Raw genomic sequence first — 54979 nt, 5'->3', positions numbered from 1 at the left:
ACAATTCTGCCGACTGGCATATACTCAAATATGCTGATCGGCCTAGAGCGAACTCATGGAAACCCCTACCAATGCTGGCGATTGGCGCCTGACGCTACGCCGCGAAGCATCCGACAGCGCACGCTGGCAGGCGCTCTGGGAAGTCGCGGTGGCGCTGCGTCAGGCACAGACGCCGGAACAGACCTGCGACGCGGTACTGGGCCGGGTGCTGCTGTTGCTGGGCCTGGAAGATGGCGCGGTGCTGGCACAGCGCGGGCCGCGCGCGCAGGTGCTGGCCAGCCGGGGCCGCGCATTGCCGCCCGGTGCCAGCGCAGCCGGCGACAGCCATGAAGCGGCCTGGCTGATGCCACCGCGCCCGGCCGATATCCGCGAGGCCAAGGTGCCGATCCAGGCGCTGGGCAGCACCCTTGGCATGCTGTGCGTGGCCTGGAACGACACCCGTCCCGCCCCCGGCAACGACGATGTGCAGGCGCTGCAGGCCTTCGCATTGCTGCTGCCGGCGATGGTGGCCGAACCGGCCAGACCGCTCGCCACGCGTCGGCGCAAGCCGGTGCAGGACGACCGCCTCACCGCGCTCAGCAAGCGCGAGAAACAGGTGCTGTCCCTGCTGCCGCGCGGCCTCACCAATGCGACGCTGGCAGCTGAACTGGGGATTTCTCCCGGCACGGTCAAAGTGCACGTGGAGCGAATCCTGCAGAAACTTGAGGTAAAAGATCGCACCCAGGCCGCGGTGTACGCGGTCCAAGCCGGACTCGCGCTATGAATGCAATGGCGGTGCGTTGGAACGATTGGCCGATCACCCGCAAGAGCCTGGCGGTGGTGACCCTGCCCCTGCTGCTGCTGGCGGTGGCCCTGATGGCGATCTACAGCGTGGAGCGGCAGAACATCGCCGCCGAAAACGATGTGCGGCAGACGCTGGAGGTGTTGAGCGATCTGTACGAAGCACACGCGCTATTGGCCGAAACCGCGGCCGGCGTGCGCGGGTATCGGCTGGTGCGCCGCGATGAATTCCTTACCCCGTACCGCGATGCCGAGCCGCGCCTGCAACGGGTGGCCGAGCGGCTGTCGCAACGCATCACCGACCCGGGGCAGGCGCAACGGTTTGCGCGCATCAAACCGTTGTTTGCGGAAAAAATGCAGGGGTGGCGCCGGTTGCTGGCACCGGATCTGAGCCGCGAAGAAGAGATCCGCCAGCTGTGGGACGGCAAGTACAAGCTCGACATCCTGCGTGCCGAACTGCGCGAACTGCGCAATTACGAAACCGCGCAATTGCAGCTACGTACCGCCAAGGCGCAGGGGCTGCGCCAGCGCAATCTCATCATCACTTTAAGTGCGGCGATGCTGGGCGGCCTGGGCGCGGTGTTCGCGGTGGCGTGGTTCGCCTCGGCGCTTTCCGGGCGCCTGCGCACGCTGGCCGCCAATGCCGACCGGCTGGGCGAAGGCCTGCCGCTGGCGCCGCAGCCGCGCGCCGGCGACGAGTTGGGCCAGGTCGGCCAGCGCCTGGCGCAGGCCAGCGAACTGCTGGCCGCACGTGCCGCCGAAGCGCAACTGGCACGGCGCGAGGCAGAAACCGCCAACCGCGCAAAGACCGAATTCCTGTCGCGCAGCAGCCACGAATTGCGCACGCCGCTCAACGCGATCCTGGGCTATGCGCAGGTGCTGGAAATGGATCTGCCCGAGCCCGGGCATCGCCGTCATCTGCAGCATATTCTCGGCGCAGGCCGGCACCTGCTGGGGCTGATCACCGAGCTGCTGGACATCGCGAGGATCGAAGCCGACCAACTGGATCTGAGCCCGGAGCCGATCTCGGTGCGCGCTGCCGTCCACGAGGCCTTGGGCCTGATCGCACCGGATGCGGACAAGCACGGCATCGCGCTGCAGCCGGCTGCCATCGACGGGCCGTGGACGGTGCGCGCCGATGCGCAGCGACTGCGCCAGGTATTGCTCAACCTGCTGTCGAACGCGGTCAAGTTCAATCGCACCGGCGGCCAGGTGCAGGTGAGCGCGCGGCCGGATGGCGAGCAGGTGCGCATCACGGTCGCCGACCAGGGCGCGGGCCTGACGCCGGCGCAGATCGAGCGGCTGTTCACGCCGTTCGAGCGGCTAGGTGCCGAGCGCTCGGCGGTGGAAGGCACCGGCCTGGGCCTGGCCCTGAGCAAGCGGCTGATCGAGGCGATGGGCGGGCGCATCGGCGTGGACAGCAGCCGCGATGGCGCGCGCTTCTGGATCTCGCTGCCGCAGGGCGAACCGCAACGCAGCGAGCCGGCACGCGCCATCGTGCCGCCGAGTAACGCGGGCACGGGCGTGTGCCGGCTGCTGAGCATCGAAGACAACCCCTCCAACCAAGCCCTGATCCGCACCCTCAGCGAACGCCGCCCGCAATGGCAGCTGCTGGAAGCGGCCAGCCTGGCGCAGGCGCGCGCGCTGCTGCAGCACGGCGTGCCGGATCTGATCCTGCTGGACCTGCATCTGAGCGACGGCAACGGCGAAGAACTGCTGCGCGAGCTGCAGGCGCAGCCGGCCACCGCCGGCGTGCCGGTGGTGGTGATCAGTGCCGATGCCACCACCGCTACCCTGGCGCGCGTCGGCAATCAGGGCGTGCGCGCGTATCTGACCAAGCCGCTCGATGTGGCGGAATTCTTCACTGTGATCGACGGGCTGCTGGCATGACACGCGACGAAATCCTGGGTTCCCGCATCCTCATCGTCGACGACGAGCCGGCCAATGTGCGGCTGCTCGAAGACCTGCTGCAGCGCGAGGGCTTCCAGCAGGTCATCGCCACCACCGACCCATTGCGGGTGATGGGGCTGGTGTCGGCATTCGCGCCGGACCTGATCCTGCTGGATCTGAAGATGCCGGAACTCGACGGCTATGCACTGCTGGAACAGCTGGCGCGGCTGTCCGATCCCGGTCACTTCCTGCCGGTGATCGTGCTCACCGCCGACCCCAGCCGCAGCGCGCGCCATCGCGCCCTGGGCTTGGGCGCCAAGGACTTCCTGACCAAGCCGCTGGACACTTTCGAGGTCGCGCTGCGGGTCTGGAACGTGGCCGAAACCACGGTGCTGTTCAAACGCCTGCGGGCGCTGGCCGCACCGGATGCGGCGCCGCCAGGGTGGCGCCAGCCGGAATGACGCGCGCACATCGTAGGAGCGCACCCGGGCGCGACCGGAGCTTTGCCGATAACACCAGCGCAGAAGCGCCGCCGGGCGCGACGTGGCGTTTATCGGCACCGCCTCGGCGCGCCCGGGTGCGCTCCTGCGACGGGCGCTGCGCTACAGCGCGCGGGTGACCTCGCCGCACAGGCCGATCTCTGCCAGTACCGCCTGTGCCTGGCTCAGGTGCAGGTCGGCCACGCAGACCTGCAGCACGCCGAAGGCAGGCAGTTCCCCGGCACCGCCCAAGAGCGACTCGCCAAACACGAAAGCGGTGATGCCGGCATCCTCCAGCGCGTGCTTGGCCAGATGCGCGTCGATGATGTGACTGGCGCGATACGCGATCTGCATGTCAGCCGCGCTCCAGGCGTTCGCGCGCGGCGTCCTGCTTCCACTCGCGCAGTGCCGGCAGCGCATCCAGTGCGGCCAGGTAATCGCCGGCAGCCTCGAACAACGGCACGCCGTAGCTGGCAAAACGCAGCGCGACCGGGGCGAACATCGCATCGACGATGCCGAAATCGCCGCACAGGAACTGCCCGGCATGGCCATGTTCGGCGCGCAGGCTGGCCCACAGCGCCTGGATGCGGGTGATGTCGCGCTCGGCAGCCGCGTCCCAGCGGGCCGGGCCAGGCGCGCGGGCCAGGTTCATCGGCAGCTGGGTGCGCAAGTCCACAAAGCCCGAGTGCATTTCCGCCGCCGCCGCGCGTGCCTGCGCCCGCACCGACAGCTCGGCCGGCCAGCCGCGGCCATCCAGCCAGCGTTCGTTGACGTATTCGCAGATCGCCAGCGAATCCCAGACATGCAGGGTGTCGTCCCATAGCACCGGCACCTTGCGGGTGGGCGAATAACCGGCGATGCGGGCCTGGAATTGCGGCGTGTCCAGCGGCAGCGCGATCTCTTCGAACGGTACCTGGAAATGCCGCAGCAGCAGCCACGGGCGCAGCGACCAGGAGGACAGGGTCTTGTCGCCGATCACCAGGCGGGGCAAAGGCATGCGTGGGGCACTCCGAAGGATCGCCGCAGCGTACGCGCCGGCGGCGGTGCCGGCCAGCCCGCTGTGCCGCCTGCCGATGGCAGCCGGCCTGGCTGCGGCCAGCCATGCAGGCCCCGGCAGCAAGGCGCTTGCGCGCAGGACCACCGCGCGCAGGTGGCGCGCGATGGCCGGCCCCGACACGCCGCCTACCCCTAACCGGTGCCACCGCCTAAACTTGCGGTTTACCTATTGCTGATGCGCGCATGTCCGAGACCCTAGCCACCGACGCCACCGCCCCGGCGGAGAAGAAAGACTTCATCCGCCAGATCGTCCGCGAGGATCTGGCCAGCGGCAAGCACACGGTCATCCGCACCCGCTTCCCGCCCGAGCCCAACGGCTATCTGCATATCGGCCACGCCAAGGCGATCTGCCTGGATTTCGGCCTGGCCGCCGAGTTCGGCGGGCTGTGCAATCTGCGCCTGGACGACACCAACCCGGCCAAGGAAGACCCCGAGTTCGTGGTCGCCATCCAGGACGACGTGCGCTGGCTGGGGTTCGAGTGGGCGCAGCTGCGCCACGCATCGGATTATTTCCAGGTGTATTACCTGGCCGCGGAAAAACTGATCCGCGACGGCCATGCCTTCGTCTGCGACCTGTCCGCCGAGCAGGTGCGCGAATACCGCGGCACGCTGACCGAGCCCGGCCGCAATTCGCCGTTCCGCGAGCGCAGCGTCGAGGAAAACCTGGACCTGTTCCGGCGCATGCGTGCCGGCGAATTCCCCGATGGCGCACGCACCCTGCGCGCCAGGATCGACATGGCCAGCGGCAACATCAACCTGCGCGACCCGGCGCTGTACCGCATCAAGCATGTCGAGCATCAGAACACCGGCAATGCGTGGCCGATCTATCCGATGTACGACTTCGCGCATTCGCTGGGCGATGCGGTGGAAGGCATCACCCATTCGCTGTGCACGCTGGAATTCGAAGACCACCGCCCGCTCTACGACTGGTGCGTGGACAAGGTGGACCTGGCCGCGCATCCGGAGCTGCTGCAGCCGCTGCTGGACAAGGGCCTGCCGCGCGAGGCCGCCAAGCCGCGCCAGATCGAGTTCTCGCGCCTGAACATCAACTACACGGTGATGAGCAAGCGCAAGCTCACCGCGCTGGTGGAAGAACAGCTGGTGGACGGCTGGGACGACCCGCGCATGTACACGCTGCAGGGCCTGCGCCGGCGCGGCTATACGCCGGCGGCGATGCGCCTGTTCGTGGATCGGGTGGGGATCAGCAAGCAGAACTCGCTGATCGATTTCTCGGTGCTGGAAGGCTGCCTGCGCGAGGATCTGGATGCGGCCGCGCCGCGCCGCATGGCCGTAGTCGACCCGCTCAAGCTGGTGCTGACCAATCTGCCGGAAGGCCACAGCGAGACGCTGAGCTTTTCCAACCATCCCAAGGACGAATCCTTCGGCACGCGCGAGGTGCCGTTCTCACGCGAGCTGTGGATCGAGCGCGAGGATTTTGCCGAAGTCCCGCCCAAGGGCTGGAAGCGCCTGGTGCCCGGCGGCGAGATCCGCCTGCGCGGCGCAGGCATTGCGCGCGTGGACGAGGTGATCAAGAACGACGCAGGCGAGATCGTCGAGCTGCGGGGCTGGCTGGATCCGGAATCGCGTCCGGGCATGGAAGGCGCCAACCGCAAGGTCAAGGGCACCATCCATTGGGTCAGCGCCACACATGCGGTGGAAGCGGAAATCCGCCTGTACGACCGCCTGTTCTCGGTGGAGAAGCCCGATGACGAGTCCGAGGGCAAGACCTACCGCGACCATCTCAACCCCGAGTCCAAGCGCAGCGTGCGCGGCTATGTGGAGCCGAGCGCGGCACAGGCTGCACCCGAGCAGTCGTTCCAGTTCGAGCGTACCGGCTACTTCGTTGCCGATCGCCGCGACCATAGCGCCGCCACGCCGGTGTTCAACCGCAGCGTGACCCTGCGCGACACCTGGGCCAAGTGAGTCAGACCGCGCCGGATGCCAGCCATCCGGCGCGGGAACGGCAGCAGGCAGCCGCAGCGAGGCCTGCGGTAATCGGCGCATCGCTGGTGGTCAGCGCGCGTGATGCAGCCAGCGGGGACGGCGCCTCAGAGCGGTATCTTCCGAGTTGATGAACAAGCGCAATGGAGACTGCGTGCCGCACTTCGTTGCATGCTGCATGGCATGAAGGAGCAGCACGATGCGTGAGCGCTTGATGGTGGGTGTTGCCTGCGGCATCGGCGCAGGTGCGTTATGGGGACTGGTGTTTCTGGCGCCGCAATTGCTGGCGGCGTTTACGCCGTTGCAACTGGCCGTGGCCCGTTACCTGTCGTATGGCGCGGTCGCAGCCCTGGTGCTGGCACCGCGCGCGCGCCAGACCGCTGCGCGGCTGGGGCGCACCGAATGGTGGGCGCTGGTGCGTCTGAGCCTGCTGGGCAACCTGATCTACTACGTGCTGCTCAGCAGCGCGGTGCAGTGGGCCGGCAGTGCGGCGACCGCACTGATCATCGGCCTGCTGCCGGTGGTGGTCACCGTGATCGGCACGCGGGCCGCAGGCGCGGTGCAACTGCGACGCCTGGCCGCGCCCTGCGTGTTGTGCGTCATCGGCGTGGCGCTGGTCGCCCTGGACACCTTGCAGCACGATGCCGCTCACCACGCCAGCGATCGCGCCACCCGCATCGCCGGCCTGCTGTGCGCAGTCGGTGCACTGGTGTCGTGGTCGGCCTATTCCATCGGCAATGCGCGCTGGCTGCGGCGGCGCCCGGACCTGTCCGGTGGCGATTGGTCGCTGCTGACCGGTGTGGTCACCGGCGCATTGGCGCTGTTGTTGGCGCCGGCCGCACTGATCGGCAGCGCGCCACATGCGCCGATCGACTGGGCCAGTTTCTGGGGTATTTCGCTGTTGCTGGGCATCCTGGCCTCGGTGATCGGCAACGCCTTGTGGAACCGGGCCAGCCGGGTGCTGCCGCTGACTTTGGTTGGCCAGATGATCGTATTCGAGACGATCTTTGCGTTGCTGTACGGCTTTGCCTGGGAAATGCGCCTGCCCACGCCACTGGAACTGGCCGCCATCGCCTGCCTGCTGGTCGGCGTGCTGTGGTGCGCAGCACTGCATGCGGAAGCGAAATGACGCCGGCACCTGATGCACGCAGCGGCCTAGATTGCAGGCTGTGTCCGCCAGCAACGCCGCCATGTGCCTCCCACAACCATGTCCACGCCCGCCTGCAAACACGCTGCGCAGCGCGGTGTTTTCCCTGTCGTTCGGCCTGGCGGCCTGCTCGCCGCAGCCACCGGTCTCGAACGCGGTGACCCCGGCCGAGGTGTTCTGCACGCTTCTTCCGGGCCGGCCAGATGACGATCTGCCCAGCGATCGCCGCGACGAAAGCATGCAGCAACTGGACCTTGCCACGCGCTGCCAGCGGGCGCTGCGCAGACAGCGTTGACTGCGGTGAACTGCAGGCGTGTTGCGGTCACCCGCCGCGCCCCGGCCAGGGTTGTCAGCCGCAACGCGTGCAGGGCCTGGATCGCGGGCTTTTCCGTAGCTGATCCAGCGCGCGCCACATTCCGCGCATCCGGGGCTTACCATGGCCGCTCACCTGTCCTGATCGGAGCGGCCGCATGTCCCGTCTTTTGTCCCGGTGTCTGAGCACGCTGTTGCTGCTGGCCTGCCTGGTGTCGATCGGCTGCGTGGCCGCACCACCGGCCGATACCGCCGCGCCGCCTCCGGCGACCGACTCGGCAAGCGGCCCGGCCACCGGCAAACCGGTCACCGTGACCACCACCTGCCGCACCGACGCCGATTGCACGGTGAAGAACGTGGGCAACTGCTGCGGCGCCTTCCCGGCCTGCGTCAACGTCAACAGTGCCACCGACCCCAAAGGCGTGATGGCGCAGTGCCAGGCCAGCGGCATGATGAGCGTGTGCGGCTTCCGCGAGATCAGCGCCTGCCAGTGCGTGGCCGGGCAATGTGCCGCAAAGGACGCCCAGGCCGATACACTGCGCCCCGCTCCCCCCTCTACAGAAATGGTCCACTGATGCTTTACGCGCAAGTCCACCTCACGCTGCCCGACTGGATCCACGCGCATGTCGACGACAGCCGCGCCTATCCCAGCGACGAGGACAAGGTGGCGCTGGCAATCGAACTGTCGCGGATGAATGTGCAAGAGCGCAGCGGCGGCCCGTTCGGTGCGGTCGTGTTCGGCCCGGACCACCGCATCATCGCCGCAGCGGTGAACCGCGTGGTGCCGCAGACCACCTCGCTGGCGCATGCCGAAAACATGGCCTACATGCTCGCGCAGCAGCGCCTGCAGACGCCGCGCCTGAACGATGTGCTGTCGCCGGTAACGCTGGCCACCTCCGCGCAGCCGTGCTGCCAGTGCTACGGCGCCACGGTGTGGGCCGGCATTGACCGCCTGCTGATCGGCGCACGCGCCGAAGACGTGATGGCGCTGACCGAATTCGACGAAGGCCCGCTGCCTGCCGACTGGGTGGGCGAGCTCACCCGCCGCGGCATCGAGGTAGTGCGCGACGTGCATCGCGACCAGGCCTGCGCGGTACTGCGCAACTATGGCGAGGGCGGCGGTGACCATTATTGATCTGCCCCGCAGCGATCGCGCACGCCAGGCACTGCGATGAGCGGCCTGCTGTGTTACTGCCGCCAGGGCTTCGAGCCGGAGCTGGCCGCCGAGTTGAGCGCGCGCGCCGCATTCGTCGGCATCGCCGGCTATGCGCGTACCCAACGCAACGACGGCTATGTGCTGTTCGTCTGCGATGAGGCCGCACAACTGGCTGCCAAGCTGCACTGGCGCGAGCTGATCTTCGCGCGGCAGAAGCTGGTGGTGATTGCCGAACTCAAGGGCATCGACCCCAAGGACCGCATCACGCCGATCCTGGCCGCACTGGAAGGCCAGCCGCGTTTCGGCGATCTGTGGGTGGAACACCCGGATTCGGACGCGGGCAAGCCGCTGGCAGGGCTGGCACGCAGCTTCGGCAACGCCTTGCGTCCGGCCTTGCGCAAGGCCGGCCTGCTCACCGACAAGCCGCAGCCGCGCCTGGCACGGCTGCATATCTGTTTTCTCGATGGCGACCACGCCTTGCTGGCAGTGGCCGACAGTGCCGACAGCGCGCCCTGGCCTCTGGGCATTCCACGTTTGAAGCTGTTGCCGGAGGCGCCATCGCGCTCGGCGCTCAAGCTCGACGAAGCCCTGCTCACCCTGCTCGCGCCGGACGAACGCGAAGCGCTGGTCAAGCCCGGCATGCGCGCCGCCGACCTGGGCGCAGCCCCCGGCGGCTGGACCTGGGTGCTCACCCGCCAGCACGTGCATGTCACCAGCGTCGACAACGGCCCGCTACGCGAGCACGTGCTGGAGACAGGCCTGGTCGAGCATCTGCGCGCCGACGGCTTCCATTGGAAGCCTGCGCAGGCACTGGACTGGATGGTCTGCGACATGGTCGAGCAGCCGCGCCGCGTGGCCGAACGCATGGCCACCTGGATCCGCGAAGGCTGGTGCCGCAACACCATCTTCAACCTCAAGCTGCCGATGAAAAAGCGCTGGGACGAGACCCGCCTGTGCCTGGACCTGTTCGAGCAGCAGGCCGAGAAATCGCTGATCGTGCGTGCCAAGCAGCTGTATCACGATCGTGAGGAGATCACGGTGTTGGCGATGCGGGGTTGAGAGCGGGGAATCGGGAATCGGGATTGGGGAATCGTAAGAGCTGGGATTCGGGATTCGGGATTCGGGAATCGTAAAAGCGCGGATTGGTGGCGTTGTTATTGCGGTGGGTGCTGGCGGGTATCGCGGGAGCTGGTGTGGTGATTCACCTGCGCCAGTCGCACTGATGGCAATCCGGCGTGATTGCTGGGTAGCCGCTTTTTGGTAGTCGACTGCACGGCCCTTGGGGATTTCATCGTGGCAGGCTGGTGCGCGCCAGCCTGCTCGCTTCGCTTCGGCGGGCAGCTCCGTCGGTTGACGGAGCTTAGGCGCGATCAGAGCACGATTCGCTTGCTGCCCTCGCGGGCCGAGCGGTAGATCGCATCGACGATGCGGATGTCGCGCAGGCCTTCTTCGCCGGGCGCACGCAGCGGGGTGCCGTTGATGATCGCCAGCGCGTCCTCGTCCATCTGCAGTGCCTGCTGGTGCGGCACCTTGGCGTCGAACACGCGCCCGTCGCTGGCCTTGCCGGTCACGCCCTGGTAGCTCTGGAACGGCGACAACTCGTACCAGCCGCGTTCGCATTCGGCACGCAGCACATTCATGTTGTTGCCGAAGCTGGTCTTGCACTCGGCACGCACCGCGTTCGGAAATTCCAGGGTGAAGTCCATATGCTCGTCGACTTCGTCGAACAGCTCGGGGCGATCGGTCCAGCGCTTGGCGGTCACGGCCAACGGCTCGCTGCCCACCGTGTAGCGCGCGGCGTTGAGCGGGTACACGCCCATGTCGTACATCGCCCCGCCGCCGAACTGGGAGCGCAAGCGCCACGGACGATCGGCCTTGGTCGCATCGTGATAGCCGTTGTACCCGGCCTCGGCGCGCACACGCTGCATCGCGCCGAACGGTTTTTCGCTGGCCATCGCGATCAGGCGACGCGTGTTGGGTTCGTGCTGCATGCGGTAACCGATGGTCAGCGCCACCTTGTTGCGCTTGCACGCCGCGATCATCGCCTCGCATTCGCCGGCATGCATCGCCATCGGCTTTTCGCACCAGACGTGCTTGCCGGCCGCCGCCGCGCGCAGCGTCAGCGGCGCATGCAGATGGGTCGGCGTGACGATGTACACCACGTCGATGTCGTCGTTGTCGGCGATCCGGTCGAAGTTCTCGTAGTTGTAGACGTTGCGGTCGGCGATACCGTACTTGGCCTGCCACTGCGGAATCTTCGCGGGCGTGCCGGTGACGATGCCGGCCAGCCTGCAATGCTTGGTCAATGCCAGGCCCGGCGCGAGCTGTTCGCTGGCATAACTGCCCAGGCCGGCCAACGCCACGTTGAGCGGCTTGCCCGGCTTTTTCTTCGGCAATGCCCAGCCGGGCGCAGCAAGCAGGATGCCTGCACTGCCGAACGCGGCGAGCAAACGGCGACGTGTGATCGATTCCACGGACATGCAAACCTCCTTGGCAAGATTGAGAGCGGCTGACACCATCGCATGCGGTCGTCAGCGACGACGACACACTCGCACGGAGTGTCAGTGGGTACATGCCGCACCGCGCCCACTCACACTGCCCGCAGATGGGCGCAGTGCTGCTGTTGGTCGCTCGTCGGCCAATGCTGCCCGGGCACCTTACTTGATCGTGCGTGATCACCGCCATGGCCGCTGCGCACGTTCTGGCACACTGGCAACGATCCCATCTGGAGCATGCCGCATGACCGCTGTCGTCCGCCGCCGTTTCCTGCCGTTGGCGTTGCTGTTGTCCAGCTCGCTGGCGACCGCTGCCGATGCGCCCTTCGTTGCGCGCGACCTGATCGGCGACGGCGCCTTCACCCACAATGCCGAAGGTCCTGCCGCCGGACCGGATGGCGCGCTCTATGCGGTGAATCTGGGCAAGGACGGCACCATCGCGCGCATTGCCCTGCACGCCGATGGCAGCGCCAAGGCAGAGGTCTTCGTGACTCTGCCCGAGGGCAGTACCGGCAATGGCATCCGCTTCCGCGACGGGACGATGTACGTGGCCGACTTCACCGGCCACAAGATCCTGCAGGTGAACCTGCAGACGCGTGCGGTCAGCACCTTCGCCTCGCTGCCCGACGCCGACGGCCCCAACGATCTGGCGATTGCGCCCGATGGCAGCTTCTATGCAAGCGACCCGAACTGGAAGGACAACAGCGGCCGCCTGTGGCACATCAGCCGCGAGGGCGTCGTCGCGTTGATGGAATCGGGCATGACCACGCCCAACGGGCTGGACGTCAGCCCCGACGGCAAGCATCTCTACGTCAACGAAAGCATGTCGCGCAAGGTGTGGGTATATGACCGCGTCGACGGCGGCCTGCGCAACAAGCGCCTGCTGATCAGCTTCCCGGACTTCGGCATGGATGGCATGCGTTGCGATGCCGACGGCAACCTCTATATCGCCCGCTACGATGCCGGGCAGATCGCGGTGGTCTCGCCGCAGGGCAAGTTGCTGCGCACGGTCGCGTTGAAAGGCCGCAAGGCCAGCAACGTCGCGTTCGGCGGCACCGATGGCAAACAGGTGTTCGTCACCTTGCAGGATCGTGGCGCAGTTGAAACGTTCAGGTCCGATCGTCCGGGCCGCGAAACCGGACGCTGAAACTGCTGCGCGCGTCGCAACGGTTCTCAGGTCGCGCAACAGCGTCCTGGCATCCTGCAGGTCACCCGTGGAGGACTCCCCATGCAACCGATCGAACTCAAGGACGCGGCTGCCTTCGGCAACGAATTCCTGCGCCTGACCCTGCTGCAGGGGTTCCAATCGCTGACCAAGCGCGATCTGGAATTGCTGATCTTCGTGCTGCTCGAACGCGACGGCGCGATCTCACGCAACAGCTCCAACGCGATGGTCGCGCTGCAGCTGCGGGTGACCTCGGCCAAGGTCAAGGCGCTGCGTCGCGACGGCTATGCGCGCTGGCGCTCGCTGGTACCCGAGGAAGGCGACGCGGCAATGCAGCGCATCGTCGCCAACGTGCTCACCGAAGACAACCTGCGCTCCGGTGCCAAGCACGTCAGCGAGCGTAGCCGCAAGGAAGGCTTTCTGGCGGTACGCATCGAGCACCCGGACGATGCGCAGCAATTCGAACAGGCCATCCTGGATGTGGGTGCCTTGCCGGTGTACGAGCGCAATCGCGAAGTGGTCGCGGTACGCTTCGACACGCTGCTGAAAGTTGCCGAGCGCTGGGGCTATCTGCAACCGGATCCGCAGGCCACCGTGCGCGAACTGCAAAAGCTCACGCCCACCGCCGAAGAAGTGGCGGACCTGTTGAAGAAGGACATCGCGCAGGTGCGTTGGGAAGACGTACGGCGCGCGCTCAACAGCCTGGGCGCCAAGGCCGTGGCCAGCACTGCCGAGGGCGGTCTGAAGGGCTTGTTGAAGATCGTGTTTCCATTCATCCCCGGCTGAGCCGCTTTCCCGGGTGCAGCGTGCGAGGTAGCGATGCAGCCATTGGCTCCGGATCCCATCCCGGTTGCCGATGCCGCATCGCGCACGCCGCACCGTCAGCTAGTGCATGCAGGCACTGTCGTCAGACATCGAGCGCACGTTGCACACCTCAGGACGCCCGACAGCCTCTATGCTTGCGGGCTGTTCCACATCAGGGGGATCTGATGACCACCGTTCGTACCGTTTCGTTTTCCGTATTGCTGCTACTCGGCGGCCACGCGCTCGCGCAACAGGCGCCAACGCCGGCCAGCAGCATGCCGCTGATCGATGTGCCCAATGTGATTCGCACCCAGCCGCTGTCCAGCGGCGAGGTCACCCATCAGGCCCAGCTGGAGCGCCCGCGCGGCGAGTCCAGCGTGATCGTGCGCTCGATCCAGCCCAACAGCGTGGTCGGCAGCTACCGCATCGACTTCCAGGCCATGGATACCGATGGCGACGGCAGCATCAGCCGCGCCGAGGCACAGGCCAACCCGGCACTGGCCGATGAATTCGACGCGCTCGACACCCAGCACAGCGGCCACCTGAGCCGCGAACAGCTGGCCGGCTGGCTGATCCAGTAAGGCATTCGGCAGCATCGCAAACAGGGCCGCGCGCGTCCGCGCTACGCAGGCGCGCACGGCCCTTCGTTTATGACCGCCACAACCTCTTGCAGTGCCCGCTTCGGTCGGCTAGATTGTATTTAACGGATACAATTTGGATGGATCGATGAGCGCTCGCCTGGCCCTTGCCGCAGACCTTGGCTATCAATTGCAACTGGCGACCCTGGCCTCCAGCCACGCCGCGCGCCAGGAACTGGCCGAACTGCATCTGACCCCGGCGCGCGTCACCGCCTTGATCCACATCCGCGACCAGCCCGGCTGCGACCAGACCGAACTGGGCAACCGCCTGCTGGTCAATCGCGCTGCCGGCATGAAGATCGCCAACGCACTGGCCGAGCAGGGCCTGATCGAGCGCCTGGCCGGCCGCGACCGACGCAGCAAGGGCCTGTACCTCACCCCGCTTGGCGAGCGCACGCTCGGCACCGCCCAGGGCTGCCTGGCGCGGGCGGTCGCGCGCACCTGTACCGGCCTGCAGGCCAGCGAGCAGCAGACCTTGTTGCGCCTGCTCTGCAAGTTGAACGCCAGCGCCACGTTGGAACGGGCAAACGTGCCGGACGCCGCGCTCGCCGAAGAACTGTGATTTCCACTCTGTACCGACTCGAAGGAGACGCCGCTTGAACGAGCATGACGTGGTATCGGTCCGCATCGAAAACCGCATTGCCTGGGTGAAGTTCGCACGCCCCGACAAACGCAATGCGATGAGCCCGGCGCTCAACCGCCGCATGATGGACGTGCTGGACGAGCTGGAATTCGACGACAACGTCGGCGTGCTGGTACTCGGTGGCGAAGGCACCGCCTGGTCGGCCGGCATGGACCTGAAGGAATATTTCCGCGAGACCGAGGCCCAGGGCCTGCGCGGTGTACGTCGCTCGCAGCGCGAATCCTACGGCTGGTTCCGCCGCCTGCGCTGGTACCAAAAACCCACCATCGCGATGGTCAACGGCTGGTGTTTCGGTGGCGGCTTCGGGCCGTTGTTCGCCTGCGATCTGGCGATCGCCGCCGATGAGGCGCAGTTCGGCCTGTCGGAAATCAACTGGGGCATCCTGCCCGGCGGCGGCGTCACCAAGGTCGCGGTGGAACTGCTGTCCATGCGCGATGCGATGTGGATGACGCTGACCGGCGAGATGGTCGACGGCAAGAAGGCCGCCGAATGGCGCCTGGTCAACGAAAGCGTGCCGCTGGAACGGCTGGAAGCGCGCACGCGCGAGGTGGCCGAGCTGCTGCTCAGGAAGAACCCGGTCGCGCTGAAGTATGCAAAGGACGCAGTGCGCCGCGTCGGCACCATGACCTACGACGAAGCCGAAGATTACCTGGTGCGCATGCAGGAAGCAGCCAATTCGTTCGACAACAACGCCCGCAAGGAAGGCATTCGTCAGTTCATCGACGAGAAGAGCTACAAGCCCGGCCTGGGCGAATACGACCTGACCAAAAACAGCGCCTGAGCACGTCCTACGGCGCCTGAAGCGATGCGTGCACCACATGCATCGCTGGCGCTGCCAGTGGTTTTCTGCACCGAGGAGGGAGTATGGAAGCCTTGTCCGCAACCCTGCGCGGAATCGCCGCGCGTGGGCCGTTGGGCCTGTTCATCGACGGCCAATGGCGCGCAAGCAGCGGCGATCGCGACGTCGATGTGATTGCCCCGCACACCGAACAACGCCTGCTGCGCTACACCGAGCCCTCGCCGGCGGACACCGAGGCGGCCATCGCCGCCGCGCGTGCCGCGTTCGACAGCGGCCCCTGGCCGCAGCTATCGCCGCAAGAGCGTGGCGTCGTGCTCAAGCGCGTGGCCGCACAGCTGCGTGCGCGCCTGCCGGAGCTGGCCGAAGCCTGGACCGGACAGGTCGGCGCCACCATCGGCTTCAGTCACCGCGCCTCGCAGCAGGCACCCGGCCTGTTCGACTATTACGGCGACCTGATCGCAACCCACCCATTCGTGGAGCCGCGTGCACGTGCCAACGGCGGCCGCGTGCATATCGTGCAGGAGCCGGTGGGCGTGGTCGCCACGATCACTCCCTGGAACGCACCGCTGGTGTTGCTCTGCTACAAGGTCGCTGCGGCCCTGGCGGCCGGTTGCACGGTGGTGGCTAAACCCTCGCCGGAAACGCCGATCGACGCCTACATCCTGGCCGAATGCATCAGCGCCGCCGGCGTACCCGATGGCGTGTTCAATCTGCTGCCGGGCGGTCGCGAGGTCGGCGAACAGCTGATCCGCCATCCGCAGGTGGACAAGGTGAGTTTCACCGGCTCCACCCAGGCGGGGCGGCTGATCGGGGTGGCCTGCGCCGAGCGCCTGGCGCGGGTCGGGCTGGAGCTGGGCGGCAAGTCGGCCGCGATCGTGCTGGACGATGCAGACATCGCCAAGCTGCTGCCCAGCCTGGTGCCCTACTCGATGCCGATCACCGGCCAGGTGTGCTTCGCGCTCACCCGCGTGCTGGTGCCGGCGCAGCGACGCGACCAGATCCTACAGGCGTACTGCGCGGCCGTTGGCGCGCTCAAGCTGGGCGACCCGTTCGCAGCAGAGACCGGCATGGGCCCGCTGGCGCTTGGCCGCCAGCTCGAGCGCGTGCAGTCCTACATCGCACAAGGCAGCGCCGAGGGCGCACGCCTGGTCATGGGCGGCGGCCGGCCAAAGCATCTGCCGCGCGGCTTCTTCATCGAGCCGACGGTGTTTGCCGAGGTGACGCCGGACATGACCATCGCCCGCGAAGAGATCTTCGGCCCGGTGGTGAGCTTCATCGACTACCACGACGAGGCCGACCTGATCGCCAAGGTCAATGCCAGCGACTTCGGCTTGCACGGCACGGTCTACAGCGAGGATCCCGATCGCGCCTACCGCATCGCCCGCCGCGTGCGTAGCGGCAGTCATTCGATCAATGGCATGTGGGTGGACTTCGACATGCCGTTCGGCGGGGTCAAGCATTCCGGGATCGGCCGCGAAGGCGGCATCGAAGGGCTGCACGCCTTCCTAGAAACCAAAACCATCTACCTCAATTAGGCCCTTCAGCCCACCGACCGCGCAATCACCAGAGCGCGGTCGCAACGCGATGCGACAGGCACTGCCTGTCCATCGGTTCCTGCGGTGTGTCCGCACTTTCTGGTGAACGTTCGCCAGGTGTCCTGGCGCAGGCGTCAACCTTCAGCCGCAGCCGTCGCACTCACGCCAGTCACTCCCCCAATCTGCATTCGGAAGACAGCGCCATGACCATGCCGACCGACTCGATCTCCTTCCACGCCCGCCTTACCCCACACCGGCTTGCCGCCCGCGACCTGCTGCAGGACCGGCAATGGACGTACGCAGAACTGGATGTCTTGATCGGCCGTCTGGCCGCCTTGCTGCAGGCGCGCGGCTGCATCGATGGCGAACGGCTCGCCGTGCTGGCGCGCAATTCGGTCTGGCAGGTGGCGCTGCATTTCGCCTGCGGACGCGTCGGCGCGATTTATGTGCCGCTGAACTGGCGGCTGAGCACGGCCGAACTGGATGCATTGCTGCAGCGCGCCGAGCCACGCCTGCTGTTGGGCGACGACGTTGCGGCAGGGCGCGCCGATGTCGCCTCGCTGGCCGACTTCGTCGATGCGGCGAACACGCTCGAACCGGCGGACACCGGGTCGATTCCACCCGAGCGCATCAGCCTGATCCTGTTTACCTCGGGCACCTCCGGCCAGCCCAAAGGCGTGATGCTGAGCGAGCAGAACCTGCAGCAGGTGGCGCACAACTTCGGCGTCACCACGCGCGTGGATGCCGGCAGCAGTTTCCTGTGCGAAGCGCCGATGTTCCACATCATCGGCCTGGCTACCAACGTGCGCCCGGTGTTGGCGGTGGGCGGCTCGATCCAGGTCTCCAACGGCTTCGAGCCCAGGCGCACGCTGGCCTGGCTGAGCGACCAGTCGCTGGGCATCACCCATTACGTCGGCGTGCCGCAGATGATGCAGGCCTTCCGCAGCCAGCCCGGTTTCGACGCGGCGTCGCTGCGGCATCTCACCGCGCTGGTCAGCGGCGGCGCGCCGCATGCCAGCGATGACCTGCTCGGCTGGCTGGACGACGGTGTGCCGATGGTCAGCGGCTTCGGCATGAGCGAGGCCGGCACGGTGTTCGGCATGTCGGTGGACTGCGCGGTGATCCGCGACAAGCTGGGCGCGGTCGGCATTTCGACCCCTGCGGTGCAGACGCGCGTGGTCGATGGCGATGGCAACGACTGCCCGGTCGGCGTGCCCGGCGAGCTGTTGTTGCGCGGCGCCAACCTCAGCCCCGGCTACTGGCGCGACCCGCAGGCAAGCGCCGCTGCGCTCGACGAGCACGGCTGGTTCCGCACCGGCGACATCGTGCGGCGCGATGCCGACGGGTTCTTCTGGGTCGTCGATCGCAAGAAGGACATGTTCATTTCCGGCGGCGAGAACGTGTACCCGGCCGAGATCGAAGCGCTGCTTGCCGATCACCCGCAGGTGCGCGAATGCGCAGTGGTGGGGATCGCCGACCCGCAGTGGGGAGAGGTGGGCTACCTGGCGATCGTGCCGGCCGACGAGACGCCGGATCTGGAGCAGATCCGCGCCTATCTGATCGAACGGCTGGCCAAATACAAGGTGCCCAAACACCTGCGCGTGGTCGAGGCGCTGCCGCGCACCGCGACCGGCAAGCTGCAGAAGGCGCGCCTGAAAGATGCGCTGGCTACCGAAGCGTGATGCGCCCGGATGTGGATTGCGCCGCGAGCGGCCGGCAGTGACGCGCAGGCTGCTGCCCCGCCACACCAGCGACACGGCAGCGGCCGATGTCAGACAGCACAACGGGCAGCCTGAGCTGCCCATTGCGTGCATGCCGCACTCCAGCGCCATCGCCACACGGCAGCGGCTTGCGCCGCGCATGCCGCGCTCAATCGATCAGGCGGACTCGCCCAGCAACAGGTTGTCCTCGCTGATCTGGTCGTCCACCCACACCGCTCCCTGCTCGGCCATGACCGCCAACTGGTGTTCCAGTTCGCGCATCAACAGGCGCACGCCGGGCTTGTGGATGGCACTGCCATCGCGATAGATCACCCCGCCTGCGCGCGCCTGCGACGGCTGCTGCAGCTGGAAGGCGCGCAGCTCGCCGCGTGCGATATCCCCGGCCACCATCATGCTCGGCATCACCGCGATGCTGTCGGTGCCGAGCAGGATCTCGCGGGTGAAGCTGGCCGAACTGGAACGCAGCTGATCGCGCGTGGCCAGCCCGTGCTCGCGCATCACCTGCGCCACGTCGCGTTCGACGTGCTGACTCAGCGTCGGCAACACCTGGCGATACGCAGCGGCTTCGGCGATGCGCACCTGGCCATTGGCAAACAGGGGGTGATCGCTGCGCGCCACCAGCGCGATCGGATCCTGGTACAGCACCTTGCGGATCAACGCGTCGTAGCGGGCCAGCGGATACAGCCGGCCCACCACCAGGTCGATCTCGTTACCGGCCAGCTTGGGCAGCAGTTCGTCGGTGCGTCCGTGCAGCAGGCGTACCCGCAGCGTGGGTTCGGCGCGATACAAGGCGGCCAGCACGGCCGGCAACAGGCCGCTGGCAGCGACCGGCAACGCGCCCACGGTGATGGTGAGCGCGTCGTCCTGCAGCAGCCCCTCGAAGGTGTCCTGCGCGCGGCGCAACTGGCCGAGCACGACATGCGCGGTCTGTACCAGCACCTCGCCCATGGCATTGGGGCGCACGCCGCGCGAATGGCGCTCGAACAGCGGCGCGCCGACGATCTCTTCGATCTCCTGCAGGGCACGCGTCAATGCGGGCTGGGTGACGTTCAACACGCGTGAGGCGCGGAGCAGGCTTTTCTGCCGGTCCAGCGCCTCGATGACACGTAGATGCCGGACCTTGATGCGGTGTTCGAAGAACACGGAGGACATGGTCATGGGGGTAGACCTTACGTTGGGAAGTCGGGGAATGCGGCGGGACGGCACCAGGCCGCCGCCTGCAGCTCAGCGTGCATCGGGTACACGCCGGGTCTGCATGAAATCTTCGAAGGATTCGCCACGCATGATGGCGTAGACCTGCAGATTGGTCATGCGCACCACGCGGGCAAATTTTTCGATGACGAAGAAATTGGCGCCGTACTGCACCAGCCCGAGCCAGTCGCGTGCACGGATCAGCGCCTTTTCATGCTCGGTGAGGCCGGCTTCCTGCATCAGGGTTTCGGAATCTTCAAGAAAGCGATCGCGCCATGGGGCGCGGATCATATGCCAGAAGAATCGGTTGATGCGCAACGCGCGGTTGCTGGTGCGCAGATCGAACAGGTAAGTGCCGCCGATCTGCTCCATGCCCTGTACTTGCGGATTCATCGGCCGGCCCTCATGCAGCATTCGCGGTAGGTGTGGCCTGCGCGAGCAACTGCGCCGAAGACGGCGCGTCAGCGGCTTCGACGCCCGGCTCGTACAGCACCACCGTCATCGCGGTGGTGGTCATCAGGTAGTAGTTCTGATGCAGCTTGCGGATCGGCCCGCCCAGCGCGCCACGCATCGCCAGCCACATGATCTGCTCCACGCTTTCGGCGCCGCCCAGGCGCACGTAATCGGTGTGGGTGAGATCGGTCAGCGTTTCCGGCGCATGCTGGAAGCGGTCCAGAAATTCCATGTCCCAGTCGGTGTTGTTGAAACCGGTGCGCTCGCCGTGGATCTGATGCGACAGCCCGCCGGTGCCCACCACCACCACCCTGAGATCCTCCGGATAGGATTCGATCGCCCGCCGCACCGCTTGGCCCAGGCGGTAGCAGCGGCGCGCGGTCGGCAGCGGGTACTGCAGCACGTTGATCGCGATCGGCACCACCGTGCCCGGCCAGTCCGGCACGTGCGGCCACAGCAACGGCAGCGGCGCCGCGCAGCCGTGGTCGATCGGCTTGTCTTGAAAGACAGTCAGATCGAACTCGTCGTTGACCAGACATTCGGCGATATGCGCCTGCAATTGCACATCGCCCCGGATCGGCGGCAGGTTGCGCAGCCCTGCGCCTTCGTCGGCCACCGGGAAGCGCTCACCGATGCCCAGGGCGAAGGTCGGATACAGGTCGAAGAAGAACGTCGTGCAATGGTCGTTGTAGAAGAACACCAGCACGTCTGCCTGCTGTTCGGCCAACCAGGCAGCCACCGGCGTGTAGCCGTCGAACAACGGCTTCCACAACGGATCCTGCTGTTTGCCCTTGTCGTAGGCCACCCCGATGGTGGGAACGTGCGAGGTTCCGATGCCGCCGATGATGCTTGCCATGCTGCACTCCTGCGATGCACGCCGGCCACTTTCCCTGGCCGGGTGCGCACCATTGATTGAGTCGAAATCCGTCCCGCCATGGGATCCCAACAACGCCGACCAGCCACTCCGGACCGCCAAAACGGTATCCTTGGGATCCAAAGTGCCACCAAGCGCTCTCATCTGCAAGGTTTTTATACCGGTTTTGCGAGTTTTCCCCGTCGAAGGAACGTGCGCTGCGGTACGGCGCGAGAGAATGGAGCCAATGGCGAACAACCACCGATTGCAAGCGGTCCAGCAGCTACGCGAACTGATCCTGTGCGGCACCTTCGCCCCCGGTGAGCGCATCACCGAAGCCGCGCTGGCCGAACGACTGGCCATCTCGCGCACCCCCATCCGTCAGGCCCTGCCGGCGCTGTGCCAGGAAGGCCTGCTGGTGCAGGCCGGCAACCGCGGCTATGCGGTGCGACGTTTCAGCCAGCAGGAAAGCCTGGACGCCCTGGCGGTGCGCGCCCTGATGGAAGGCATGGCCGCACGCGCCGTCGCCGAACAGGGCGCCTCGGCTGCGTTGCTGGCCACGCTGCATGCCTGTCTGGGCGAAGGCGACCGGATCCTGGCCTCGCGCAGCCTGGATGCCGACGACGAGCAGGCCTATGGCGCGATGAATGCCCGCTTCCACCGTGCCATCGTGGTGGCCGCCAACAAGCCGATCCTGACCGAGACCGTGGACCGGTGCACCGTGGTGCCCTTCGTCAGCCCGGTCAATGTGGTGTTCGGCCAACGCTCGCCCACCCTGGCCTACGACGATCTGTACTACGGACATCGGCAGCACGGCGCCATCGTCTCGGCCATCGAACAACGCGATGGCGCGCGTGCCGAGCTGTTGTTCCGCGAGCATGCCAATACCCAGCGCCACAGCATGGGCATCTGACGCGCGCACGGGTTTGGCGCGGACAGCGTGCACTGGCGAGGCCTGGTCTGGCGCAGCAGCCTGCATAGCTCACAACTCGAACGTAGGATTACCCGGGCTTGCGCTGCATGCAGCGTTGCCTGCAGCAGCGTGCTGCATCCGTCTGCGCCGCAGCATGCACGCAGACGCGCCGGCGTGCATGCTGCGGATATGTGCGTGCTTCCACGTCAAAGGGAATGCACGAACATCAGGTTGACGCTGGTGCCGGCCACCGAGTTCTTCACCTCTACCGGCAGATAGACATTGAAATTCAGCAGGTTGTTGGCATCCAGCCGCCAGGACAGCCCCGGCCCGAGATAGAACTGCATGCGTTTGCTGTCCGGCACACGCTGCCCGTTGGTGCGGTTGTCCTTCAGCTGCTGCAGGTAATACCCGTTGATGCCCAGGCGCAGTTGCTCGCTGACCTTGACCGAGCTGGCCAGGTTGGCCCACAGCACATCGCCGGCCTGACCATTGCGAAAACGGAATCCCGGCATCGGCGGTACGCCGCCGGCGCGATCGGTGCGGAAATTGTAGAGATAGTTCAGCCGCATGCTGATCTCCCAGTTGTCGCTGGGCTGCACGGTGAACGCCCAATGCGGCGCCACCGACCAGAATCCGGTGCTCTGGTTGATCGCGACATCGCGATCGAACTTGCCCACCGGAGCGAACGCATCGATTGCGAAGCGCTGGAAGAACAGGACTCGTCCGTTGCGCATCACCGGGTCGATCTGCAGCGCCGGGCCGAAGGAAATGTCGCCCATCCCGAATCCGTTGCCGCGCAACTGCACGGGGCTGTCTGCGGCGAAGGACATGTCGTAATTGACCAGCGGCACGATCGCATTGAGGCTCAGCGACGCGCGCTTCCACCGATAGGGCGTGACGTAGATCAGCTGGGTCAGCAGGACGCTGACACCGACCTTGGGATCGCGGAAGGCAGCCGAATCGTCGCCGCGCGCGTCCTTGATCGCGTCGAAGTCGTAGTGGCGTAGATACTCGATCACCGTCCAGCCCGGCGTCGAGGAGCCGAAGCCATCGAGAAAACTCGTCCCGCCCAGGTTGATGCCCTGCGGCGGTGCAGCGGTTTCCGGCACCGCTTGTGCGGATGCCGCAACGGGCACGCCGGCGCCCAGCAGTGTCAGCAAGGTCAGGACACGGCGCCGGTACGACGGCAACCGTGGCGGTGCAACGGCACAACGGGCAGATGAGCTCACGCGTTCCACTAGGCGATTCTCCAATGGGATGGATGGATGACTGCGGCGCGACGTGGGGGAGGAAAGCGGTGCTGCGGTACGCGGCGGCGGCGAACGCGCCGTCTGTGCGTCGTTGAATGGGTTAGAGGCAGCGATCAGTCAGCGCCGATGCGCATCAGCAAGGCTCCAAGCCGCTGCTTGAACAACCAGCGCCCCTGCTCCAGTACCAGCACGTCGTCGAAACTGCCGAGCAACGCAGGCGATTGAGCCGTCCAGGGCGGCGCCGTCGAGGTGTCTGCAGCGGTGTAGAGCAGGACCTTGCTGTGCGCATGCGCCAGGGTCGGCGACTGGATGCTGACCAGGGTGTTGAGCATCAGGTGACAGGTCGTCCGCGGCGGGCGGGCGCGGAACGATTGCAGAATCGCCTCGCGCCCGTGCACCGGCAGCTCCGGCGCACTGGGGCGGGCGAACACGCCGTCGGCAGTGAACAATGCGGCGAGCCCGTCGTGATCGTGACGATCGTTGAGCAGTGCGAATTGGCGAATCGCCTGCTCGCAGGCAATGATGATCGATGCATCGTCGGGCATGCAGCCTCCTCGGGGTGTTGCTGAAAAAACCGACACGCCTGGTCAGCGACGGCAGCGCACGCGCCGCCGGCCGGACCGGGCCGCCATCACGCGTCCTGCAGCCAGTCGCGCATTGCTGCACTGACGGCCGCGGGCGCTTCCAGCGGCGCCATATGCCCGCTGTTTTCGAAGACCACCAGCCGTGCGTGCGGGATCTGCCGCGCCATCTGCTGGTGCTGGGCCAAGGGGCTCCAGACGTCCTGCCGACCCACGCCCAGCAAGGTCGGGCAGCGGATCTGCGCCAGCACCGGCGCGGCATCGGGGCGCTCCAGCAAGGCTTCGATCTGGCCGGCGTAGGTCTGCACGCTATGCCGCTGCACCATGGCCATCAGTGGGTTCATCAGCCCGGCATCGGCGTGCCGGTCCGGATGCAGCATCGGCGGCAGCCATTGCCGTGCCAGCGCCTGCATGCCTTGCGTCTGCGCAAGCCGCACCAGCGCCGCGCGCTGCTCACGCTCGCCGTCGCGGCGTGGCGCAATACCGGTGTCCAGCAAGGCCAGGCGCTGCACGCGTTGCGGCGCCTGGCGCACGATTTCCAGCGCTACCCGCCCGCCCATCGAATGGCCCGCCACCGCGAACTGCGGCGGAGCGACGGCCAATACGTGTGCTGCCATCTGCACGATGCTGTCGAAGCCGGCGAAGTCCAGCACCTGCACCTCGGCCAGATCGCTCAGCGCCGCGCGTTGCGGCTGCCAGATGCTGGCGTCGCAGAGCAGGCCGCAGAGCAGCAGCAGGCCGGGCTTGGACGAACGGGTGGTGGAAGATGACATGGCTCGACTGTAGCCACGCCGGCTGCGCCCGTCGTATGGAACATGCTGCCCGCGCTATAAGCGTATCGACATACCAACACATGACCGACGCCATGCGCGTCGGCCGTCAGGCGATCACGCGCTGCCGGAGGCGCGCTTCCACAGCACATCGACCAGCGGCGGCAACGTGCCGGCCAGCCCGAGCACCGACCCGCGCAACAGGGTCAGGTGCATGTCGTCGTTGGAGAACACCGTGTTGATCGCATCGAAGCCATAGGCGGCCACGGTGTTCTCGCTACGCCGGGTGCGCGCCCAGCGCTGCAGCCGATGCGGGGCGGCCCAGTCCGCACGCCTTGCCAGCGCATTGCGCACCTCATCGCGCAACGCAGCGACATCGCGCAGGCCCAGATTGACGCCCTGCCCGGCCAGCGGATGCACCACATGCGCGGCGTCGCCCAAGGTCAGCACGCGGCCGCTGACGTATTGCTCCACGAGTTGCCGTTGCAGCGGAAACGCCGTGCGCGCGGAGACCACACGCACCTGCCCCAGCCGCGCCGCGAAGGCCTGGGTCAGCTCGCGCGAGAAGTCAGCATCGTCCAGCGCCAGCACGCGCGCGGCCTCGGCATCCGGCAAGGTCCATACGATCGAACTGCGGCTATCGGCGAACGGCAGGAATGCCAGCGGGCCGGTGGTCAGGAAACGCTGCCAGGCAGTGGCCTGATGCGGCTGTTCGGTCTCCACGAAGGCGACCACGCCGCGCTGCGCGTAGGCATGCCGCGACACCGGCAGACCGGCGAGCTCGCGCAAGGTCGATGCGGCGCCATCGGCAGCGATGGCCAGCGCCGCTTCCAGGCGGCTGCCATCGTCCAGGCGCAGGCGCACGCTGTGTGCATCCTGCTCCAGCTCGACCACGCGTGCCGGGCAATGCACCTCGATGCCGGCCGCATGCACGGCGGCCCACAGGCGATCGACCAGCACCGCGTGTTCGATGATCCAGCCGAGTTGTTCGCGGCCCAGGGTGTCGGCATCGAAGCTCAGCTCGCCACCACCGGCCGCATCCCAGACCCGCATGCGCCGGTACGGCTGCACGCGGGCAGCGCGCACCAAGGCCCAGACGCCCAGGCTGTCGAGCAATGCGGCATTGTCGGCGGCAAAGGCATAGACGCGCAGATCGGGCTGATCGGCCCGCCAACGCGCGGGCTCGCGGCCTTCGACCAGGGCCACGCTCAGGCCGGCATCGGCCAGCGCCAGCGCGCAGGCGGCACCGACCACGCCACCGCCAACGATCAAGGCATCACGATTACCACGACGGCTCATGCGACGCCCCTGCACAACTGCGGCACATCGCCCCGGAAACCCATCGCCCCGCCGACCAGCATCGACTGCAGCGGCGCCGCCTGCGAAGTGGCGAGCAGGCCGAGGCTGCGCAACGGCCGCAGCAACGGCGCCGGATTGCCGGTAAGCCGCGCCAGCCCGCTGGAGAACCCGATGGTCTGCTCGCGGTCCACGCGTCGGCGTGCCAGGTAACCGGCCAGCAACGCGCCGGCCCCGGCATCGCTGCGATCGTGCTCGATCAATTCGGCCAGCGTCAGTGCATCGCGCAAGCCGAGGTTGAAGCCTTGCGCGCCGATCGGATGCAGCGTCTGCGCGGCGTTGCCGAGCAGCACCACGCGCTCGGCGACCAACTCGTTGGCCAGCACCTGCACCAGCGGGTACGCGCTGCGCTCGCCGCTGGCGACAAAGCGCCCGGCGCGCCATCCAGCCGCCCGCTGCAACCTGGCCAGCCATCCGGTCTCGTCGAGCGCGGCCACCGCCTCGGCCTCGGCGCGCGCCACGCAGTGGATCGCGCCGTAGTGGCGATCGCCGCGCGGCAACAGCGCAGTCGGCCCGTGCTCGCCGAAGCGCTCCCAGGCGGTGCCATCCGGTGGGCGGGAGGCACGCACCCGCGCCACGAACAAGGTCTGCAGGAAGTCGTGCGCATCGCTGCCGATATGCAGCAGCTCGCGCACTGCGCTATGGGTGCCGTCGGCGCCCACCACCAGCCGGGCCTGCACGCGCTGCTCGCCATCGGCGGTGGCAATCCGCAGCGCGCGCAGACCGTCCTGCACCGGCTCGACCCCGATGCAGCGTGCCGGGCGATAGCGACGCAACCGGGTCAGCTCGTCCAGGCGTGCCGCCAATGCCTCGCCGAAATCGCGCGCCACCACCACCTGGCCGAAGCTGTCGCGGCCGTAATCGGCCGCATCCAGCTGCACACGGCCGAAGTCGCCGGCCCGGCTGACGTGGATGCGCCGGATCGGCCCGGGGGCGCTGCGCAGCTTGGCCATCACCCCCAGCACGCTCAGCGCATTGACGGTGGCGGCGGCAAAACTCAGGTTGCGCTGGTCGAACACCGCTGGCGGCGTGCCGGCCGGGGTGGCTTCCACCAGCCCGACATCCAGGCCGATGCGGTCCAGCGCAATCGCCAGGCTGGAGCCGACCAGGCCGCCGCCGACGATCAGAACGTCATGTGGATGTGTCATTGCCACATGATAAGCCTTCGCCCATGACCCGTTGCCGCGAGCGGGTGGGACAGCTTGCCGCGCCCTAGCTGGTCTGACGCGGCCGGCTGCTCGCGCAGGGAGCGCTGCCGGCCCTGGCCGGTGCAGGACGCATCCGGGCACCCACCGATTTGCGTCCGCCGTGTCCAGCAACGGGGGCGGCGAGGTGCGCCACCGCAAGGCCGCCAATGGCGCGGGCGTGCCGGGTTCCACGCTACACTCGCCAGCCTGTGATCCGGCCACCTCCGCGCATGACTCCTCGCTCGCACGACACCCTGGTTTTGAGTCTGCTTGCCGTCCTGATGGCGGCCACGCGGATCAATCACTTCGCGCCGATCCCCGACGCGTCCTGGGCGGTGTTCTTCATCGGCGGCTTCCATCTGGCCGCGCGCACCAGGCTGGCGTTCCCGCTGCTGATGCTGCTGGCAGTGGCGGTGGATTGGCTGGTGATCACCAGCCAGGACCTGAGCTTCTGGCAGCACTACTGCGTCTCGCCGGCGTACTGGTGCCTGATCCCGGCGTATTTCGCGCTGTGGGCCGGCGGCATGTGGCTGCGTCGGCAGTACCACGGCGCGCAGTGGACCGCGCTGGCCCGGCTGGCGCCGGCGCTGTTGCTCTCGGTGGCGCTGTGCCAGTTGATCGCCCAGGGCAGCTTCTACTGGATCAGTGCCAGCGTGGCCGAGCCGACCGTGACCGGCTGGTTCAAGAACTACACCGACTGGCTGGGGCCGTATCTGCGCAGCGCCGCGCTGTATGTTGCCGCAGCCGCGGCGATCCAGGTGGCCGCCGAGCGCCTGACCAGCGCGCCCGGCCAGACCCAGGCCGGCTGAGATGGGCAACCGGCTGTCACGGATCTACACGCGCACCGGCGACGACGGCAGCACCGGGCTGGGCGACGGCAGCCGTACCGGCAAGGATGCGCTGCGGGTCAACGCCTACGGCACCGTGGACGAGGCCAATTCGGCCATCGGCGTGCTGCTGGCTGCCCCCGGCGTGCCGGAACCGATCGCCGGGCTGCTGACCACCATCCAGCACCAGTTGTTCGATCTGGGCGGCGAGCTGTGCATCCCCGGCCATGCCGCCATCGATAGCGCCGATATCGATGCACTGGAGCGCCAGCTGGACCTTTTCAACGACACGCTGCCCCCGCTGAAGGAGTTCATCCTGCCGGCCGGGGGCGAGGCCGCTGCGCGCTGCCACCTGGCCCGCACCATCGTGCGCCGGGCCGAGCGCGAGACCGTTGCGCTGTCGCGCCAGGAGACCGTGCGCAGCGAGGCGATCGGTTACCTGAACCGGCTGTCCGACCTGCTGTTCGTGCTGGCGCGCGTGCTGGCGCGCGCCGATGGCCAGCAGGAAGTGCTGTGGCGGCACGACCGCCGGCGCGGCTGACCTGCACATGGCACGGCGGACAGGCTAGATTTGCCCCATGTTGGTCTTTACCCATCCAGCCTGCCTCGGGCACGACGCCGGCCCCGAGCATCCCGAAAGCCCCGCCCGCCTGGAAGCGGTGGTGGAGGCACTGCGCGACGCGTTCCCGGACCTGGACTGGCGCGAGGCGCCGCTGGCCAAGCTCGGCGACCTGTGCCGGGTGCATGAGCGCGAACAAGTCGACGCGGTGCTGGAAACCGCCTTCGAAGGCCACCACCGGCTCGACGTGGACACCGTGATGTCGCCCGGCTCGCGCGCGGCGGCGTTGCGCGCGGCCGGGGCCGGCATCGCCGCGGTGGACGCGGTGATGCAGGACGCCACCCGCACCGCCTTCTGCGCCGTGCGCCCACCCGGGCACCATGCCACCGCGCAGGTGTCGATGGGCTTTTGCCTGTTCAACAACATTGCCGTGGCCGCCGCGCACGCGCGCGACCGGCATGGGCTGGAACGGATCAGCATCGTGGATTTCGACGTCCACCACGGCAACGGCACGCAGGCGATCTTCGAACGCGACCCGAGCGTGCAGTATCTCAGCACCCACCAGTCCGGGCTCTATCCGCACTCGGGCAGCGTTTACGAGCGCGGCATCGGCAACATCCACAACCTGCTGCTGCAACCAGGCAGCGACGGGCTGCGCTTCCGCAACGTGTGGGAAGACGAGATGCTGCCGCTGGTGGATGCCTTCCGCCCGCAGCTGATCCTGATCTCGGCCGGCTTCGATGCGCATCTGCGCGATCCGCTGGCCGATCTGATGCTCGATGCCGACGACTTCGCCTGGCTGACCGGCGCGCTGCGCACCCTGGCCGAGCGGCATGCCCGTGGCCGGGTGGTGTCCATGCTGGAAGGCGGCTACGACCTGCAGGCCTTGCGCGAAAGCAGCGTGGCGCACGTGGCCGCGCTGCGTTGAACCCTACCGGCGCCTTGCTCGCGCCCCCCATCGCGATGAACCTCGCCCTCCCGACCAGGGAGCTCTTCATTGCCCCTATGCGGGGTATACGGCAAGCTAGTCGCCATTTTATTGGTTGAATCACGCGTGCGCCGAGTTCTCCGCCTGCTGCCCCTGCCTTTGAGCATCGCCATCTGCCTCCCGGCCATGGCTGCCGACAAGCCGTTGAACTGGGGACTGTGCCCGGCCGTGGATCCGCTGCCAGGCTTCGACGGCGCGCCCGCCGCAGATGCCAAGGCCGCCGAGATGCGCCAGCAGTTGCCGACCGACATCGAAGGCGACCAGCTGTCCGGCACCAGCACCACCCCGCAGTACCAGGGCAATGTGGCGCTCAAGCGCGGCGACCAGTTCCTGGGCGCCGACAACCTGCGCATGGACACCGAGACCGGCAACTACATCGCCGAAGGCCATGTCCGCTACCAGGACACCTCCTTCCGCATGGTCGCCGACCGCGCCGAAGGCAATCAGGACACCGACGCCCACAAGGTCACCAACATCCAGTACCAGCTGGTGGACCGGCGCGGCAACGGCGCGGCCGAGTCGGTGGACCTGCAGGGCCAGGTCGGGCAGATGCACCGCTCGACCTATACCACCTGCGATCCCTCGCAGCCGATCTGGCGCGTGCGCGCGCCGGAAATCGACGTCGACAACGAAGAAGGCTTCGGCACCGCCCGCAACGCCGTGCTGCAGATCGGCAAGGTGCCAGTGCTGTACTTCCCCTGGTTTAAGTTCCCGATCGACGACCGTCGCCAGACCGGCCTGCTGTTCCCGCAGTTCGGCCTGTCCGGTCGCAATGGCTTCGACTACCTGCAGCCGATCTACCTGAACCTGGCGCCGAACTACGACGCGACCCTGCTGCCACGCTACATGAGCAAGCGCGGTTTCATGTTCGGCACCGAGTTCCGCTACCTGTATGAAGGCGGTCGCGGCGAGATCACCGGCAACTACCTGCCCAACGACAAGTTGCGCGACAAGGATCGCGGCAGCGTCTTCTATAGCGGCTATCACAACGTCAACAAGTACTGGCAGGCGCGCGCCAGCATCTCCTGGGTCAGCGACACCCGCTATGTGGAAGACTTCACCAGCCGCCTGAACGGCATGGGCTCGGCCTCCAGCCTGCAGAGCACCGTCGGCATCTACGGTACCGGCGAAACCTGGACCGCCGGCCTGATGGCCGATCGCTGGCAGCTGACCGACTACACGCTGGACGAGCAGGCACTGCCCTACAACCGCCAGCCGCGCGCGTATTTCACCTGGGACAAACCATTCGGCATCTTCGAGGCCGGCGTGTACGCCGAAGCGGTGCGTTTCAACCACGACGACTCTTACTTTGTCAGGCCTCCGACCGACGGGAACACCAACGGTGACGACGGCGATGATTACGTGCGCACCAACATCCGCAACAAGGAATACGGCAGCGGTTCGCGCTTTGACATCAAGCCCTATATCTCGATGCCGCTGTCCGGCGCAGCCTGGTTCTTCACTCCGACCGTGGCATGGCGCTACACCGCGTATCAGCTGGATTCGACGCTGGCCAACACCGCGCCGCTGACCGGCGACCGTTCTCCGTCGCGCAGCCTGCCGATCGCATCGGTGGACGCCGGTCTGTATTTCGACCGCGAGACCTCGGTATTCGGCACCAACTATCTCAACACGCTGGAACCGCGCATGTACTACCTGTACGTGCCGTACCGCGACCAGGACGATCTGCCGGTCTTCGATACCCGCCCGTTCACCTTCAGCTACGGGCAGTTGTTCCGCGACTCACGCTACACCGGCGCCGACCGTCAGAACGATGCCAACCAGCTGACCCTGGCAGTGACCTCGCGCTGGCTGCGCCAGGACGATGGCCGCGAGAAACTGTCGCTGAGTGCGGGGCAGATCCTGTACTTCAACGACTCGCTGGTCACCATCAACAACAGCACCAACACTGCCACGGGCGGCAGCGAGCAGCCGATCGAGCAGGGCAAATCCGCCTGGGTGGCCGACGCCAACTACATGATCAACGACCGCTGGTCGATGGGCGCCACCTATCAATGGAACCCGAATTCGCGCAAGGAAGATCTGGCCAGCCTGCGTACGCGCTACCTGCTCAACAACGACGGCATCATCAATCTGGCGTATCGCTACCGTCGCAACCTGATCGATGACAGCGACCAGCTCAAGCAGGCCGACTTCTCCTTCCTGTACCCGATCAACCCCAGCTGGAGTGCGGTCGGCCGTTATTACTACTCGCTGCTGGACCGCAAGCCACTGGAAATCATCGGTGGCGTGCAGTGGGACAGCTGCTGCCTGGCGGTGCGCGCGCTGGTGCGCCGGTTCGTGCGCAACCGCAATGGCGAGATGGACAACTCCATCCAGGTGGAGTTCGTGCTGAAGGGCCTGAGCTCGTTCGGGCAGAACACGGACCGCACTTTGCGCCGTGCTATTCTCGGCTATTACCGCGACGACCTGTACCTGGTCCCGCCCAGCAATACCACGACTAATCCGGACGATTACGATCCGAACTTGATTCCATGACCAAGCCTTTCTCTGTTGTTCTTGCCTCGCTGCTGGTACTCACCAGCACGCTCTCGCCGTTGGCCTCGGCACAGCAATCCCAGCCGCTGGATCGCATTGCCGCCATCGTCGATGAAGACGTGGTGCTGCAGAGCGAGCTCGATCGCGCCGTACGCAACGTCAAGTCGCAGTACGCCGGTCGGGAAAACCAGCTGCCGCCGGACGATGTCCTGCAGCGCCAGGTGCTGGAGCGTCTGGTCCTGGTCAAATTGCAGGTCGGGCGCGCCGATGGCAGCGGTATCCGTGTCAGCGACGAGGAACTCAACCGGGCAATCGCCAGCATCGCCCAGCAGAACGGCACCACTGTCGATGGCCTGCGCCAGAAACTGGCGGCCGACGGCATGGGCTATGGCGATTTCCGTGCTTCGGTGCGCGACGAAATCATCGTGCAGCGCCTGCGTCAGAGCTTTGCGCAGAGCCGCATCAGCGTGAGCGAAGGTGAAGTGGACACTGCGCTGGCGCAGCAGGCCACCACCGGCAGCCAATATCACCTGGCGCACATCCTGGTCGGCCTGCCGGAAGGCGCGACGGCCGATCAGATCGCCACCGGCCAGAAAAAGGTCGATGGCGTGAAGGCATTGATCGACAAGGGCGAGCTGGACTTCTCGGCAGCGGCAGTGCGGTATTCCGACAGCCCGAACGCGCTGGAAGGCGGCGACCTGGGCTGGCGCAGCCTGGACGAGATCCCCAACGCATTCGCCCAGCTGATCCGCGACATGCAGCCTGGTCAGGTCGCCGGCCCGTTGCGCGGCCCGAGCGGTTTCCAGTTGCTCAAGCTGGTGGAAATGCGCGACGCCAATGCCGGCGGCGAAAAGAAGCTGGTCACCGAATACAACGCACGCCACATCCTGGTGCGCATCAACGACAGCCAGACCGAAGCGCAGGCCAAGGCTAAGATCGACACGCTGCGTGCGCGCATCGTCGGTGGCGCCGATTTCCAGGCCACCGCGAAGGAGTCGTCCGAAGACACCAACAGCCGTGGCCAGGGGGGCGATCTGGGCTGGTTCCCGGCCGACGCATTCGGCCCGGACTTCGGCAAGCAGGTCGAAGGCCTGGCCGACGGCGCGGTGTCCGAGCCGTTCCGCACCCAGGCGGGTTGGCACATCGTGCAGCGCGTGGGCAGCCGTCAGACCGACGTCAGCGCCGAAAGCCAGCGTGCGCAGATCCGTGAAACGATCGGCCGCCGCAAGCTGGAAGAAGAGTACAACCGTTATCTGCAGGAACTGCGTGGCGAAGCCTACGTGAGCTTCCGCACCGGCGACCGCGCCGACGGCGATGCCAGTGCCGCTCCGGCCAAGCCAGCCGACCCTGCAGCGCCTGCCGCACCGACGCCGCCGCCGGCACAGCCGACGCGCTGATTCGATGCTCCCGTCGCTCGCGCTGGTGCCAGGCGAGCCGGCCGGGATCGGGCCGGAACTGTGCGTCCGGCTCGCCCAGCGGCCGCGCTCGGATGCCCACCTGATCGCCTACGCCGATCCGGACACCCTGCACAGCGCCGCAAAGGCGCTGTCTTTGTCTGTGCGGCTGCTCGATCCGGACCAGCGCGCCCGCGCGCCCGGCGACCTGCCGCTGCATCCGATCCCCCAGGCGGTGCCGACCCGTTTTGGCACCGCGGACCCCGCCAATGCGGCGGCGGTCATCGCCGGCCTGCGTGGCGCTGCCGGCGACTGCCTGTCCGGCAAGCTGCAGGGCATCGTCACCGGCCCGGTGCACAAGGCAGTGATCAATGCCGGCGGCATTCCCTACACCGGCACCACCGAGCTGCTGGCCGAGCAGGCGGGCTGCCCGGTGGTGATGATGCTGGCCAATGCCATCGTGCGTGTCGCCCTGGTGACCACCCATTTGCCGCTGCGCGCAGTGGCCGATGCGATCACTGCCGACGCGGTGACGCGCTGCCTGCGCATCACCGACGCCGCGATGCGACGCGACTTCGGCCTGGAGCGCCCGCGCATCGCGGTGCTGGGCCTCAATCCGCATGCCGGCGAAGATGGGCACCTGGGCCGGGAGGAACTGGACGTCATCATCCCGGTACTGGAGCAGCTGCGCGGCGGCGGCATGCAGCTGATCGGCCCGCTGCCGGCCGATACTGCATTCCTGCCGCAGAAGCTCAGCGGCTTCGATGCGGTGGTGGCGATGTATCACGACCAGGGCCTGCCGGTGCTCAAGTACAGCGGCTTCGAGCAGGCGGTCAACATCACGCTCGGCCTGCCCTATCCGCGCGTGGCGGTCGATCACGGCACCGCGCTGGAGCTGGCCGGGCGCGGTATCGCCGACCCGTCCAGCCTGATGGCGGCGACCGAGCTATGCGCGCGCCTGGCCGCACGCGGCTGAGCGGGACCTGATTGCCCGATCGACGGGGCGTCGCGTGCACGCAGCCCGTCTGGCGTGCCGGCGATGCGCAGAACCGGCACCGCGTGCAGGCGCTGCCACGTTAAACTGCGCACATGAATCATTCTTTCAGCGCACCGGCCAAGAAGTCGCTTGGCCAGCACTTTCTTGCCGACCGGTATTACATCGACCGCATCGTGCAGGCAGTGGACCCGCGCGCCGGCCAGCACCTGGTCGAAATCGGTCCTGGTCAGGGCGCAATCACCTTTCCGCTGCTGCGCAAGCACGGCGCACTGACCGTGATCGAATTCGACCGCGACCTGATCGCACCACTGACCGACGCCGCCGCACCGATCGGCGCGCTGAGCATCATCCATCGCGATGTGCTCAGTGTGGATTTCACTGCACTGGCCGATGGCACGCCGATCCGGCTGGTCGGCAACCTGCCCTACAACATCTCCTCGCCAATCCTGTTCCACGCGCTGGACCATGCCGGTGCGGTAGCCGACATGCACTTCATGCTGCAAAAGGAAGTGGTCGACCGCATGGCCGCCGGACCCGGCAGCAAGGTGTACGGGCGCTTGAGCGTGATGCTGCAGGCGTATTGCGAGGTCACCGCACTGTTCGTGGTGCCGCCGGGCGCATTCCGGCCGCCGCCGAAGGTGGACTCGGCGGTGGTACGGCTGGTGCCGCGCGATCCGGCCACGGTGCAGATCAGGGATCGGCGGCGCTTTGCCGACGTGGTGCGCGCCGGTTTCGGCCAGCGTCGCAAGACCCTGCGCAATGCCTTGTCCAACGTCTGCGAGCCTGCCCATTTCGAGGCCGCGCAGGTGCGTCCGGATGCTCGCGCCGAACAACTCGAGGTCGCGGATTTCATCCGCCTGGCCAATGTCGAGTCAGCTTGAGCGCCGCTCCCACACGGTTTTATTTAGACTTTCCGCATGCACGATGATCCGCGCTACCGGGTCGAGGTCGAGGTGTCGCCCCGCTTCCTCGCCCATCAATCGACCCCCGACGAAGGCCGCTATGCCTTCGCCTACAGCATCCGCATCCAGAACGCGGGGGCCGTGCCTGCGCGCCTGATCGCGCGCCATTGGCAGATCACCGACGCCAACGGACGCACCGAACGGGTGGATGGCGAAGGCGTGGTCGGCGAACAGCCCTGGCTGCGTCCCGGCGAGGCGTTCAGTTACACCTCCGGCGTGCTGCTGGAGACCGAGCAGGGACAGATGCAAGGTCATTACGACATGGTGGCCGACGATGGCACCGAATTCACCGCCCCGATCGCCGCCTTCGTGCTGAGCGTACCCAGGACGCTGCACTGATGGATGCTGGACTGATGGAGCGCACGCGATGAGCGTCTGGGCAATTGGCGACCTGCAGGGGTGTTACGACATCACCCAGCGCCTGCTGGAAAAAATCAACTTCGACCCCGCGCAGGACACCCTGTGGTTCTGTGGCGACCTGGTCAACCGCGGCGGTCAATCGCTGGAAACGCTGCGCCTGGTGCATTCGCTGCGCGCGCACAGCGTGGTGGTGCTGGGCAACCATGACCTGTCGCTGCTGGCGATCGGCGCGCGTTCGGAAGAGGAACAGCGCAAGGTCAACCCGGATTTGCTGCGCATCGTGCTGGCCGAGGACCGCGACCTGCTGCTCGACTGGCTGCGGATGCAGAAGCTGGCGCACGTGGACCGCGAACTGGGCTGGATGATGATCCATGCCGGGCTGGCGCCGAAATGGACCACGCAGATGGCCGAGAAACATGCGCGCGAGGTCGAGCAGCAACTGCAGGGCGGCGGCTATCGCAAACTGCTGCGCAACATGTACGGCGATCAGCCGGGCTGGTCGCCGGGCCTGAGCGGGTACGACCGCAGCCGCGCAATCATCAACCTGTTCACGCGCATGCGCTATTGCACCCCGCGCGGGCGCATTGCCACCGACGACAAGGGCACGCCGGGTACCCAGGCGCAGGGCCTGTATCCCTGGTTCGAAGTACCGGGCCGGGTCGAGCGCGATCTCAAGATCGTCTGTGGGCATTGGTCCGCACTCGGGCTGACCATCACCCAGGGCGTGCATGCCATCGATACCGGTGCGGTATGGGGCGGCAAACTCACCGCCTTGCAGCTGGATACCGACGAACTGCGCGTGGTGCAGGTGCCGGGAATCCCGATCACGCAGCCGTCGAAGACCGCACAGCGCAGCCGGCCACCGCGCCGCCGGCAACGCCAGCGTGGCGGTGGCGGAGACAATGCGAACGCAGGCACCGGCTCCGCCACTTCCAGTGCCGCCCCGCCCGCTGCCGCTGCGGACTAAGTAACGCGCGTGGCGGCGCACTGCCGCAGCATGCCGGGGTAATGCCTCGGCGCTTGCGAATCAGCCTGATCCTGCATCCGCCACGTGACTGGCAGGCTTGCACATTGGGCCTTTCGGCACGCAAGCGCATCGATTTGCATCGCTGTCTAGAAACCGCCGGACTGCATGCCCTCGGCAGCACCATCGTGCATGCGCTGCTAAGTGAGCTCAGCGCCGCTGATAGTCCACGTAATCGAATGCGAAGGCATGCCGCGCATCGGCCGCATGCGACGCGCGTTGCACCGGTTCCCACACGGCCGGGTCGATCGGTGGAAAGTAGGTGTCGGCCCGTTCCACGGTGGTGTCCACCTCGGTGACAGCCAGCAGGTCCGCACGCTCCATGGTCAGGCGATAGACCTCGCCGCCGCCGATCACGCACAGCTCCGGTGCACCTGCCGCCTCGGCCTGCGCAATCGCCTCATCGAGCGACGCCACCGCCTGCATGTCTGCGAACGGCACCTGCCCCGAACGCGTCAGCACCAGGTTCAATCGCCCCGGCAAGGCACGCCCCAGCGACTGCGCGGTCTTGCGCCCCATCAGGATCGGCTTGCCCACGGTCAGCGCCTTGAAGCGCTTGAGATCGTCCGGCAACTTCCACGGCAATTCGTTGTCGCGGCCGATGGCGTTGCTGCGGTCAAAGGCGACGATCAGGGTCAGTTTCATCGGTCCGGATACAGCGTGTCGTAGATTTTCATCGCGGCGTGCCGGCCCATCATTCCAAGGCAGAAAGCCACAAGGTACAACACGGCAATCACCGCCAGCGCCGCCGAAGACTGCCCGCCGAAGAGGTTCGTCAGCTGCAGGGGTTCGTCCTTGTACAAGGCAATACCGAAAAAGCCGATCGGTGCGATGAGCAGGATGCTCGTGAGATTCACCAACAGGCTGGCCTGCATTGCCATCAGCGAATCAGCCAGTTTTTCCCGTGCCTTGATCGAATGCTTGGCCATCACAGTGCTGTCGTCTCAAGTGGATGCCGGCGGACCATGCCGCAACTCGCTCGTCACACCGCCACCGGCGCCTTGATCGCCGGATGCGGGTCGTAACCCTCGATGGCGATGTCCTCGAAGCGGAACGCGAACAGGTCGTTGACGGCGGGATTCAGGCGCAGGCGCGGCAGCGCGCGCGGGGTGCGGGTCAGCTGCTCGCGTGCCTGCGCGAAGTGATTCGAGTACAGATGCGCATCGCCCAGCGTGTGCACGAAATCGCCCACGCCCAGGCCGGTGGCCTGCGCCACCATATGCGTCAGCAGTGCATAGCTGGCGATATTGAACGGCACGCCGAGAAAGATGTCGCCGCTGCGCTGATACAGCTGGCAGCTGAGCTTGCCGTTCACCACATAGAACTGGAACAGGCTGTGGCACGGCATCAAGGCCATCTGCGGCAGCTCGCCGACATTCCAGGCGCTGATCACCAGCCGGCGCGAATCCGGGTTGCGCTTGATCTCGTCCACCAGCCATTGCATCTGGTCGATCTCGACGCCGTCCGGGCCGGTCCAGCGCCGCCACTGCTTGCCGTAGACCGGGCCGAGATCGCCGTTGTCGTCGGCCCATTCGTCCCAGATGCGGACCTGGTGGTCCTTGAGATAGCCGATGTTGGTGTCGCCCTGCAGGAACCACAGCAGCTCATGGATGATCGAGCGCAGGTGCAGCTTCTTGGTGGTGACCAGCGGAAAGCCATCATTGAGGTCGAAGCGCATCTGCCAGCCGAACACGCTGCGCGTGCCGGTACCGGTGCGATCGGACTTCTCGGCGCCGTGTTCCAGCACATGCTGCAGCAGGTCCAGATAGGGCTTCACTTGGCCGCCTCCGCGCCCGCGGTCTGCGCCAGCATCGGCTGCAGCACTGGCGCGCGGCGCGACATCGCCAGCAACACCAGGCCGCCGATGATCAACGGAAGGCTCAGGATCTGCCCCATCGTCAGCCAGTTGAAGGCCAGGTAGCCGATCGGTGCATCCGGCACGCGCACGAATTCCACGATGAAACGGAACACGCCGTACAGCAGCGCGAACATCCCCGACACCGCATAGCGTGCGCGCGGCTTCATCGAGAAGGTCCACAGCACCACGAACATCACCACCCCTTCCAGCGCCGCCTCGTAGAGCTGCGAAGGATGGCGCGCGAACTGGTTCAACGCACCGGCGGCGTACTGCGCCTGGAGTTCTGCCGGCAACTTGCCGGCCAGTTCCGGTGCAAGCGGGAAGATCACGCCCCAGCCGGCATCGGTGAACTTGCCCCACAACTCGCCGCCGACGAAATTGCCGAGCCTCCCGAAGCCCAGGCCCAGCGGCACCAGCGGCGCCACGAAATCCATCACGTCGAAGAAGTGCAGCCGGTGCTTGCGCGCCCACAGCCCGCAGGCGATCAGCACGCCCAGCAGGCCGCCGTGGAAGCTCATGCCGCCCTGCCACACCTTGAACAGGATCAACGGGTTGGCCAGCAGGCTGTCGAACGCATAGAACAGCATGTAGCCGATGCGCCCGCCCAGCACCACGCCGAGCATGCCGTAGAACAACAGGTCGGAAAATCCGTCCATGTCCACGCCCGGCAGGCGGCCGCGCAGGATGCGCGAGCGTCCCAGTGCCCAGGCAGAGAAGAACGCGGCCAAGTACATCAACCCGTACCAGTGCACCTGCACCGGTCCAAGCGAGAAGGCGATGGGGTCGATGGCGTGCAGATAGATCATGCGGACCGCGGATCACGAAAAAGCGAGGCGTCTATTCTGACACCTCGCACGCGTTCAGCCTAAGAGCTGGGGACGATCGGGCAGCTCATCTTCATGCTGGGAGCCGGCAGCGGCAGGAAAATGCTCGGTCAACAGCTCGGTTACCGCCTCGATCCCGGCCAGCACCGCCGCCTCGTGCTCGCCCTCGCGCAGGAACTGCTGCATGCGCCGGCACACCTCGGCCCACTGCGCCTCCGGCACCCGGCTGCGCAGCCCACGGTCGGCGACCACTTCGATGGCGTGGTCGGCCAGCAGCAGATACAGCAGCACCCCGTTGTTGGCCTCGGTGTCCCAGGTGCGCAATTGCGCGAAGGCCTGCTCAGCACGCTGGCGCGCGGTGTGCCCGCGCCATAGCGCGCCCAGCGGCAGGTCGGCTTCCACCGCCACCATGACCTGGCCGGTATGGGTGCGCTCGCTGGCGGCAACCGCCGCGGCGATCGCGTCCATGCAGCCGGCCGGGAAACTGCGCTGCGCCGAGGGCGCGAAGACATGCCTGAGCCACCGCATTACCAGCTCCCCGAGGCGCCACCGCCTCCCGATGATCCGCCACCACCACCCCAGCCGCCGCCGCCAAAACCGCCGCGGCCACCGCCTCCAAAGCCACCGAATCCACCACCGCCCCAGCCACCGCCGCCGACAAAGCGCCCCGGCGAACCGGACGCCAGGCCGGCCAGCAGCCCGATCACCGCAGCGCCGGCGCTGGCAAACAACAGCGAGGTAAACAGCAGGGCGGCACCGCCAGCGGCGACGCCGGTCAGCAATGCACGCAGCGGCCGCGGCAGGGCGCCGAGAATGCCGCGCGCCACCATCGCGACCACAAAACCGATGAACAAGGCCATGATCCAGCCGCCGCCACCCGAGCCATTGCCGGCGCCGCCGTCGGCGTGCCCGCTGACCGGCGCCGGCAAGGCCTCGCCTTCGATCAGACCGGCCAGCGTCGCAGTCGCCGCACTGATGCCGCCGGCGTAGTCGCCCTCACGGAAGCGCGGCGCCAGATACTCCTGGATGATGCGGTTGGCCGTGATGTCGGGGATCGCACCTTCCAGGCCGTAGCCGGGCTGGATCCGCACCCGGCGGTCGTCCTTGGCCACCAGCAGCAACACACCGTCGTCCACGCCCTTGCGGCCGATCTTCCACTGGTCGAACACGCGCTGGGTGTACTGCTCGATCGCCTCCGGCTGCGTGGTCGGCACGATCAGGACCTGCAACTGCGCGCCCTTGCGCTGCTGCAAGGCCAGCGCCTGCTGCTCGAGTTGCCGGGTCTGCGTGGCGTCCAATGTGCCGGTGGTATCGACCACGGGCGAGTGCAGTGGCGGAATGGCTGCCAGATCCTGCGCCAGGAGCGAGGCCGGCAACAGCAACAGCGCCAACATCCAGAACACCCGCATGTAGTTCTTCCGCATTCGCAACTCCTGGCTGATTAGCACTGACACGTCATCGGCACTGGCTTGACTGATGCTTCTCCCTGCGGGAGAAGCTGCCCGAAGGGGCGGATGAGGATGCGAGCGAAGCTTCGTGTGAATGAATAACGCACAGGTTTCGCCTAGTCCCCTCCCCCGCACCGCGCCCCAGCCCTCGTTAGCAGCGTGGCCGCTCCAAGACACGTGCGCCAGCGGCGCGCAAGCCGTGCCTTATCGCCCCCAAGGCAGAGAGGCTTGATGTGCCGCTCCTGAAAGTTGGCATTGATCCAACTGACGATCGATGGGTTGCCATCGCAAACCTAACGATTGCCTCGACATGCCGTGCGGCATATTGCGCAGTATTTGGTACTGCGCAAATTGCATGTGTTTACTGCGCGGGCTGCGGTTGCTGCGCAGGCTGCTGCTGCGGCGCCTGCTGATTACCGAAATCCACCTGCGGTGCGCGCGAAATCTGCGCCTCGTTTTCCACGCTGAAATTGGGCTTGGGTTGGTAGCCGAAGATCTTGGCGGTGATCACCTGCGGAAACGAACGGATGTAGGTGTTGTACTCCTGCACCGTCTGGATGTAGCGACCGCGCGCCACGGTGATGCGGTTTTCGGTGCCTTCCAGCTGCACCTGCAGATCGCGGAACGACTGGTCGGATTTCAGCTGCGGATAGTTTTCGCTGACCACCAACAGGCGCGACAGTGCGCTGCCGAGTTCGCCCTGCGCCTGCTGGAACTGCTTGAGCGAGGCTTCGTCGTCGGCATTGACCTGGATCTGCCCGACCCGCGAGCGCGCATTGGTCACCTCGGTCAGCACCTGGCGCTCCTGCTGGGCATAGCCCTGCACGGTGCGCACCAGATTGGGAATCAGGTCGGCGCGACGCTGATACTGATTCAGCACCTCCGACCAACCTGCCTTGACGCCTTCTTCCTTCTGCTGGATCGCGTTGTAGCCGCAACCGGACAGCGAGACGGTCAGGATCAGCAACACCAGGGCGCGAATCAGGACGGGCATGCAGGCGATTCCGTTGAAAGAGAGCCGCAGCATGCCACGCGGCGAGTCAAGCCGGCATGCACGCGTGCGCCTGGCAGGCGATTCGACCAGGCACGATGACGCCCGGCCATCGGCAGAAGCAGTCGCGGCATGCCGCGTGACAGGTTGATACGTCAGCTGGCGCGATCCGGTGCGTCCCATCGCAACGAAGGTCTCCATGCACCTGCCAATCCAGTCGCCTACAGAAGCCGACTGGCAGCTGCGCGTCGCGCAGCCCACACTCTTCAGAGCAAGCGCGGCAGCAGGATCAGCCCCCAGCACAGCAGCACATTGATCAGCAGCAGGAACACCGCAGCCGAGCCCATGTCCTTGGCGCGGCCGGCCAGCACGTGGTGCTCGGGGCCGTAACGTTCGATCACCGCCTCGATGGCCGAGTTCAGCAGTTCGGCGGCCAGCACGATCAGCAACGGCGCGATCAGCGCAATGCGTTCCAGGCCGGACTGGCCAAGCCACAGCCCCAGCGGCAGCAGAACTGCCGCCAGGCACACCTCCAGCCGAAACGAGGATTCGTGCAGCCATGCCGCGCGCAGGCCCTGCCATGACCAGACCGCTGCCTTGAGCATGCGGCGCGGACCGCGTGGCACGTGTCCCAGTTGATCGGCCATGCGTCAGTGCTTCCGGCCGCAAGGGCATATCTGGGGACGGCTCGAACGCATGGCGTGGTCACTGCTGGGGAAAGTGCGAATCTTGCACCGTCGTGCAGCGCGCCGCCAGGGCGTGACCGAGTGCCGCAACAGCTGGCGTTGGGCCTGCAAGGCCGTCAGATGCTGCCGCATGGCGCAGTCTTTTCCACATTGCCGGTGCAGGCCCGGCGGCAGGCTCTGCGAGCAACCCGTGGCAGGCGCTGAACGCCCGCCGGTTTGCCCTCGGCTTCCAGCCTGTCGCACCATGGTGGTCCGCTTCACTGTCGCAGGTTCTTTCGCATGACCAAACATCCCTTGCGCACGCTGCTGTGCGCGCTTGCCTTGTTGTCCGGCCACGTCCACGCCGCCGCCCCGCACACCGCGCCACAGATACCGGCGCAGGTGTCCAACGCCGCCTGGGAAGACGACATGCGGCGCTTTTCCGACAGTGATGCGCAACAACCGCCGCCCAAGCACGGCATCGTCTTCGTCGGCAGTTCGTCGATCCGTTTCTGGGACACGCTGGCCCAGGATTTCCCCGGCATGCCGGTGATCAATCGCGGCTTCGGCGGTTCGGAAGTGCGCGACAGCACCTGGTACGCCGACCGCATCGTGGTCCCGTATGCGCCGCGCCAGGTGGTGCTGTATGCCGGCGACAACGATCTCAACAGCGGCCGCACGCCGCAGCAGGTGCGCGACGACGTGCTGGCATTCGTGCAGCGCATCCGCCGTGATCTGCCCACCGCGCGCATCAGCTATCTGTCGATCAAACCCAGCCCGTCGCGCGCTCATCTGCTGCCTTCGATCGTCACTGCCAACCGCCTGATCAAGGACGCACTCGCGCCGCTGCCGCGCGTGGACTACGTGGACGTATACACGCCGATGCTCGACGCCGACGGCAAACCGCGCGCCGAGCTGTTTCGCCAGGACATGCTGCATATGACCGCCGATGGCTATGCCATCTGGCGCAAGGCGGTGGCCCCGGTGTTGGAGCAGAAGTAGCGCCCTGCAGGTCGATCTGGCGAGGCGCTTGCCAGATCGGTCGATCAATTGCGGCAAGCGATCCCGCAGATGCAGCTGGCGTCTGCGGTGGATCAGCGAGGCGGACAGCCTCATGCTACGCGGTGGAAATAGCTGCGTCGTCAATCGCAAACGGCGCCCCAGGCGCATGCAGCGCGTCTGCCTCATTAGCAGACGGTCCCAAACCAGCCAAACCTTATCGATCAGTGCTGCGGGCGCTCCCCCGCGGCAACGGATGGCGACAGACCGCGCGAGCCAAGACTATCGTTAACTCAGGCCACCACCACCGCAACCGAGGTGCCGACACCGGACTCGCTATGCAGTTCGATCCGCCAGCCAAAGCGATCGCACAGCCGGCGCACGATCGACAGGCCCAGACCGGTGCCCTGCGGGCGGGTGGGATCGGCGCGGAAGAACGGCTCGAATGCGCGCGCGCGCGCTTCCTCGCTCATGCCGATGCCGGTGTCGCGCACGATGATGCGGTCCTGGGTGACTTCCACTTCGATGCTGCCGGTGTCGGTATAGGCACAGGCGTTGCGCAGCAGGTTGCTGAGCACCACCCGCATCACCCGCGGCGGGGCGAACATCTGCAGGCTGCGGTCGCCGACCATCGTCAGGGACACCGGCTTGTCGCCCAGCAGTTCGCGGGCGCTGTCGACTTCCTCGCTGGCCAGTTCGGCGGCATCGAAGGTTTCGCTTTGCGGGTCGATCTCGGCCTCGCGCGCCAGGATCAGGAAGGCGTCGATCACTGCTTCCATGTCGCGGCCGGCACGCTGGATCCGGCGCAGGCTGCGCTGGGTGCGCTGCGACAGTTCGTCGTCGGCCAGCGCCATGTCGCTGGCCACCCGGATCACCGTCAACGGTGTGCGCAGCTCATGGCTGGCATCGCGGGTGAAATTGCGCTCCCGTGCGACATGATCGCTGACCCTCTGCCCCAGCGCATGCAGCGCGGCGGCCAATTGCCGCGTCTCACCCTGCAGATCGGCAGGCAACCGCTCCGGCGCCAGTTCGTCGACATCGGGATTGCGCGGATCCCACTGCGACACGCGCCGCGCCAGCCAGCTGACCGGCGAGACCAGCCGCTTGGAAATCCGGTAGGTCACCCAGAACACGCCATAGATCGCCAGCAGCACCAGCATCGCCGGCACCACCCCGAACCAGAGTGTCAGGTGCGCCGCCCGCGAGCGTGGGAACACCAGGTACAAGCGCCCTTCCGGACGTTGGTCGACATACACCATGGCGTCGGCGGCGGCCACTTCGCTGAAGCCCGGCGACAACTGCTGCAACGCCGCGGGCGCAGGATCGCGGCCCTGGCCGGCGGGCGAAAAATAGCCCTGGATGTTGCGTGTATTCGGCGGCGGATTGCTCGGCGCGCTCTTGTGCAGGCGCCAGAAATGCACTGCCTCGTCGGCAAGCACGGTGCGCACCAGGCTGTACTTGATCACGAAGGACAGCAGATAGCCGCCCAACACGATCGCCAGGCTCGCCAGGGCGACCTGCAGCAGGAAGGCGAGACGTATTTTTCGTGGAAGCCCGTGCGGCATTGCTGCATCCAGGGGAGAGCGCCGGATTATAGGCAACGCTTCCGTAAGCCCGTCGTGCAGCCAGACGGCAGCACGCGGAAGCGACAGGCGCGTGGGCGCCTAAAGGAGGTGACCGGCCGCCAGAACGGCGGCCGGCCGGTGACATCAGGCCATCGGCTGGGCGATGTCGGCGATGCGATAGCCGGCGCTCTGCACGGTGTGCAGCAACGGACGGTCGAACGGCTTGTCGATGATCTTGCGCAGGTTGTACAGATGGCTGCGCAGGGTGTCCGAATCCGGCAACCCGTTGCCCCAGATCTCGCGCTCGATTTCCTGGCGGGTGACCACCCGCGGCGACTCGCGCATCAGGATGGTGAGCAGGCGCAGGCCGATCGGCGAGAGCTGCAGCTCGGTGCCGGCGCGGGTGGCGCGCATGCTGACCGGATCGAGCACCAGGTCGGCGACCTTGAGCACTTCCGAGCCGACCTGGCGGCGCTCGCGGCGGATCAGCGCACGCAGGCGCGCTTCCAGTTCCTGGATCGCAAACGGCTTGGTCAGGTAGTCGTCGGCACCGAAACCCAGACCGGTGAGCTTGTCGTCCAGCGTGTCGCGGGCGGTCAGCATCAGTACCGGGGTGGACTTGCGTGCGTCGTTACGTAGGCGGCGACACACTTCGATGCCGTCCAGACGTGGCAGCATGAGATCCAGCACGACCACGTCGTAGCTGTTCTCGGCGGCCAGACGGTAGCCGTCGAGTCCGTCCTGCGCATAGTCGACCTCGAAGCCACGGCCTTCCAGGTACTCGCCGATCATTTCAGAGATATTGCGGTTGTCTTCAACGACCAGCACGAGGCCGGACGTTTCCTTGGTCTGACGCATGGACTTTCCTCGGTCTTCAGCTTTGTGAAACATGCCGGATCGGCAGTGGAAAGGGCGTGAAGACCAACTAACGTTCTGTGACGGCGCGCGGTGGCCGCCGGTTGTCAGCGCCCGAGCAACGGACGCAGCGCCGGCCACACCGTTTCCAGCACCCTGGGCTGGGCAGCGGCAGTGGGATGCAGGCCGTCCGCCTGCATCAGCCCTGGCTGCAGCGCGACCTTTTCCAGGAAAAACGGCACCAGCGCGGTTTTGTACTGCCTGGACAGGTCGGCGTAGCTCGCCTTCAGGCGCTCACGGTAGGCGGGGCCGTAGTTGGGCGGCACATCGATGCCCAGCAGCAGCACCTTCGCCCCGGCCTGCTGGCTGAGCTGGATCATCTTTTCCAGGTTGCCCTTGAGCTGGGCTGGGGTCAGGCCGCGCAGCGCATCGTTGCCGCCGAGTTCGATCACCACCACGCCGGGGCGGTGCTTCTGCAGCAGGCCGGGTAGCCGCGTCAGCGCACCGGAGGTGGTTTCGCCGCTGATGCTGGCATTGACGACCGCCGGTGGCGTCGCCATGTCACGCTTGAGGCGTTGGTCCAGCAGGGTGACCCAGCCGGACTGCACCGGGATGTTGTGCGCAGCGCTCAGGCTGTCGCCGACCACCAGGATCGGTGCGGTCGCCACCGGACTTTTGGCAGAGGCAATTCCCGGCGCAAGCAGGGACAGTGTCAGCAGCCACAGGACCAGCGCGCCATATCGCAGTGTTCTTTCACGCATTCGGAGATTCCTCATCGACAGTCTGGCCCCCCGCTCCAGCACCCGCACCGCCATCGACGTCCGCGAGGTCGGCAAGTCCGTCAGCGGACCGGAGGGAACACTCCACATCCTCGACAACATCAGCTTGACGGTCAGTGAAGGCGACAGTATCGCCATCGTCGGCGCGTCCGGCTCGGGCAAGACCACCCTGCTCGGCCTGCTGGCCGGGCTGGACCTGCCCAGCCGCGGCAGCATCGCGCTCTCCGGCCAGCAGCTGGGCCAGTTGGACGAAGAGGCGCGCGCCGCCCTGCGCGCGCGCGAGGTGGGCTTCGTGTTCCAGAGCTTCCACCTGCTGCCGGCGCTCACCGCCGAAGAAAACATCGCGCTGCCACTGGAACTGGCGGGGCGCGAGGATCCGGCGCGGGTGCGCGAGGTGCTGGAGGCGGTGGGCCTGAGCGCGCGCGCGCGCCACTACCCGCGCCAGCTGTCCGGCGGCGAGCAGCAACGTGTGGCGCTGGCACGCGCGTTCGTGGCCAAGCCGCGCATCCTGTTTGCCGACGAGCCTACCGGCAGCCTGGACCAGGCCACCGGCGCGCAGATCAGCGACCTGCTGTTTGCGCTCAATGCCACCAGCGATACCACGCTGGTGCTGGTGACCCACGACATGACGCTGGCGCAGCGCTGCAACCACATCTACCGCATCGACAGCGGCCGCCTGCACGCCCAGCCCGGTTCGGCCGCATGAACGTGCTGCGCCAAGCCGCGCGCGCGGTACGCCGCGAATTCCTGGCCGGCGACCTGCTGACCGTGTTCGCCGCGCTGGTGCTGGGCGTGGCGGTGATGACGGCCGTCGGCACGCTGGTCGATCGGGTGACCCTGGCGCTGACCTCCAGCGCGGCCGAGGTGCTCGGTGGCGATCTGGGCGTGACCGGCCGCCAGGAGATTCCGGCCGACTTCGCCGCGGAAGCGCAGCGGCGTGGCTTGCAGAGCACGCGCATGGTCAGCTTCCCCAGCGTGCTGTTCCATGGCGACGCCAGCCAGATGGCCAATATCCGCGGGGTCGGCGCGGGCTACCCATTGCGTGGGCAATTGCTGGTGTCCACGGACAGTGCCGGCATGCAGGGCAAGCCGGCGGGCGCACCACCGCCGGGCCAGGCCTATGCCGATCCCCGGCTGCTGGAGGCCCTGGGCCTGCGCGTGGGCGAACAGCTGGAATTCGGCGCCGGCCATCTCACCATCACCGGCGTGTTGCGTGCCGAACCGGATGCCTCCGGCGAGCTGATGCAGCTGTCGCCGCCGCTGCTGGTCAATCGCGCCGATATTGATGGTGCCGGCCTGCTCGGCCCGGGCAGCCGCGCCTCGTACCGGCTGATGTTTTCCGGCGCGCCCGCTGCCATCGCCGACTTGCGTACCTGGCTGAAACCGCGCGCCAGCGAATACCGCCTGGTCGGCATCGAGGACACCCAGCGCGGCATGCGCGCGGCGTTCGACCGTGCGGGCCGTTTCCTGGCCCTGTCGGCGTTGCTGGCGGTGCTGTTGTCCGGTGTGGCCACTGCCTTGGCAGCCAACCGCTTTGCGATGCGGCGTATCGACACCGTGGCGGTGTTGCGCTGCCTGGGCGCACATCAGCGCGACATCCTGGCGATGCTGTCGCTGCAATTGCTGTTGACCGCGATCCCTGCCTGCCTGGTCGGTATCGGCTTAGGCATGCTCGCGCAGGAAGGCCTGGTGCAGGCGCTGGGCAGCCTGATCCCGAACCGGCTGCCGCTGCCGCAGGCCACCCCTGCCCTGGCGGGCGCAGGCATCGGCCTGGTGCTGTTGCTGGGCTTCGGCCTGCCGCCGCTGCTGCGGCTGCGCAACGTGCCGCCGATGCGCGTGCTCAACCGCAGCTTTGCCGCGGTGCCGCCGAGTTCCTTGCTGGTCTACGCCGCGGCATTGGCGGCCACGTTGGCGCTGACCGTGTACGCGACCGGCAACCTGGTGCTGGCCGGCTGGGTGCTGGGTGGTCTGGCCGCATTGGCGCTGGTGGCGATGGCGCTGGGACTGGGTCTGCTGGCCTTGCTACGGCCGATCCAGCACCGCCTGCGCGGCGCCTGGAAGCTGGGCCTGGCCTCGCTGACGCGGCGCCGCGGGCTGAGCGTGGTGCAACTGGTCGGGCTGTCGCTGTCGTTGTGCGCGCTGCTACTGCTGGCGGTGGTCGGCCCCGGCCTGCTCGGGCAATGGCGCGATCGGCTGCCGGCGGACACGCCCAACTATTTCCTGATGAATATCCAGCCCGAGCAGACCGAACCGGTGCTGCAGACGTTGCGCGGCCTGGGTGTGCAGGATGCGGCCGTGGAGCCGTTTTCGACCGGGCGCCTGGTGGCGATCAACGACAAGCCGCCGCTGCGCGGCGACCGCGATCCGGCCGACGATGGCGACGGCGACAACCGGCCGGTCAATTTCTCCTGGCGGCATGCATTTCCGCCGGCAAACACCTTGCTGGAAGGCAAGTTCTGGGCGGCCGACAGCATCGCGCCGGAGGCTTCGGTGGAAGAAGGCTGGGCGCAGCGGTATCAGCTCAAACTGGGCGACCGCATCACCCTGCTGCTGGGCGAGCAGCAGCGCAGCTTCACCGTCACCAGCATCCGCAAGGCCGACTGGGACTCGTTCCGGGTCAATTTCTTCCTACTGCTCAACCAGGGCTCGGTCGGCGATGCGCCGTACAACCTGATTTCCAGCTTCCACCTGCCGCCCGGCAATGCACCCAAGCTGGCGGCGCTGAGCCGCGACTACCCCAACATTTCGGTGCTGGACATCGATGCGATCCTCGGCCGCGTACGCGAGGTGATCGACCAGGTGGCGCAGGCGGTGCAACTGGTGATGGGTTTCAGCCTGCTGGCCGGCGTGCTGGTGCTGCTGGCGGCCTTGCAGGCCACCGCCGGCGAGCGTCGCTATGACAGCGCGGTGCTGCGCACGCTGGGCGCGCGTCGCGGCCAGTTGCGTGGTGCGGTGCTGGTGGAGTTCGGCGCGCTCGGTCTGCTGGCGGCGACGCTGGCGGTGACCGCCGCCGCGGTGATCGGTGCGGTGGTCGGGCAAAAGGCGTTCGAGATCGCATTGACGCCGGACTGGCCGCGCCTGCTGCTCGGCGGCGCGTTTGGCCTTGCGCTGAGCCTGCTGGCCGGCTGGTCGGGCACGCGACGCATCCTGTCCACGCCACCGGCGTTGGCACTGCGGACCGATTAAGGCCGGGTCGGTTGAACCCGCGGACGGGCGGCGCGCAGGCGTCGCCCGTCCGCGTTCCGTCACACCGCTGCATATACCGGCAGCGCATAAGCACCTTGCCAATCGTACGTTCGCAGCGGCGACCGGACTGCCTACAGTGGTGTGTCCGGCCGCCGGCCCAGGCGGCCATCCGTTGCCGTCGAGGTGCCACCGTCATGGCCAGCGTCACTTCCGCTGCGCGTGCGCAGCCGCCGCGCGATGCGGTTTCCACAGAGCATTCTTCCAGTGTCCGGATCGTACCGTTCGATGCCCCGCTGGGCGCTGAAGTGATCGGCCTGGATCTGTCACAGCCACCGGATGCAGACACCTTTGCGCGCATCCATCAGGCGCATCTGGACTACCACGTGCTGGTGTTCCGCGAGCAACGCATCACACCGGCGCAGCAGGTCGCTTTCAGCCGTCGCTTCGGCCCGTTGCAGATCCATGTGCTGCGCAACTTCCAGTTGCAAGGACATCCGGAAGTGCTGGTGGTATCCAACATCAAGGAGAACGGCGAGCCGATCGGTCTGGGCGATGCCGGCCACTACTGGCACTCGGACCTGTCGTACAAGGACACCCCCAGCCTGGGATCGTTGTTGCATGCGCAGGAACTGCCCAGCGAAGGCGGCGACACCTTGTTCGCCAACCAGCACCTGGCCTGGCAGACCCTGCCCGACGCGCTCAAGCACGCGGTGCAGGACCTGCGTGCCGAGCACAGCTATCTGGCCAAGTACGAAGAACTGCGTGCGCGCAATCCGTGGCGCCCGGCGCTGACGCCGGAGCAGATTGCCGAAGTGAAGCCGGTGCAGCATCCGATCGTGCGCACCCATCCGGAAACCGGCCAGAAAGCGCTGTTTGTCAGCGAGCATTTCACCACCCGCATCGTCGGCTTGCCCGACGACGAAAGTGCTGCGCTGCTGCAGGCCCTGTTTGAACACAGCACCGGCGATGCGCTGGTGTATCGGCATCGCTGGCAGCCGCACGACATGGTGTTCTGGGACAACCGCTCGGTCATGCATCTGGCCGCCGGCACGCCCGATCATCTGCGTCGCCGGCTCAACCGCACCACCATCGAAGGCGATGCGCCGTTCTAGCCAAGGTGCTGCCTCGCGCGCGTTTCGCAACACGTAATGCGCTGGGAAACGCGCCTTCTTCCTCCCCCCTCGACTGGAGCGCCGCATGCGTTTGACCGTCACCTCTCACGCACGTCCTCAGCGCCGACGTTTTTCCCGACGTGTCACGCTGCTGCTCCTGGCCGCATTGCCGTTGCTGCACAGCGCGCATGCGCAGGCCGAAGGAAAGCTGCGCATCGCCAAACAGTTCGGCATCGTCTATCTGTTGCTGGACGTGGCGCAGGATCAGAAGCTGATCGAGCAGCAGGGCAAGGCGGCCGGCGTGGACATCGACGTGCAGTTCCTGCAGCTGTCCGGTGGCGCGGCCGTCAACGATGCCCTGCTGACCGGTTCGATCGATATCGCCGGTGCCGGCGTCGGGCCGTTGTTCACCATCTGGGACCGCACGCATGGCCGCCAGAACGTGCGCGGCGTGGCGTCGCTGGGCAACTTCCCGTACTACCTGATCAGCAACAATCCGCGCATCAAGAGCATCGGCGATTTCACCCCGCAGGACCGCATCGCGGTGCCGGCCACCGGCGTGTCGGTGCAGTCGCGTTTCCTGCAGCATGCCTCCCAGCAACGCTGGGGCGACAAGGGCACCCACCAGCTGGATCCGCTGCAGGTCGCCTTGCCGCACCCGGACGCGGCCGCCGCAATCATCCGTGGCCGCACCGAGATCACCGCGCATTTCGCCAGCCCGCCATTCCAGGAGCAGGAACTGGCGCGCAACCCGGCCGCGCACATCGTGACCAGTTCCTACGAGATCGAAGGCGGCCCCTCCTCGGCCACCGTGCTGTATGCCACCGAGAAATTCCGCCGCGACAATCCCAAGACCTATCGCGCCTTCGTCGCGGCGCTGGATCAGGCCGCACGCTTCGTCACCGCGCATCCGGAGCAGGCGGCGGATATCTTCCTGCGTCGCAATGGCTCGAGCATCGATCGTGCGCTGGTGCTGCAGATCCTCAAGGACCCGAAAGTGCAGTTCACCGTGGTGCCGCAGAACACGCTGGGGCTGGGCAAATTCATGCAGCACAGCAGTGCGATCAAGCAGACCCCGAGCAAGCTGAGCGACTACTTCTTCGACGATCCGCTGATTGCGGGCGGGAGTTGAGCGATGAGTCCGTCCACACCATTGCTGCAGGTCGATCACGTCAGCCTGGAATACGCCTCGGCGCAACGCGTGGTGCGCGCCACCCATCGCGTGCGCTTCGATGTGCATGAAGCCGATCGCTTCGTGCTGCTGGGCCCCTCGGGTTGCGGCAAATCCACCCTGCTCAAGGCGGTGGCCGGCTTCGTCACCCCGCGCGAGGGGCAGATCCGTCTGGATGGCAAGGCGGTCACCGGGCCGGGGCCGGACCGGGTGGTGGTGTTCCAGGAATTCGATCAGCTGGCGCCCTGGAAGACGGTGCGCGAGAACGTGGTGTTCGGCCTGCGCGCAGCCCGCAAGCTGTCGCGTGCCGAGGCGCGCGAACGTGCCGACGACAGCCTGGCGCAGGTCGGGCTGAGCGCGTTTGCCCAGGCCTACCCGCACACCTTGTCCGGCGGCATGAAGCAACGCGTGGCGATTGCACGCGCGCTGGCGATGCGGCCGCGCGTGTTGCTGATGGACGAGCCGTTCGCCGCACTCGATGCGCTGACGCGTTCGCGCATGCAGGAGCAGGTGCTGGAGCTGTGGGAGCAATCGCGCTTCACCTTGTTGTTCGTCACCCATTCGATCGAGGAGGCGTTGGTGGTCGGCAATCGCGTGCTGCTGTTGTCGCCGCATCCGGGCCAGGTGCGCGCCGAGCTCAACGCGCATGCGTTCGGCCCGCACAGCGCCGGCAGCGTGGCGTTCCAGCAGACCGCGCAGCGCATTCATCGGCTGCTGTTCGACCTGCCCGACGACGCCCTGGAAGACGCCAAGGTGGCGCCGCTGCGTCGCCCGGCCGAGCGCCAACGCGAGGCGCTGCCATGAGCCGCAGCAACGCCACCGCGCTGCCGCCACTGCCACCGGTGCGGGCCGAGTACGAAGTCGCCCTGCAGCCGCTGGACCCGGCATTGGTTGCAGCCGCCGCGCCGACGCGCTGGCAGGCACCGCCGTGGCTGCGCAAGGCGCTGGTGCTGGTGGTGCTGGTCGCGGTGTGGGAGATCGCCGCACGCGTGGTCGGCGACGATCTGATGCTGCCCAGCGCGCTGCAGACCGCACGCGCGTTCTACGACGGGCTGCTGTCCGGCGAGCTGCTGCGCCGCGTGGGCGCTTCGCTGCGCGTACTGGCGCAGGGCTATGCGCTCGGCGTGGTGCTGGCCTTCGTGCTGACCGCGCTGGCCGCTTCCACGCGCTGGGGCCGCGACGTGCTCGGCACGCTGACCGCCATGTTCAATCCGCTGCCGGCGATCGCGCTGCTGCCGCTGGCCTTGCTGTGGTTCGGCCTGGGCACCGGCAGCCTGGTGTTCGTGCTGGTGCATTCGGTGCTGTGGCCGCTGGCGCTGACCACCTACGCCGGTTTCCAGGCAGTGCCGGAAACCCTGCGCATGGCCGGGCGCAACTACGGACTGCGTGGGCCACGCTATGTGGCGCAGCTGCTGATTCCCGCCGCGCTGCCGGCGATCCTGTCCGGGTTGAAGATCGGCTGGGCCTTCGCCTGGCGCACCCTGATCGCCGCCGAGCTGGTGTTCGGCGCCACCTCCGGCCAGGGCGGCCTGGGCTGGTACATCTTCCAGAACCGCAACGAGCTGTATACCGATCGCGTGTTCGCCGGCCTGGCGATGGTGATCGTGCTGGGGCTGCTGGTGGAAGGCGTGGTGTTCCAGGCCATCGAGCGGCTGACCGTGCGCCGCTGGGGCATGCAGCGCTAAGGAGTGAGCGCGGGAGCCACTGGCGCAGCGATGCATAACCAGGCGTTTTGCCTGGCCACGCTGCAGATGAACGTGTTGCGCCGGCCACCAACGCCCTGAGCCCGCGTGCCGGGCTCATCGGCACGGTCGCGTGCGCTTAACGGGGCTGGCTTATGCTGCCGGCCCCTTACCTGCCGTCTGCCGTCATGCCTACCGCCCCCTTCACTGCCTATCTGTATCCGGTGCTGTTGCTGATCGCCAGCAACGTGTTCATGACCTTTGCCTGGTACGGGCATCTGAAGTACAAGAGCACGCCGCTGATGATCGCGATCCTGGTCAGCTGGGGCATCGCGTTCTTCGAATACTGCCTGCAGGTACCGGGCAACCGCCTGGGCAGCGCGGTGTACTCGGCGCCGCAGCTCAAGGGCATGCAGGAGGTGATCACGCTGCTGGTATTCGCCGGCTTCTCGACCTTCTACCTGGGCCAGTCGTTGAAGTGGAATCACTGGGCCGCATTCGGCTTGATCCTGGTCGCGGCATTCCTGATGTTCAAGGAATAACGACCAAGCGCCGTCTCGCCGGTAGGAGCGCACCCGGGCGCGACCTCGCGTGAGCGTCCCGCGGCGCGATGGGCCTTCTCGGGAATGCCACGTCGCGCCCGGGTGCGCTCCTACGGCATGCGGGTGGCTAATTCGCCGGTTCGATCCACTGCGCGAACACCGCGTCCTGCTGCGCGTCCTTGACCCGCTTGCCGCTCTGCACCGCCTCGGCCTGCTGGAACATCGGCATGATCATCGCCATGCCGTCCGGTTTGGTCTTCAGATGCAGGCCGGGGGGCGTATCGAGCAACCTGGCCCAGCGCGTGCGCACCTTGGCCCCATCGCTCTGGGCGCCCAGCCGTCTCGCTCGTAGGAGCGCACCAGGGCGCGACCTCGCAGAAGCGTCCTGCGGTGCGATGGACCTTCTCGGGAATGCACGTCGCGCCCGGGTGCGCTCCTACGGCATGCGGGTGGCTAATTCGCCGGTTCGACCCACTGCGCGAACACCGCGTCCAACTGCGCGTCCTTGACCCGCTTGCCGCTCTGCACCGCCTCGGCCTGCTGGAACATCGGCATGATCATCGCCATGCCGTCC

The 54979-nt window shown here is 66.9% G+C and carries 56 protein-coding genes and 2 pseudogenes; 34 read left to right on the top strand and 24 right to left on the bottom strand.

Annotated features, from left to right (window positions below):
* Positions 1 to 55 precede the first annotated feature (55 nt).
* The 3 genes from ABQ137_RS04910 to ABQ137_RS04900 are packed head-to-tail and all read left to right on the top strand — an operon-like array spanning position 56 to position 3131.
* Positions 56 to 763 (top strand): helix-turn-helix transcriptional regulator, encoded by a 708-nt coding sequence (locus ABQ137_RS04910; protein ID WP_184516277.1) that lies wholly within the window; start codon positions 56 to 58, stop codon positions 761 to 763.
* Positions 760 to 2670: an ATP-binding protein gene (locus tag ABQ137_RS04905; RefSeq protein WP_184516275.1), complete on the top strand. Its 1911-nt coding sequence runs from the start codon at positions 760 to 762 to the stop codon at positions 2668 to 2670. Before ABQ137_RS04910 ends, ABQ137_RS04905 begins: the two co-directional genes overlap by 4 nt.
* Complete coding sequence (locus tag ABQ137_RS04900; RefSeq protein WP_024938256.1) at positions 2667 to 3131, top strand: response regulator; 465 nt, start codon at positions 2667 to 2669, stop codon at positions 3129 to 3131. The genes ABQ137_RS04905 and ABQ137_RS04900 overlap by 4 nt, the downstream gene beginning before the upstream one ends.
* Before the next feature lie 141 nt (positions 3132 to 3272).
* Here the strand turns inward: ABQ137_RS04900 and ABQ137_RS04895 are convergent, their stop codons facing one another.
* Both ABQ137_RS04895 and ABQ137_RS04890 read right to left on the bottom strand, forming a co-directional pair.
* On the bottom strand, positions 3273 to 3503 hold the full coding sequence (locus ABQ137_RS04895) for a putative signal transducing protein (RefSeq protein ID WP_016900736.1): 231 nt from the start codon (positions 3501 to 3503) through the stop codon (positions 3273 to 3275).
* 1 nt (position 3504) lies between these two features.
* Complete coding sequence (locus ABQ137_RS04890) at positions 3505 to 4146, bottom strand: glutathione S-transferase family protein (RefSeq protein WP_102254739.1); 642 nt, start codon at positions 4144 to 4146, stop codon at positions 3505 to 3507.
* Between the two features lie 242 nt (positions 4147 to 4388).
* Here ABQ137_RS04890 and ABQ137_RS04885 point away from each other — a divergent pair, with 242 nt between their 5' ends.
* The 6 genes from ABQ137_RS04885 to rlmM all read left to right on the top strand — a co-directional run bounded on the left by ABQ137_RS04885 (position 4389) and on the right by rlmM (position 9820).
* On the top strand, positions 4389 to 6128 hold the full coding sequence (locus ABQ137_RS04885; protein WP_349781381.1) for a glutamine--tRNA ligase/YqeY domain fusion protein: 1740 nt from the start codon (positions 4389 to 4391) through the stop codon (positions 6126 to 6128).
* A gap of 217 nt (positions 6129 to 6345) precedes the next feature.
* A complete protein-coding gene (locus tag ABQ137_RS04880) occupies positions 6346 to 7275 on the top strand; it encodes a DMT family transporter (RefSeq protein WP_046345772.1) in 930 nt (309 codons plus the stop codon).
* Between the two features lie 40 nt (positions 7276 to 7315).
* Positions 7316 to 7588 (top strand): hypothetical protein, encoded by a 273-nt coding sequence (locus ABQ137_RS04875; protein WP_144422643.1) that lies wholly within the window; start codon positions 7316 to 7318, stop codon positions 7586 to 7588.
* Between the two features lie 175 nt (positions 7589 to 7763).
* A complete protein-coding gene (locus tag ABQ137_RS04870) occupies positions 7764 to 8180 on the top strand; it encodes a hypothetical protein (protein WP_080689359.1) in 417 nt (138 codons plus the stop codon).
* On the top strand, positions 8180 to 8740 hold the full coding sequence (locus ABQ137_RS04865; RefSeq protein WP_024938261.1) for a nucleoside deaminase: 561 nt from the start codon (positions 8180 to 8182) through the stop codon (positions 8738 to 8740). Before ABQ137_RS04870 ends, ABQ137_RS04865 begins: the two co-directional genes overlap by 1 nt.
* 36 nt (positions 8741 to 8776) lie before the next feature.
* Positions 8777 to 9820, top strand: coding sequence for a 23S rRNA (cytidine(2498)-2'-O)-methyltransferase RlmM (gene rlmM / locus ABQ137_RS04860; protein WP_039530562.1), 1044 nt, complete (start codon positions 8777 to 8779; stop codon positions 9818 to 9820).
* A 311-nt stretch (positions 9821 to 10131) separates the two neighbouring features.
* On the opposite strand, the gene ABQ137_RS04855 is transcribed toward rlmM, so the two are convergent.
* On the bottom strand, positions 10132 to 11241 hold the full coding sequence (locus tag ABQ137_RS04855) for a Gfo/Idh/MocA family protein (protein WP_046345768.1): 1110 nt from the start codon (positions 11239 to 11241) through the stop codon (positions 10132 to 10134).
* Between the two features lie 259 nt (positions 11242 to 11500).
* Here ABQ137_RS04855 and ABQ137_RS04850 point away from each other — a divergent pair, with 259 nt between their 5' ends.
* The 7 genes from ABQ137_RS04850 (at position 11501) to ABQ137_RS04820 (ending at position 18522) form a co-directional block, all read left to right on the top strand.
* Positions 11501 to 12403, top strand: coding sequence for an SMP-30/gluconolactonase/LRE family protein (locus ABQ137_RS04850; protein WP_126966997.1), 903 nt, complete (start codon positions 11501 to 11503; stop codon positions 12401 to 12403).
* 81 nt (positions 12404 to 12484) lie between these two features.
* The gene (locus ABQ137_RS04845; protein ID WP_016900745.1) at positions 12485 to 13207 is read left to right on the top strand and encodes a hypothetical protein; all 723 of its coding nucleotides are present in this window, start codon (positions 12485 to 12487) and stop codon (positions 13205 to 13207) included.
* Between the two features lie 203 nt (positions 13208 to 13410).
* On the top strand, positions 13411 to 13806 hold the full coding sequence (locus ABQ137_RS04840; RefSeq protein ID WP_039530569.1) for an EF-hand domain-containing protein: 396 nt from the start codon (positions 13411 to 13413) through the stop codon (positions 13804 to 13806).
* Positions 13807 to 13951: 145 nt separating this feature from the next.
* On the top strand, positions 13952 to 14425 hold the full coding sequence (locus tag ABQ137_RS04835; RefSeq protein ID WP_024938266.1) for a MarR family winged helix-turn-helix transcriptional regulator: 474 nt from the start codon (positions 13952 to 13954) through the stop codon (positions 14423 to 14425).
* Positions 14426 to 14459: 34 nt separating this feature from the next.
* Positions 14460 to 15287, top strand: a complete 828-nt coding sequence (locus ABQ137_RS04830) for a p-hydroxycinnamoyl CoA hydratase/lyase (RefSeq protein WP_046345766.1) — start codon at positions 14460 to 14462, stop codon at positions 15285 to 15287.
* An 83-nt stretch (positions 15288 to 15370) separates the two neighbouring features.
* Entirely contained in the window at positions 15371 to 16840 is a 1470-nt protein-coding gene (locus tag ABQ137_RS04825) for an aldehyde dehydrogenase (RefSeq protein ID WP_349781376.1), read from the top strand.
* Between the two features lie 203 nt (positions 16841 to 17043).
* Positions 17044 to 18522, top strand: coding sequence for an AMP-binding protein (locus ABQ137_RS04820; RefSeq protein WP_184432023.1), 1479 nt, complete (start codon positions 17044 to 17046; stop codon positions 18520 to 18522).
* 195 nt (positions 18523 to 18717) lie between these two features.
* Here the strand turns inward: ABQ137_RS04820 and ABQ137_RS04815 are convergent, their stop codons facing one another.
* From ABQ137_RS04815 to ABQ137_RS04805, 3 genes are all read right to left on the bottom strand, one after another.
* Positions 18718 to 19719, bottom strand: coding sequence for a LysR substrate-binding domain-containing protein (locus ABQ137_RS04815; RefSeq protein WP_016900751.1), 1002 nt, complete (start codon positions 19717 to 19719; stop codon positions 18718 to 18720).
* 66 nt (positions 19720 to 19785) lie between these two features.
* Positions 19786 to 20145 carry a protocatechuate 3,4-dioxygenase subunit alpha gene (locus ABQ137_RS04810; protein WP_016900752.1) on the bottom strand — a complete coding sequence of 120 codons (360 nt, stop codon included), beginning with the start codon at positions 20143 to 20145 and terminating at the stop codon, positions 19786 to 19788.
* 10 nt (positions 20146 to 20155) lie between these two features.
* Positions 20156 to 21061, bottom strand: coding sequence for a gallate dioxygenase (locus ABQ137_RS04805; RefSeq protein WP_039514224.1), 906 nt, complete (start codon positions 21059 to 21061; stop codon positions 20156 to 20158).
* A 235-nt stretch (positions 21062 to 21296) separates the two neighbouring features.
* Here ABQ137_RS04805 and ABQ137_RS04800 point away from each other — a divergent pair, with 235 nt between their 5' ends.
* Entirely contained in the window at positions 21297 to 21971 is a 675-nt protein-coding gene (locus ABQ137_RS04800; RefSeq protein WP_024938271.1) for a GntR family transcriptional regulator, read from the top strand.
* A 206-nt stretch (positions 21972 to 22177) separates the two neighbouring features.
* On the opposite strand, the gene ABQ137_RS04795 is transcribed toward ABQ137_RS04800, so the two are convergent.
* From ABQ137_RS04795 to ubiH, 5 genes are all read right to left on the bottom strand, one after another.
* Positions 22178 to 23212, bottom strand: coding sequence for a SphA family protein (locus tag ABQ137_RS04795; protein ID WP_349781373.1), 1035 nt, complete (start codon positions 23210 to 23212; stop codon positions 22178 to 22180).
* 125 nt (positions 23213 to 23337) lie between these two features.
* Entirely contained in the window at positions 23338 to 23769 is a 432-nt protein-coding gene (locus ABQ137_RS04790) for a nuclear transport factor 2 family protein (protein WP_024938273.1), read from the bottom strand.
* An 86-nt stretch (positions 23770 to 23855) separates the two neighbouring features.
* Entirely contained in the window at positions 23856 to 24578 is a 723-nt protein-coding gene (locus ABQ137_RS04785; RefSeq protein ID WP_054591364.1) for an alpha/beta fold hydrolase, read from the bottom strand.
* 114 nt (positions 24579 to 24692) lie between these two features.
* Entirely contained in the window at positions 24693 to 25874 is a 1182-nt protein-coding gene (locus tag ABQ137_RS04780; RefSeq protein ID WP_349781371.1) for a UbiH/UbiF family hydroxylase, read from the bottom strand.
* Entirely contained in the window at positions 25871 to 27079 is a 1209-nt protein-coding gene (ubiH, locus tag ABQ137_RS04775) for a 2-octaprenyl-6-methoxyphenyl hydroxylase (protein ID WP_102581908.1), read from the bottom strand. Before ubiH ends, ABQ137_RS04780 begins: the two co-directional genes overlap by 4 nt.
* A 269-nt stretch (positions 27080 to 27348) precedes the next feature.
* Between ubiH and ABQ137_RS04770 the strand changes: the two genes are divergently transcribed.
* The 9 genes from ABQ137_RS04770 to ABQ137_RS04730 all read left to right on the top strand — a co-directional run bounded on the left by ABQ137_RS04770 (position 27349) and on the right by ABQ137_RS04730 (position 36671).
* Positions 27349 to 27927, top strand: a complete 579-nt coding sequence (locus tag ABQ137_RS04770) for a hypothetical protein (protein WP_167708476.1) — start codon at positions 27349 to 27351, stop codon at positions 27925 to 27927.
* Position 27928: 1 nt separating this feature from the next.
* Positions 27929 to 28486 (top strand): cob(I)yrinic acid a,c-diamide adenosyltransferase, encoded by a 558-nt coding sequence (locus tag ABQ137_RS04765; protein ID WP_024938278.1) that lies wholly within the window; start codon positions 27929 to 27931, stop codon positions 28484 to 28486.
* Positions 28487 to 28523: 37 nt separating this feature from the next.
* Positions 28524 to 29432, top strand: coding sequence for a histone deacetylase family protein (locus tag ABQ137_RS04760; protein WP_046345757.1), 909 nt, complete (start codon positions 28524 to 28526; stop codon positions 29430 to 29432).
* A gap of 126 nt (positions 29433 to 29558) precedes the next feature.
* A complete protein-coding gene (lptD, locus tag ABQ137_RS04755; protein ID WP_024938280.1) occupies positions 29559 to 31991 on the top strand; it encodes an LPS-assembly protein LptD in 2433 nt (810 codons plus the stop codon).
* A complete protein-coding gene (locus tag ABQ137_RS04750; protein WP_046345755.1) occupies positions 31988 to 33388 on the top strand; it encodes a peptidylprolyl isomerase in 1401 nt (466 codons plus the stop codon). The genes lptD and ABQ137_RS04750 overlap by 4 nt, the downstream gene beginning before the upstream one ends.
* Positions 33389 to 33392: 4 nt before the next feature.
* Positions 33393 to 34361: a 4-hydroxythreonine-4-phosphate dehydrogenase PdxA gene (gene pdxA, locus ABQ137_RS04745; RefSeq protein ID WP_184516266.1), complete on the top strand. Its 969-nt coding sequence runs from the start codon at positions 33393 to 33395 to the stop codon at positions 34359 to 34361.
* A gap of 113 nt (positions 34362 to 34474) precedes the next feature.
* Positions 34475 to 35263 (top strand): 16S rRNA (adenine(1518)-N(6)/adenine(1519)-N(6))-dimethyltransferase RsmA, encoded by a 789-nt coding sequence (gene rsmA / locus ABQ137_RS04740; RefSeq protein ID WP_184516263.1) that lies wholly within the window; start codon positions 34475 to 34477, stop codon positions 35261 to 35263.
* A gap of 36 nt (positions 35264 to 35299) precedes the next feature.
* A complete protein-coding gene (gene apaG / locus ABQ137_RS04735; protein ID WP_039523655.1) occupies positions 35300 to 35683 on the top strand; it encodes a Co2+/Mg2+ efflux facilitator ApaG/CorD in 384 nt (127 codons plus the stop codon).
* 28 nt (positions 35684 to 35711) lie between these two features.
* Positions 35712 to 36671, top strand: coding sequence for a symmetrical bis(5'-nucleosyl)-tetraphosphatase (locus ABQ137_RS04730; RefSeq protein WP_024938285.1), 960 nt, complete (start codon positions 35712 to 35714; stop codon positions 36669 to 36671).
* 207 nt (positions 36672 to 36878) lie between these two features.
* Here the strand turns inward: ABQ137_RS04730 and ABQ137_RS04725 are convergent, their stop codons facing one another.
* From ABQ137_RS04725 to ABQ137_RS04690, 8 genes are all read right to left on the bottom strand, one after another.
* Positions 36879 to 37373, bottom strand: coding sequence for a dihydrofolate reductase (locus tag ABQ137_RS04725; protein ID WP_184516260.1), 495 nt, complete (start codon positions 37371 to 37373; stop codon positions 36879 to 36881).
* Entirely contained in the window at positions 37370 to 37657 is a 288-nt protein-coding gene (locus ABQ137_RS04720) for a hypothetical protein (RefSeq protein ID WP_184516257.1), read from the bottom strand. The genes ABQ137_RS04725 and ABQ137_RS04720 overlap by 4 nt, the downstream gene beginning before the upstream one ends.
* Before the next feature lie 53 nt (positions 37658 to 37710).
* On the bottom strand, positions 37711 to 38505 hold the full coding sequence (locus ABQ137_RS04715; RefSeq protein ID WP_104555959.1) for a thymidylate synthase: 795 nt from the start codon (positions 38503 to 38505) through the stop codon (positions 37711 to 37713).
* Positions 38502 to 39392, bottom strand: a complete 891-nt coding sequence (lgt, locus tag ABQ137_RS04710; RefSeq protein WP_024938288.1) for a prolipoprotein diacylglyceryl transferase — start codon at positions 39390 to 39392, stop codon at positions 38502 to 38504. Before lgt ends, ABQ137_RS04715 begins: the two co-directional genes overlap by 4 nt.
* Positions 39393 to 39446: 54 nt before the next feature.
* A complete protein-coding gene (locus ABQ137_RS04705) occupies positions 39447 to 39938 on the bottom strand; it encodes a TPM domain-containing protein (RefSeq protein ID WP_184516254.1) in 492 nt (163 codons plus the stop codon).
* On the bottom strand, positions 39938 to 40834 hold the full coding sequence (locus ABQ137_RS04700; RefSeq protein WP_184516251.1) for a TPM domain-containing protein: 897 nt from the start codon (positions 40832 to 40834) through the stop codon (positions 39938 to 39940). The genes ABQ137_RS04705 and ABQ137_RS04700 overlap by 1 nt, the downstream gene beginning before the upstream one ends.
* A gap of 385 nt (positions 40835 to 41219) precedes the next feature.
* The gene (locus ABQ137_RS04695; protein ID WP_046346231.1) at positions 41220 to 41852 is read right to left on the bottom strand and encodes a LemA family protein; all 633 of its coding nucleotides are present in this window, start codon (positions 41850 to 41852) and stop codon (positions 41220 to 41222) included.
* Positions 41853 to 42115: 263 nt separating this feature from the next.
* Positions 42116 to 42496, bottom strand: coding sequence for a diacylglycerol kinase (locus ABQ137_RS04690; protein WP_184381326.1), 381 nt, complete (start codon positions 42494 to 42496; stop codon positions 42116 to 42118).
* A 318-nt stretch (positions 42497 to 42814) separates the two neighbouring features.
* On the opposite strand from ABQ137_RS04690, the gene ABQ137_RS04685 reads away from it, so the two are divergent.
* Complete coding sequence (locus tag ABQ137_RS04685; protein WP_184516248.1) at positions 42815 to 43516, top strand: SGNH/GDSL hydrolase family protein; 702 nt, start codon at positions 42815 to 42817, stop codon at positions 43514 to 43516.
* Positions 43517 to 43806: 290 nt separating this feature from the next.
* Here the strand turns inward: ABQ137_RS04685 and ABQ137_RS04680 are convergent, their stop codons facing one another.
* The 3 genes from ABQ137_RS04680 to ABQ137_RS04670 all read right to left on the bottom strand — a co-directional run bounded on the left by ABQ137_RS04680 (position 43807) and on the right by ABQ137_RS04670 (position 46709).
* Positions 43807 to 45078, bottom strand: a complete 1272-nt coding sequence (locus tag ABQ137_RS04680) for a sensor histidine kinase (RefSeq protein ID WP_184516246.1) — start codon at positions 45076 to 45078, stop codon at positions 43807 to 43809.
* A 144-nt stretch (positions 45079 to 45222) separates the two neighbouring features.
* Complete coding sequence (locus ABQ137_RS04675; protein WP_002811889.1) at positions 45223 to 45936, bottom strand: response regulator transcription factor; 714 nt, start codon at positions 45934 to 45936, stop codon at positions 45223 to 45225.
* A gap of 104 nt (positions 45937 to 46040) precedes the next feature.
* On the bottom strand, positions 46041 to 46709 hold the full coding sequence (locus tag ABQ137_RS04670) for an arylesterase (protein WP_181106135.1): 669 nt from the start codon (positions 46707 to 46709) through the stop codon (positions 46041 to 46043).
* Between the two features lie 103 nt (positions 46710 to 46812).
* Here ABQ137_RS04670 and ABQ137_RS04665 point away from each other — a divergent pair, with 103 nt between their 5' ends.
* The 7 genes from ABQ137_RS04665 to ABQ137_RS04635 all read left to right on the top strand — a co-directional run bounded on the left by ABQ137_RS04665 (position 46813) and on the right by ABQ137_RS04635 (position 54405).
* Positions 46813 to 47418, top strand: coding sequence for an ABC transporter ATP-binding protein (locus tag ABQ137_RS04665; protein WP_257998620.1), 606 nt, complete (start codon positions 46813 to 46815; stop codon positions 47416 to 47418).
* The gene (locus ABQ137_RS04660) at positions 47415 to 49898 is read left to right on the top strand and encodes an ABC transporter permease (RefSeq protein WP_349781362.1); all 2484 of its coding nucleotides are present in this window, start codon (positions 47415 to 47417) and stop codon (positions 49896 to 49898) included. The genes ABQ137_RS04665 and ABQ137_RS04660 overlap by 4 nt, the downstream gene beginning before the upstream one ends.
* Before the next feature lie 194 nt (positions 49899 to 50092).
* Complete coding sequence (locus ABQ137_RS04655; protein ID WP_349781360.1) at positions 50093 to 51010, top strand: TauD/TfdA dioxygenase family protein; 918 nt, start codon at positions 50093 to 50095, stop codon at positions 51008 to 51010.
* An 85-nt stretch (positions 51011 to 51095) separates the two neighbouring features.
* A complete protein-coding gene (locus ABQ137_RS04650) occupies positions 51096 to 52142 on the top strand; it encodes an ABC transporter substrate-binding protein (RefSeq protein WP_065032035.1) in 1047 nt (348 codons plus the stop codon).
* 3 nt (positions 52143 to 52145) lie between these two features.
* Positions 52146 to 52985 carry an ABC transporter ATP-binding protein gene (locus tag ABQ137_RS04645; RefSeq protein WP_039523625.1) on the top strand — a complete coding sequence of 280 codons (840 nt, stop codon included), beginning with the start codon at positions 52146 to 52148 and terminating at the stop codon, positions 52983 to 52985.
* Positions 52982 to 53866: an ABC transporter permease gene (locus ABQ137_RS04640; RefSeq protein WP_046345740.1), complete on the top strand. Its 885-nt coding sequence runs from the start codon at positions 52982 to 52984 to the stop codon at positions 53864 to 53866. Before ABQ137_RS04645 ends, ABQ137_RS04640 begins: the two co-directional genes overlap by 4 nt.
* A gap of 185 nt (positions 53867 to 54051) precedes the next feature.
* Positions 54052 to 54405 carry a DMT family protein gene (locus tag ABQ137_RS04635; RefSeq protein ID WP_024938302.1) on the top strand — a complete coding sequence of 118 codons (354 nt, stop codon included), beginning with the start codon at positions 54052 to 54054 and terminating at the stop codon, positions 54403 to 54405.
* A 127-nt stretch (positions 54406 to 54532) separates the two neighbouring features.
* Here ABQ137_RS04635 and ABQ137_RS04630 read toward each other — a convergent pair.
* Positions 54533 to 54739 (bottom strand): annotated as a pseudogene (locus ABQ137_RS04630) (DUF6607 family protein); the annotation flags it as partial.
* Between the two features lie 119 nt (positions 54740 to 54858).
* Positions 54859 to 54979 (bottom strand): annotated as a pseudogene (locus ABQ137_RS20670) (DUF6607 family protein); the annotation flags it as partial.

The organism is Xanthomonas sp. WHRI 8393, assembly GCF_040203315.1.
GTDB classification, from domain to species: domain Bacteria; phylum Pseudomonadota; class Gammaproteobacteria; order Xanthomonadales; family Xanthomonadaceae; genus Xanthomonas; species Xanthomonas arboricola.
This window is presented reverse-complemented; position numbering and strand designations above follow the sequence as displayed.

Bases quoted from the DNA above. Each gene is read 5' to 3' on its own strand.
- ABQ137_RS04910 (WP_184516277.1), top strand. From the start codon at position 56: ATGGAAACCCCTACCAATGCTGGCGATTGGCGCCTGACGCTACGCCGC.
- ABQ137_RS04905 (WP_184516275.1), top strand. From the start codon at position 760: ATGAATGCAATGGCGGTGCGTTGGAACGATTGGCCGATCACCCGCAAG.
- ABQ137_RS04900 (WP_024938256.1), top strand. From the start codon at position 2,667: ATGACACGCGACGAAATCCTGGGTTCCCGCATCCTCATCGTCGACGAC.
- ABQ137_RS04895 (WP_016900736.1), bottom strand. From the start codon at position 3,503: ATGCAGATCGCGTATCGCGCCAGTCACATCATCGACGCGCATCTGGCC.
- ABQ137_RS04890 (WP_102254739.1), bottom strand. From the start codon at position 4,146: ATGCCTTTGCCCCGCCTGGTGATCGGCGACAAGACCCTGTCCTCCTGG.
- ABQ137_RS04885 (WP_349781381.1), top strand. From the start codon at position 4,389: ATGTCCGAGACCCTAGCCACCGACGCCACCGCCCCGGCGGAGAAGAAA.
- ABQ137_RS04880 (WP_046345772.1), top strand. From the start codon at position 6,346: ATGCGTGAGCGCTTGATGGTGGGTGTTGCCTGCGGCATCGGCGCAGGT.
- ABQ137_RS04870 (WP_080689359.1), top strand. From the start codon at position 7,764: ATGTCCCGTCTTTTGTCCCGGTGTCTGAGCACGCTGTTGCTGCTGGCC.
- ABQ137_RS04865 (WP_024938261.1), top strand. From the start codon at position 8,180: ATGCTTTACGCGCAAGTCCACCTCACGCTGCCCGACTGGATCCACGCG.
- rlmM (WP_039530562.1), top strand. From the start codon at position 8,777: ATGAGCGGCCTGCTGTGTTACTGCCGCCAGGGCTTCGAGCCGGAGCTG.
- ABQ137_RS04855 (WP_046345768.1), bottom strand. From the start codon at position 11,241: ATGTCCGTGGAATCGATCACACGTCGCCGTTTGCTCGCCGCGTTCGGC.
- ABQ137_RS04850 (WP_126966997.1), top strand. From the start codon at position 11,501: ATGACCGCTGTCGTCCGCCGCCGTTTCCTGCCGTTGGCGTTGCTGTTG.
- ABQ137_RS04845 (WP_016900745.1), top strand. From the start codon at position 12,485: ATGCAACCGATCGAACTCAAGGACGCGGCTGCCTTCGGCAACGAATTC.
- ABQ137_RS04840 (WP_039530569.1), top strand. From the start codon at position 13,411: ATGACCACCGTTCGTACCGTTTCGTTTTCCGTATTGCTGCTACTCGGC.
- ABQ137_RS04835 (WP_024938266.1), top strand. From the start codon at position 13,952: ATGAGCGCTCGCCTGGCCCTTGCCGCAGACCTTGGCTATCAATTGCAA.
- ABQ137_RS04825 (WP_349781376.1), top strand. From the start codon at position 15,371: ATGGAAGCCTTGTCCGCAACCCTGCGCGGAATCGCCGCGCGTGGGCCG.
- ABQ137_RS04820 (WP_184432023.1), top strand. From the start codon at position 17,044: ATGACCATGCCGACCGACTCGATCTCCTTCCACGCCCGCCTTACCCCA.
- ABQ137_RS04815 (WP_016900751.1), bottom strand. From the start codon at position 19,719: ATGACCATGTCCTCCGTGTTCTTCGAACACCGCATCAAGGTCCGGCAT.
- ABQ137_RS04810 (WP_016900752.1), bottom strand. From the start codon at position 20,145: ATGAATCCGCAAGTACAGGGCATGGAGCAGATCGGCGGCACTTACCTG.
- ABQ137_RS04805 (WP_039514224.1), bottom strand. From the start codon at position 21,061: ATGGCAAGCATCATCGGCGGCATCGGAACCTCGCACGTTCCCACCATC.
- ABQ137_RS04800 (WP_024938271.1), top strand. From the start codon at position 21,297: ATGGAGCCAATGGCGAACAACCACCGATTGCAAGCGGTCCAGCAGCTA.
- ABQ137_RS04790 (WP_024938273.1), bottom strand. From the start codon at position 23,769: ATGCCCGACGATGCATCGATCATCATTGCCTGCGAGCAGGCGATTCGC.
- ABQ137_RS04785 (WP_054591364.1), bottom strand. From the start codon at position 24,578: ATGTCATCTTCCACCACCCGTTCGTCCAAGCCCGGCCTGCTGCTGCTC.
- ABQ137_RS04780 (WP_349781371.1), bottom strand. From the start codon at position 25,874: ATGAGCCGTCGTGGTAATCGTGATGCCTTGATCGTTGGCGGTGGCGTG.
- ubiH (WP_102581908.1), bottom strand. From the start codon at position 27,079: ATGACACATCCACATGACGTTCTGATCGTCGGCGGCGGCCTGGTCGGC.
- ABQ137_RS04770 (WP_167708476.1), top strand. From the start codon at position 27,349: ATGACTCCTCGCTCGCACGACACCCTGGTTTTGAGTCTGCTTGCCGTC.
- ABQ137_RS04765 (WP_024938278.1), top strand. From the start codon at position 27,929: ATGGGCAACCGGCTGTCACGGATCTACACGCGCACCGGCGACGACGGC.
- ABQ137_RS04760 (WP_046345757.1), top strand. From the start codon at position 28,524: ATGTTGGTCTTTACCCATCCAGCCTGCCTCGGGCACGACGCCGGCCCC.
- ABQ137_RS04750 (WP_046345755.1), top strand. From the start codon at position 31,988: ATGACCAAGCCTTTCTCTGTTGTTCTTGCCTCGCTGCTGGTACTCACC.
- pdxA (WP_184516266.1), top strand. From the start codon at position 33,393: ATGCTCCCGTCGCTCGCGCTGGTGCCAGGCGAGCCGGCCGGGATCGGG.
- rsmA (WP_184516263.1), top strand. From the start codon at position 34,475: ATGAATCATTCTTTCAGCGCACCGGCCAAGAAGTCGCTTGGCCAGCAC.
- apaG (WP_039523655.1), top strand. From the start codon at position 35,300: ATGCACGATGATCCGCGCTACCGGGTCGAGGTCGAGGTGTCGCCCCGC.
- ABQ137_RS04730 (WP_024938285.1), top strand. From the start codon at position 35,712: ATGAGCGTCTGGGCAATTGGCGACCTGCAGGGGTGTTACGACATCACC.
- ABQ137_RS04725 (WP_184516260.1), bottom strand. From the start codon at position 37,373: ATGAAACTGACCCTGATCGTCGCCTTTGACCGCAGCAACGCCATCGGC.
- ABQ137_RS04720 (WP_184516257.1), bottom strand. From the start codon at position 37,657: ATGGCCAAGCATTCGATCAAGGCACGGGAAAAACTGGCTGATTCGCTG.
- lgt (WP_024938288.1), bottom strand. From the start codon at position 39,392: ATGATCTATCTGCACGCCATCGACCCCATCGCCTTCTCGCTTGGACCG.
- ABQ137_RS04705 (WP_184516254.1), bottom strand. From the start codon at position 39,938: ATGCGGTGGCTCAGGCATGTCTTCGCGCCCTCGGCGCAGCGCAGTTTC.
- ABQ137_RS04700 (WP_184516251.1), bottom strand. From the start codon at position 40,834: ATGCGGAAGAACTACATGCGGGTGTTCTGGATGTTGGCGCTGTTGCTG.
- ABQ137_RS04695 (WP_046346231.1), bottom strand. From the start codon at position 41,852: ATGCCCGTCCTGATTCGCGCCCTGGTGTTGCTGATCCTGACCGTCTCG.
- ABQ137_RS04690 (WP_184381326.1), bottom strand. From the start codon at position 42,496: ATGGCCGATCAACTGGGACACGTGCCACGCGGTCCGCGCCGCATGCTC.
- ABQ137_RS04685 (WP_184516248.1), top strand. From the start codon at position 42,815: ATGACCAAACATCCCTTGCGCACGCTGCTGTGCGCGCTTGCCTTGTTG.
- ABQ137_RS04680 (WP_184516246.1), bottom strand. From the start codon at position 45,078: ATGCCGCACGGGCTTCCACGAAAAATACGTCTCGCCTTCCTGCTGCAG.
- ABQ137_RS04675 (WP_002811889.1), bottom strand. From the start codon at position 45,936: ATGCGTCAGACCAAGGAAACGTCCGGCCTCGTGCTGGTCGTTGAAGAC.
- ABQ137_RS04670 (WP_181106135.1), bottom strand. From the start codon at position 46,709: ATGAGGAATCTCCGAATGCGTGAAAGAACACTGCGATATGGCGCGCTG.
- ABQ137_RS04660 (WP_349781362.1), top strand. From the start codon at position 47,415: ATGAACGTGCTGCGCCAAGCCGCGCGCGCGGTACGCCGCGAATTCCTG.
- ABQ137_RS04655 (WP_349781360.1), top strand. From the start codon at position 50,093: ATGGCCAGCGTCACTTCCGCTGCGCGTGCGCAGCCGCCGCGCGATGCG.
- ABQ137_RS04650 (WP_065032035.1), top strand. From the start codon at position 51,096: ATGCGTTTGACCGTCACCTCTCACGCACGTCCTCAGCGCCGACGTTTT.
- ABQ137_RS04645 (WP_039523625.1), top strand. From the start codon at position 52,146: ATGAGTCCGTCCACACCATTGCTGCAGGTCGATCACGTCAGCCTGGAA.
- ABQ137_RS04640 (WP_046345740.1), top strand. From the start codon at position 52,982: ATGAGCCGCAGCAACGCCACCGCGCTGCCGCCACTGCCACCGGTGCGG.
- ABQ137_RS04635 (WP_024938302.1), top strand. From the start codon at position 54,052: ATGCCTACCGCCCCCTTCACTGCCTATCTGTATCCGGTGCTGTTGCTG.